At 70.8% G+C, this 57671-nt stretch carries 36 protein-coding genes and 1 pseudogene (1 of these 37 only partly in view); 21 read left to right on the top strand and 16 right to left on the bottom strand.

All coding sequences use genetic code 11. The annotated features are described in order from the left end of the window. From OG897_RS01775 to OG897_RS01765, 3 genes are all read right to left on the bottom strand, one after another. Positions 1-17276 carry the 5' portion of a GEVED domain-containing protein gene (locus OG897_RS01775; RefSeq protein WP_266652169.1) on the bottom strand. 5053 nt of this gene lie to the left of the window's left edge, so the window shows 17276 of its 22329 coding nt (coding positions 1-17276); the start codon lies at positions 17274-17276; its stop codon lies beyond the left edge, outside the window. Positions 17277-17607: 331 nt separating this feature from the next. Next, complete coding sequence (locus OG897_RS01770; RefSeq protein WP_266652166.1) at positions 17608-17748, bottom strand: hypothetical protein; 141 nt, start codon at positions 17746-17748, stop codon at positions 17608-17610. Positions 17749-17922: 174 nt separating this feature from the next. Next, positions 17923-18060, bottom strand: a complete 138-nt coding sequence (locus OG897_RS01765) for a hypothetical protein (RefSeq protein ID WP_266652164.1) — start codon at positions 18058-18060, stop codon at positions 17923-17925. Between the two features lie 314 nt (positions 18061-18374). Between OG897_RS01765 and OG897_RS01760 the strand changes: the two genes are divergently transcribed. After that, positions 18375-20015, top strand: a complete 1641-nt coding sequence (locus tag OG897_RS01760; protein ID WP_266652162.1) for an alpha/beta fold hydrolase — start codon at positions 18375-18377, stop codon at positions 20013-20015. Here the strand turns inward: OG897_RS01760 and OG897_RS01755 are convergent. Then, positions 20012-20845 (bottom strand): trypsin-like serine protease, encoded by an 834-nt coding sequence (locus tag OG897_RS01755; protein ID WP_266652160.1) that lies wholly within the window; start codon positions 20843-20845, stop codon positions 20012-20014. The genes OG897_RS01760 and OG897_RS01755 overlap by 4 nt on opposite strands. Positions 20846-21152: 307 nt before the next feature. Here OG897_RS01755 and OG897_RS01750 point away from each other — a divergent pair, with 307 nt between their 5' ends. The 3 genes and pseudogenes from OG897_RS01750 to OG897_RS01740 all read left to right on the top strand — a co-directional run bounded on the left by OG897_RS01750 (position 21153) and on the right by OG897_RS01740 (position 23806). Further along, a complete protein-coding gene (locus OG897_RS01750) occupies positions 21153-21929 on the top strand; it encodes an ANTAR domain-containing protein (RefSeq protein WP_266652158.1) in 777 nt (258 codons plus the stop codon). Between the two features lie 49 nt (positions 21930-21978). After that, positions 21979-22713, top strand: coding sequence for an ANTAR domain-containing protein (locus OG897_RS01745; RefSeq protein WP_266652156.1), 735 nt, complete (start codon positions 21979-21981; stop codon positions 22711-22713). 90 nt (positions 22714-22803) lie between these two features. Beyond that, a pseudogene (locus OG897_RS01740) lies at positions 22804-23806 on the top strand (IS5 family transposase). Positions 23807-23825: 19 nt separating this feature from the next. Here OG897_RS01740 and OG897_RS01735 read toward each other — a convergent pair. Beyond that, complete coding sequence (locus OG897_RS01735; RefSeq protein ID WP_266652154.1) at positions 23826-24065, bottom strand: hypothetical protein; 240 nt, start codon at positions 24063-24065, stop codon at positions 23826-23828. A 208-nt stretch (positions 24066-24273) separates the two neighbouring features. Here OG897_RS01735 and OG897_RS01730 point away from each other — a divergent pair, with 208 nt between their 5' ends. The 4 genes from OG897_RS01730 to OG897_RS01715 all read left to right on the top strand — a co-directional run bounded on the left by OG897_RS01730 (position 24274) and on the right by OG897_RS01715 (position 27217). After that, positions 24274-25395 carry an LLM class flavin-dependent oxidoreductase gene (locus OG897_RS01730; protein WP_266656492.1) on the top strand — a complete coding sequence of 374 codons (1122 nt, stop codon included), beginning with the start codon at positions 24274-24276 and terminating at the stop codon, positions 25393-25395. Further along, entirely contained in the window at positions 25392-25997 is a 606-nt protein-coding gene (locus OG897_RS01725; RefSeq protein WP_266652152.1) for an FMN reductase, read from the top strand. The genes OG897_RS01730 and OG897_RS01725 overlap by 4 nt, the downstream gene beginning before the upstream one ends. Before the next feature lie 85 nt (positions 25998-26082). Then, on the top strand, positions 26083-26505 hold the full coding sequence (locus OG897_RS01720; protein WP_266652150.1) for a universal stress protein: 423 nt from the start codon (positions 26083-26085) through the stop codon (positions 26503-26505). Positions 26506-26665: 160 nt separating this feature from the next. Continuing rightward, the gene (locus OG897_RS01715) at positions 26666-27217 is read left to right on the top strand and encodes a hypothetical protein (RefSeq protein ID WP_266652148.1); all 552 of its coding nucleotides are present in this window, start codon (positions 26666-26668) and stop codon (positions 27215-27217) included. A 52-nt stretch (positions 27218-27269) separates the two neighbouring features. Here OG897_RS01715 and OG897_RS01710 read toward each other — a convergent pair whose 3' ends face one another. Continuing rightward, entirely contained in the window at positions 27270-27728 is a 459-nt protein-coding gene (locus OG897_RS01710; protein ID WP_266652146.1) for a hypothetical protein, read from the bottom strand. Between the two features lie 193 nt (positions 27729-27921). On the opposite strand from OG897_RS01710, the gene OG897_RS01705 reads away from it, so the two are divergent. From OG897_RS01705 to OG897_RS01685, 5 genes are all read left to right on the top strand, one after another. Then, positions 27922-28827 carry a hypothetical protein gene (locus tag OG897_RS01705; RefSeq protein WP_266652144.1) on the top strand — a complete coding sequence of 302 codons (906 nt, stop codon included), beginning with the start codon at positions 27922-27924 and terminating at the stop codon, positions 28825-28827. Positions 28828-28832: 5 nt separating this feature from the next. After that, positions 28833-29378 (top strand): hypothetical protein, encoded by a 546-nt coding sequence (locus OG897_RS01700; RefSeq protein WP_266652142.1) that lies wholly within the window; start codon positions 28833-28835, stop codon positions 29376-29378. Positions 29379-29706: 328 nt separating this feature from the next. Beyond that, complete coding sequence (locus OG897_RS01695) at positions 29707-30621, top strand: endonuclease/exonuclease/phosphatase family protein (protein WP_266656490.1); 915 nt, start codon at positions 29707-29709, stop codon at positions 30619-30621. Positions 30622-30706: 85 nt separating this feature from the next. Next, the gene (locus OG897_RS01690) at positions 30707-30982 is read left to right on the top strand and encodes a DUF2630 family protein (RefSeq protein WP_266652140.1); all 276 of its coding nucleotides are present in this window, start codon (positions 30707-30709) and stop codon (positions 30980-30982) included. Positions 30983-31193: 211 nt separating this feature from the next. Further along, positions 31194-32867, top strand: a complete 1674-nt coding sequence (locus OG897_RS01685; protein WP_266652138.1) for an alpha/beta fold hydrolase — start codon at positions 31194-31196, stop codon at positions 32865-32867. Positions 32868-32990: 123 nt separating this feature from the next. On the opposite strand, the gene OG897_RS01680 is transcribed toward OG897_RS01685, so the two are convergent. Then, positions 32991-35066 carry a PhoX family phosphatase gene (locus OG897_RS01680; RefSeq protein ID WP_266652136.1) on the bottom strand — a complete coding sequence of 692 codons (2076 nt, stop codon included), beginning with the start codon at positions 35064-35066 and terminating at the stop codon, positions 32991-32993. 301 nt (positions 35067-35367) lie between these two features. Continuing rightward, positions 35368-36930, bottom strand: coding sequence for an MFS transporter (locus OG897_RS01675; RefSeq protein ID WP_266652134.1), 1563 nt, complete (start codon positions 36928-36930; stop codon positions 35368-35370). Between the two features lie 186 nt (positions 36931-37116). On the opposite strand from OG897_RS01675, the gene OG897_RS01670 reads away from it, so the two are divergent. After that, entirely contained in the window at positions 37117-37935 is an 819-nt protein-coding gene (locus OG897_RS01670; protein WP_266652132.1) for a TetR/AcrR family transcriptional regulator C-terminal domain-containing protein, read from the top strand. A gap of 208 nt (positions 37936-38143) precedes the next feature. On the opposite strand, the gene OG897_RS01665 is transcribed toward OG897_RS01670, so the two are convergent. Beyond that, entirely contained in the window at positions 38144-38557 is a 414-nt protein-coding gene (locus tag OG897_RS01665; RefSeq protein WP_266652130.1) for a DUF6344 domain-containing protein, read from the bottom strand. A 334-nt stretch (positions 38558-38891) separates the two neighbouring features. Here OG897_RS01665 and OG897_RS01660 point away from each other — a divergent pair, with 334 nt between their 5' ends. From OG897_RS01660 to OG897_RS01650, 3 genes are all read left to right on the top strand, one after another. Beyond that, entirely contained in the window at positions 38892-40412 is a 1521-nt protein-coding gene (locus tag OG897_RS01660) for a VWA domain-containing protein (protein ID WP_266652128.1), read from the top strand. Positions 40413-40493: 81 nt separating this feature from the next. Next, positions 40494-42104 carry a methionine--tRNA ligase gene (gene metG, locus OG897_RS01655; RefSeq protein WP_266652126.1) on the top strand — a complete coding sequence of 537 codons (1611 nt, stop codon included), beginning with the start codon at positions 40494-40496 and terminating at the stop codon, positions 42102-42104. A 186-nt stretch (positions 42105-42290) separates the two neighbouring features. Then, on the top strand, positions 42291-44144 hold the full coding sequence (locus OG897_RS01650; protein WP_266652124.1) for a serine/threonine-protein kinase: 1854 nt from the start codon (positions 42291-42293) through the stop codon (positions 44142-44144). 127 nt (positions 44145-44271) lie between these two features. On the opposite strand, the gene aspS is transcribed toward OG897_RS01650, so the two are convergent. Then, positions 44272-46038, bottom strand: a complete 1767-nt coding sequence (aspS, locus tag OG897_RS01645; protein ID WP_266652122.1) for an aspartate--tRNA ligase — start codon at positions 46036-46038, stop codon at positions 44272-44274. Between the two features lie 314 nt (positions 46039-46352). On the opposite strand from aspS, the gene OG897_RS01640 reads away from it, so the two are divergent. After that, positions 46353-48467 carry a SpoIIE family protein phosphatase gene (locus OG897_RS01640; RefSeq protein ID WP_266652120.1) on the top strand — a complete coding sequence of 705 codons (2115 nt, stop codon included), beginning with the start codon at positions 46353-46355 and terminating at the stop codon, positions 48465-48467. Here OG897_RS01640 and OG897_RS01635 read toward each other — a convergent pair. The 6 genes from OG897_RS01635 to OG897_RS01610 form a co-directional block, all read right to left on the bottom strand. Further along, positions 48428-49522: an AI-2E family transporter gene (locus OG897_RS01635; RefSeq protein WP_266652118.1), complete on the bottom strand. Its 1095-nt coding sequence runs from the start codon at positions 49520-49522 to the stop codon at positions 48428-48430. The two genes, OG897_RS01640 and OG897_RS01635, sit on opposite strands and share 40 nt — an antisense overlap. A 267-nt stretch (positions 49523-49789) precedes the next feature. Continuing rightward, positions 49790-50746, bottom strand: coding sequence for a pirin family protein (locus tag OG897_RS01630; RefSeq protein WP_266652116.1), 957 nt, complete (start codon positions 50744-50746; stop codon positions 49790-49792). 142 nt (positions 50747-50888) lie between these two features. After that, a complete protein-coding gene (locus tag OG897_RS01625; RefSeq protein ID WP_266652115.1) occupies positions 50889-51386 on the bottom strand; it encodes an SseB family protein in 498 nt (165 codons plus the stop codon). A gap of 163 nt (positions 51387-51549) precedes the next feature. Further along, positions 51550-52992, bottom strand: coding sequence for a transposase (locus OG897_RS01620; RefSeq protein ID WP_266652114.1), 1443 nt, complete (start codon positions 52990-52992; stop codon positions 51550-51552). Next, entirely contained in the window at positions 52989-53315 is a 327-nt protein-coding gene (locus tag OG897_RS01615; protein ID WP_266652113.1) for a hypothetical protein, read from the bottom strand. Before OG897_RS01615 ends, OG897_RS01620 begins: the two co-directional genes overlap by 4 nt. A gap of 152 nt (positions 53316-53467) precedes the next feature. Then, positions 53468-54217 (bottom strand): GntR family transcriptional regulator, encoded by a 750-nt coding sequence (locus tag OG897_RS01610; protein WP_266652112.1) that lies wholly within the window; start codon positions 54215-54217, stop codon positions 53468-53470. Between the two features lie 60 nt (positions 54218-54277). On the opposite strand from OG897_RS01610, the gene OG897_RS01605 reads away from it, so the two are divergent. From OG897_RS01605 to OG897_RS01595, 3 genes are all read left to right on the top strand, one after another. Beyond that, a complete protein-coding gene (locus OG897_RS01605; RefSeq protein ID WP_266652110.1) occupies positions 54278-54736 on the top strand; it encodes an NUDIX hydrolase in 459 nt (152 codons plus the stop codon). Positions 54737-54875: 139 nt separating this feature from the next. Further along, positions 54876-56702 carry an acyl-CoA dehydrogenase gene (locus tag OG897_RS01600; RefSeq protein WP_266652108.1) on the top strand — a complete coding sequence of 609 codons (1827 nt, stop codon included), beginning with the start codon at positions 54876-54878 and terminating at the stop codon, positions 56700-56702. A 99-nt stretch (positions 56703-56801) separates the two neighbouring features. After that, positions 56802-57521, top strand: coding sequence for a hypothetical protein (locus tag OG897_RS01595; RefSeq protein ID WP_266652107.1), 720 nt, complete (start codon positions 56802-56804; stop codon positions 57519-57521). The last annotated feature ends 150 nt before the right edge of the window (positions 57522-57671 follow it).

Here is a 57671-nt window from a genome sequence, read left to right as displayed (position 1 = left end):
CCGACCTGGGACTGCGCCGGGAGCTGCGTCTTGGTCAGGGTGAGCCGGGGCTCCTTCGGCTCGGTGCCGTCGCCGTCGGTGTCACAGACCTTGGTGGGGTCGTCCTTGCACTGGTTGTCCGGCGGGATGACCGGGTTCGGGCCCTCCGTCACGTCGGCCTGGTTCTTCAGCTTCTTGCCGCGCGCGCCCTGGGTGACCTTCGCGGTGATGGTCAGCGTCTCCGTGGCGTTGGCGGCCAGCGTCGGGATCTTCCAGACGACCGGGTCGGTCCGCTCCGCGCTCGTACCGTCGGAGGCCCGGACGTCCAGCAGGGCCAGACCCTCGGGCAGCTTGTCCTCGATCTCCAGGTCCCTGCCCTCGACGGTGCCGTTGTTGACCGCCTTCAGGGTGTACGTGACGACCTCGCCGATCTGCGGTTGCGCCGGGTCCGCCGTCTTGGACAGGGTCCAGTCCGGGCGGCCCGGGAGCTCCGCGTCCTCACCGGCACACGCCTGTTCGGCGTTGTCGTCGCAGCGGTTGGGCTCGGGGATCTCCGGCTGGGGGCCGGTCGAGGTCCAGGCCCGGTTGACCACCTTGGCGGAGGCGTCCTGGCGGACCTTGACCGTGACCGTGAGCGTGCGCTCGTCCCCGGCCGCCACGTCCCCGATGTTCCATACGAGCCGGGGCTTGGCGGCGGTGTCCACCGGGTCGCCCGTGTCCGAGGAGACGGCGGACACCAGGTCCACTCCGGTCGGCAGCAGATCGGTGATCTGCACGCGCTTGGCCTGCGCGGCACCGGCCGCGTTCACGATCTTCACCGCGTAGGTGAGCGTGTTGCCGACCTGCGGCTGGGCCGGGACCTGCGTCTTGGTCAGGGTGAGCTTCGGCTCCGTGACGTCGGTGCCGTCGCCGTCCGTGTCACAGATCTTCGCGGGGTCCGGGTCGTCCTTGCACCTGTTGCCGTCGGGGACCGTCGGGTCGGGGCCCTCCGTCACCTCGGCCGCGTTCCTCAGCTTCGTGCCGAGAGCCGCCGCCGTCACCTTGGCGGTGATCTTCAGGGTGGCGGTGGTGTTCGCGTTCAGGACCGGGATCCTCCACACCACCGGGTCGGCGGCCGTGGCGGAGCCCTCGGAGGCGTCCGGCGTGCCGACCAGGGTCAGCCCCCGGGGGAGCTCGTCCTGGATCTCCAGGTCCTTGGCGACGACCGTGCCGGTGTTCTTCGCGGTCAGCGTGTAGACGACGGTCTCGCCCACCTGCGGGTCCGTCGGGGACGCCGTCTTGGTGACGGTCCACTCCGGCTTGGCGGGCGGGTCGGCCTTGTCGCCGGAGCACGCCTTGGTGGCCTCGCCCGGGCACTGGTTGGCGGTCGGGACCTCCGGCCGGGCGCCGGTCGTCGTCCACGCCTTGTTGATGAGCTTTTCGGTGGTGGAGGCGGTCTGCTTCACCTTGACGGTGATGGTCAGGGTGGCGTCCGTACCGGCCGCCAATTCCCCGACGTTCCAGTCCAGGGCCGGTTTACCGGTCTCGTCCACGGCACCGGCCGAGGCGGCCGTCCGTACGAGATCCACGTCGTCCGGCAGCAGATCGGTGATCCGCACCCGCTTGGCCGGGTCCGCGCCCGCCGCGTTGGCGATCCGCACCGTGTAGGTGAGCGTGTTGCCGACCTGCGGCTGGGCCGGGGTCTGGGTCTTGGTCAGGGTGAGCCTGGGCTCGCCCACGTCCGTACCGTCGCCGTCCGTGTCACAGACCTTGCCCGGCGTCGGGTCGTCCTTGCACGTGTTCTCGTCCGGGACGAGCGGGTCGGGGCCCTCCGTCACCTCGGCGCTGTTGCGCAGCTTGCGGCCCTTGGCGCCGTCGGTGACCTCCGCGAACAGCTTCAGTTCCTTGGTCTCACCGGCGGCCAGCGTCGGGATCCGCCAGACCACCGGGTCGGCCTTCGGCGCGGTCGTACCGGCCGGGGCGTCGACCGTCAGCAGCGTCAGACCGGTCGGGACGTCGTCCCTGACCTCCAGGTCCTTCGCGTCGACGGTGCCCGTGTTCGCGGCCTTCAGGGTGTACGTGACCACCTCGCCGACCTGCGGGTCGGTCGGGGAGGCCGTCTTCGACAGGGTCCACTGCGGCTTGGCGGGCGGCTGGGAGCTCTCGCCCGAACACGCCTTGTCGGCCTCGCCGTCGCACTGGTTGTCCGCCGGGACGGCCGCCTTCGCGCCGTCCGTCGTCCACGCCTTGTTGATCAGCTTGTCCGTGGTGGACGCGTCCTGCTTCACCTTCACCGTGATCTTCGCGGTGGCGTCCGCACCGGCGGCCAGCGTGCCGACGGCCCAGGTCAGCTTGGGGGCCGAAGCCCGGTCGACGGTGCCGACCGAGGGGTCGACGTCGACGACCTCGACGCCCGCCGGGAGCAGGTCGGTGACCTCGACGCGCCGGGCGGCGTCCGCGCCCGCCGCGTTCGCGATCCTCACGGTGTAGACGAGGGTGTTGCCGACCTGCGGCTGGGCGGGGGACTGCGTCTTGGTCAGCGTCAGCTCCGGGTCCTTCGGCTCCGTACCGTCGCCGTCGTCGCAGATCTGGCCCGGGATCGGCTGACCGTTCGCGTCCTTGCAGATGCTCTCCGGGTCGACGGTCGGGTTCGGTCCCTCGGTGACCTTGGCGATGTTCTTGAGCTTCCTGCCCTTCGCGGCGTCCGTGACGGTGCCGGTCAGGGTGAGGGTGGCGGTCGTACGGGCGTCGAGCGCCGGGATGTCCCAGACGACGGGCCCGGTGCCGGTGACGCTGCCCTCGGTGGCGTCCGCCTTGTCGAGCCGTACGCCCGCCGGGAGGACGTCGTCGATCTTCAGGTCGGCGGCCGGGGAGTCCCCGGTGTTCTCCACCGTGATGACGTACACGACCTCTTCCCCGACCTGCGGGTCCTTCGGCGTGACCGTCTTCTTCGCCCTCAGCGAGGGACTGGCCGGGACCTTGTTGCCCGCACAGGCGTGCATCGCGTTGTCGGAGCACGCGTTGCCCGCGAGCGGGGTGGCGGCAGGACCCGCGGTGGAGTACGCGCGGTTCGTCAACTCGTCGTCCAGGGACACGTCCTGACGGACCTTCACCGTGACGGTGAGCTGCTTGGAGCCCTTCGCGGAAACCGTGTCCGGCTTCCACCTGATGAGCGGTGCACCGCTCACGTCCACCGCGTCCGTCGACACCGACGGCACGGCGGAGACCAGGTCCACGCCGACCGGCAGCCGGTCCAGGATCTCGGAGCGCCTGGCGTCGTCGTCGCCCTCGTTCCTCAGCTCCAGGACGTAGGTGAGCGTGCTGCCCACCTGGGGGGTGCCGGGGCGCTGGAGCTTGGACAGGATCAGCTTCGGGTCCTTGGGCTCCCCGCCGGCGCCGTCGTCGCAGACCTTGCCCGAGATCGGCTGTCCGGCGGCGTCCGCGCACTGGTTCTCGTCCGGGACGGTCGGCGTCGGGCCCTCGGTGAGGTCCGCGACGTTGCGCAGCTTCTTGCCCTTCGCGCCGTCGCCCACGCGTGCCCGGTACGTGAGCGTGGCCCCGGCGCCGCCCGCGAGGGCGGGCACCTTCCAGACGATCGGGTCGGCGGCGGTCGCCGTGCCGTTCGACGCGGTCGGCGCGCCGACGAGGGTCAGTCCCTCCGGCAGGTCGTCCCGTACTTCCAGGTCCTTGGCGGCCACGGCGGAGGTGTTCTTCATCGTCACCGTGTACGTGACCGTCTCGCCGATCTGCGGGTCCTTCGGGTCCACGGACTTGGTCATGGTGATCGACGGCTTGACCGGGGGCTGCGCGCCCTCGCCCGAGCACGCCTTCGTGGGCTCGCCGCCGCACTGGTTGGCGGTCGGGACGCTGCCGTCGGGACCGGCGCTGGTCCACGCCTTGTTGACGAGCGTGGCCGTGGTCGAGGCGTCCTGCCTGACCTTGACCACCACCGTCAGGACCCGCTCGGTGCCCGGGTCGACCGCGCCGACCTTCCACACCAGTTTGCCCGAGGCGTCCGGGGTGACGGTCGTACCGGCCGGGGCCTCGGTCCGTACGATCTCGACGCCCGCCGGGAGCTGGTCGGTCAGCTCCACGCGCTGGGCCGGGTCGCCGTCGGCCGCGTTCTTGACCTTGACCCGGTAGGTGAGGGTCGAGCCGATCTGCGGCTGCTCCGGCGACTGGGACTTCTCGACGGTCAGCTTCGGGGCGGCCGGGTTGCTGTCGGTCGAGTCGTCGCAGACCTCGTCGGGTACGACGGCCCTGGAGGCGTCCTCGCACTGGGAGACCGGCGGGACGGTCGGGTTGGGGCCCTCGATGACCTTGACCCGGTTCTTGACCGGCGCGGCGGCGTCGGTGACCTTGCCCCTGATGACCAGGGTGGCGGTCTCGTCCTTCTTCAGGGACGGGACCTTCCACACGGACGGGCGGGCGTCGGTCGCGGTGCCGAGGGCGTCCGCGGTGACGGACAGGATCCGCACCCCGGCCGGGACGGCGTCCGCGTACTCCAGGTCCTTGGCCTCGACGTCACCCGTGTTGCGCAGGGTGACCGTGTACGTGACCTCCTCGCCGAGCTGCGGATCGGTGGGGACGGCCCGCTTCTCCATCGTCAGCTCCGGGGCGGCGGGCGGCCGGGCGTTCTCGCCGGAGCAGGCGCGGGTGGCATCGGTGGTGCACTTGTTGGCGTCGGGGATCGCCGGGCGCGGCCCGGTCGTCTCCCAGGTCTGGTTGATCAGCTTGGCCGTGCCGGAGGCGTTCTGGTTCACCTTGGCGACGACGGTCAGCGTGGCCTTTCCGCCGGAGGCCGGGACCGTACCGACGTTCCAGTGCAGGACCGGGGCGGCGGAACGGTCGACGGTGCCGAGCGAGGCGGTCGCGGAGACCAGGGTGAGCCCGGCCGGGAGCATGTCGTCGAGCGCGACCCGCTTGGCCTCGTCCGCACCGGAGTTGACGACCTGGACCGCGTACGTCACGGTCGAGCCGATCTGCGGCTGCTCGGGCGACTGGGTCTTGGTCAGGGTGAGCTTGGGCTCGCCCGGAGGCGTACCGTCGCCGTCGTCGCAGATCTTGCCCGGGACCGGCTTGCCCTGGGCGTCCAAGCACTCGCTGACCGGGTCGACGACCGGGTCGGGACCGGCCGTGACGGTGGCGGTGTTCTTCAGCGCCTTGCCCGCCGCGGCCTGGGTGACCCGGCCGATGATCACCAGCTTCTTGGTGTCGCCCTCGCCGATGGCGGCGACCTGCCACCTCACCGGGCGCACGGCGGTGTCGGAGACGGACGTGCCCGCGTCGGGGGTGGCCTCCTCCACGTCCACGCCTTCGGGCAGGACGTCGGTGATCTCCAGGTCGGCGCCCGGGACGGTCCCGGTGTTCACCATGGTGATCGTGTACGTGACGCGCTCGCCGACCTGGGGGTCCTTCGGCGTCGCGGTCTTCTTCATCGTGAGCTGCGGCTGGTCGAGGGTGTACTCGACCGTGCACGCGTCGGCCAAAGTGCCGCCGCCCGCCGGGCAGTTGGTGCCCGTGTCCGGGGAGGTGACGGCGTTCTTCAGGGTCAGGTCACCGGTCGGGGTGCCGTCCGCGCCGCGCTTGCGGTTGGCGGGGATCCTCACCTCGTACGTGATCTCGGCCCGGCCGCCCGCCGGGACGTTCCCGGTCCAGTCGATCGCGTCGCCCGCCGCGTTCAGCAGGGGTGCGGCGGTGCCGTCGACCTTGACGGAACCGGCCACCAGGTCGGCGTCCTTGAGGATGTCCTTCAGGTCGTCGTGGAGGCGGGCGCCGATGTGGTCGGCGAGGCCGGTGTTCGACGCCGTGAGGGTGTACGTCGCCGTGGTGCCCGGTGCCGGGTCGGCCGGGGTGACCTTCTTGGCCAGGGTGACGCGCGGGACGTTCACCGGGCGGCCGGTGCCGCAGTCCGGGTCGGTGGAGGTGGCGGTGCAGTTGGTGTCGGCGGAGGAGACGACCACGTTGTCGAGACGGTTGTCCCCGGTGGCGGCCTCGTTGACGGTCACCTCGTAGGTGATCGAGAAGGTCGCGCCGCCCGGCACGTCGCCCTTCCACCCGACGGTCTTCGTCGCGGGGTCGTAGGCGGCGGGCGGGGTGATGCCGGTCGTCTTCAGGGAGGCGGCGGCGAACGCGGCGTCGTCCAGGACCTCGCCGAGGGCGTCCTTGATCTCGGCGCCCGGGTAGGCGACCCGGCCCTGGTTGGTGACCTCGATCGTGTATCTGACCTTCTCGCCCGGTCGGGCGACGGTCTTGTCGGCCGACTTCCGGATCTTCAGCTTGGGCGTGTTGGTGTCGACGAAGCAGCCCGCATCACCCGACCCGGCACCGCAGTTGGTTCCCTCCGTGCGGGCGACGACCAGGTTGCGCAGGTCGCCGTCGCCGCCGGACGCCTTGACCGTCACCGAGTAGGTGAGCGTGACGGTCTTGCCGGGTGCGACGTCCCCGGCCCAGTCGAGGCGCTCCGCGCCCGCCGTGCCGGAGTAGGTGAGGGTGCCGGTGTCGGCGCCGCCCTCGTCGACCGCCTTGTGGTCGTTGTTGTACGTCGCGTCGTCCAGCGCGTCCTTCAGCTCGTCGGACAGGAGCGCGCCGGTGTAGGCGGCGGTGCCCGGGTTCCGTACGACGACCGTGTAGGTGATCTTCGTGCCCGCCGTGGCGGTGCCGGTCAGGTCGGTGGTCTTGTCGATCTCCAGGACCTGCACGTCGACGTGCGCCGTGCAGCCCGCGCCCGGGGACGCGACGGGGCAGTTGGAGCCCGCGTGGGCCGTGGTGACCCGGTTGTCGAGCCCGTCGGTGCCGGTCAGCGGCTGGTTCAGGGTCACCGAGTACCGGTAGGAGACCTTGTCGCCGGCCGCGACCGTGCCCTTCCAGGTGATCTTCTTTCCGGCCCGGTCGTAGACGCCGGGGCTCGGCACGGTGCCGACGGTGGCGTCGTCGACCACCTTCGAGACGTCGTCCACGAGTTCGGCGTCGGGCCAGTCGGCGGTGCCGGTGTTCTCGACCTCGATGGTGTAGGTGACGACGTCACCCGGCTTGCCGGACGCCTTGTCCGCCTTCTTCACGATCTTCAGGCGGGGCACCTCGGTGGTCGTCACGCAGGGCGCCGCGTCGGTGCAGTTCGCACCGGGCGAGTCCGAGGTGACCTTGTTGACGAGCCTGGTGTCCGCCCCGGCGGTGGTGATCCTGTCGAGCACCACCTTGTACGTGATGACGTGCGAGGCCCCCGCCGGGACGTCACCCGCCCAACTCACCTTGTTCGTACCGGCGGTCGCCCCGCCGGTCACCGACCCCGGCTGGAAGGTGCCGTCGTCGGCGACCCCCGCCAGGTCGTCGGTCATCTTCGCGCCCCGGTACGTCACCGCACCGCTGTTCTTCAGCGTCACCGTGTACGTCACGGTGTCGCCCGGCAGCGGCTTCGCCGGGGAGACCTTCTTCTCGATCTCCAGGGCGGCCGTGCCGAGGTCGACGGTGCAGTCCGCATCCGTGGACCCGGTGCGGCAGTTGGAGCCCGCCGAGTCCTCGACCACGGTGTTCTTCACCTTGGCCCCTGCGGGCAGCGGGTCCTTCAGCTTCACCTTGTACGTGATGACCAGGGCCGAGGCCCCCGCCGGAACCTCCCCGTCCCACTTCAGGGTGGTCGAGCCCGCGTCGTACACGGGCGCCGGGGCGTCCGTGCCGTCCGCGAAGACGGCCTTCAGGTCACTCGGCGCACCGGACAGCACACCGGCCATCCCGGCGAGGGAGTCCCGGATCTGGGCCCCGGCGAAGGGAGCGGAGCCGCTGTTGCCGACCGTGACGGTGTACGTCAGCGTGTCGCCCGGCTTCGGGGAGTCGTCGTCGGCCTGCTTCCTCAGGTCGATGCGGGCGACCTTCGTGGTCACCGTGCAGGGGCGGGCCGTGGGGCAGTTCGACCCCGGAGCGGCCACGCCCACCTGGTTGGTCAGGATCTCGTCGGACCCGGCGGGCTTGGCCAACGGCACCTTCACGTCGTACGAGACGACGACCTTGCCGGGTGCGGCGAGGGTCCCCGCCGGGACCGTGCCCCGCCAACTCAGCTTCTTCCCACCGGCGTCGAAGACCGCTTCGGCGGGCTCGACCCGGTTCGCCCAGACCGCCGCGTCGAGCACGGCCGTGAGGTCGTCCGTCAGGACGGCGGGAGCGGCACCGCCGCCCGTGTTCTCCAGCGTCACCGTGTACGTGACGGTGTCGCCCGGCTTGGCGACCGCCTTGTTCACGGTCTTGGTGACCTTCACGGCCCCGTACGCGTGCCGCGTGCGGCAGTCGGCGTCCGGCTGTCCCGCAGTGCAGTTGGACCCGGCGTTGGGGACGACGACGGTGTTCTCCAGCACCCCGTCCGCCGTGGCCTTCGGGGTGGTCGGCACGGTCGCCGTGTACCGGATCTCGACCGTACCCGCCGTGGGCACGGTGCCCTTCCAGCTCAGCTTCCCGCCGACGATCTTCGCTTCGGCCGGGGCGAGGACGGTGAGGTCGTCGGCGTCCTTCGCCAGGTCGGCGAGGTCGTCGCTCAGCTCGACGTCCGGGTAGTCGGCCGTACCGGCGTTCGTCAGCGTGACGACGTACGTGTACGGGGTGCCCGGCACGGGTTCGCCCACGCCCCTCTTGCGGACCTGGAGCTCGGCGATGCCGCCCGAGTCGGTCCAGCAGCCGGACTCGGTGCCCAGCGGGCACTCGCTGCCGGGCGTGCTGGAGGTGAGGGAGTTCTTGAGCCGCTTGTTCCCGGTGGCCGGCAGCGGGGAGGGGAGCGTGACCCGGTACGTCACGACGGTCTCGCCGACCGGCAGGTTCCCGGTCCAGCTCAGCTTCTTCGTGGCGGAGTCGTAGGCGGGGGCGGTCAGCCCGCCCGTGATGGCGACGTCCTTCGGCCCGCCGGGTGCGTCGTCGACGACGTCCGTCAGGTCGTCGGTGAAGGTCGCGTTCGGGTAGGGCTGAGAACCGCTGTTCTTCATGGTCACCGTGTAGGTGACGGTCTGGCCCGCCGTCGGCTTGGCGGTGTCGACCGCCTTGGCGATGTCGAAGGTCGGCAGGCCGCCGGTCGCGTCGTCGCCGCCGGTCGAGCAGTCGGGGTCGGTGGACCCGGAGTCACAGTTGGAGGCGGGGGCCAGCAGCTTGTTGTTGAGCCTCTTGTTGCCGCCGGGGCGGGTGTTGACGGTGACGGAGTACGTGAACTCCATGTCCTCGCCCGCGCCCAGGTCACCCGTCCACTTGATGAAGTCGGCACCGGCGGTCAGCGTCCCGCGCGGGCCCTTGGTGACGGCCTGGTCGCCGTTGAGGCGGGCGTCGTCCACCACGTCCGCGAGGTTGTCGGTGACGGACGCGCCCGGGAAGGGAGCCGTCCCCTCGTTCTTCGCGGTGACCTTGTACGTGATCCGGCCGCCCGGCACCAGGGCGCCGGAGACCTTGACCTTCTTCAGTTTGAGGCTGGGCAGCGGGGTCTGCACCTCGCACGCCGCATCGCCGCTGCCGGTCTGGCAGTTGGAGCCGTCGGTCTCGGAGAGGAGCCTGTTGACGAGCTTGTGGTCACCGGAACTGGTGACCTTCACCTTGACCGCGAACCTGGCCTCGGCACCGGCCGCGAGATCGCCGGTCCACTTCACCTTGTCGCCGTCGCGGACGACCGTACCGCCGCCGGAGACGACGTTGGCACTCACGTACGTGGCGTCGTCCAGGACGCCCGCGAGGAGGTCCTCGACGACGACGCCGTTCTTGGCGGTGCGGGCGTTGTTCTTGACGCTCACCGTGTAGGTGACGGTGTCGCCCGGCTTGGGGGCGGTGTTGTCGACGGTCTTGGAGAGCTGGAGCAGCGGGGGGTTGATGGTGAGGGGGTGGTCCTCGACCTCACCGCTCCCGGCGTACTTGCCGACCGGCTTCGGGTCGGCGACCTCCGCGCCGTACAGCCGGAACCGGGCGAAGGACGCACCGGCGGTGGGCCGCGCGGCCCGCTTGCCCGCCCTCGCGGCCTTCGCCATCTCGACGAGCCTCTTCATGGCCCGGGTGTTCTGGACGCCGGTCCACTTCAACTGGGCGGTGGTGTCGCCGGGTTCGAGGTTCTGGACGGCCTGCTCCCCCGCCTCGAAGGTGCCGTTGACGTTCCAGTCGACCCAGCCCGCCAGGGTGACCTTCTTGCCGGTGTTGTTCTTGACGACGACCGGGACGGTGTAGTCCTTCGCCGTCACGTCCACGTCGGGCAGGGTGACGCCGTCCTCGAAGGTGTCGCCGGTGCCGTCGTGCGGGGTGCGGGCGTCGGCCTCCAGGGACTCGGCCGCACCGATGGTCAGACCCGATGCCTTCCGGTGCGCCGGGCCGCCCGCCCCGTCGGTGGTCTTGTACGAGTCGGGGGCGTCACCGAAGTCGAGGGCCTGGAGGCAGCCCATGCCGTCGACGACGTTGAGCCCGGCGGGCAGGGTGCCCATCTTCTGCGGGGTCCTGGACCACGGAGTGACCGGATTCGCCTTGGTGGAGTCGGTGAGGTCCACCGACCAGATGGTCTGCGGCGACTTCGAGTCGATCGTGTAGAAGGTGCCCTCACTGTCGAAGAACGTGGCGACGTACTGCGAACTGGCGAAGCCCGCACCGTAGTTGAAGGCACCCGTGTCCGGGTCGACCGTGAAGGAGTTGCCGTTGTCCGTGACGGACATCAGCCGTCCGTCCTTCGGGTGGAAGGCCCAGTCCCGGATGCCGCTGACGTTGGTCTGGAGGGTGACCGGCGTCAGCACCTTGCCGACCGGGCCCGCCGCCGGGTTCAGGTTGATCTTCTGGAACGGGATGCTGCCGCCCACCGAGGGGAAGACGATCAGCGTCTCACCGTCCGGCGTGACCGCGCCCGCCGTGTACGGCGTCCTCGGCAGCGGTGAGGACAGCGGGATCTCCCGCACGACCCCGGTGGCCGGGTCGATCCGCAGCAGGGTGGTGCCGTTGGCCGGGGCCGTGGCGGGCAGCGCGTAGATCATGCCGTCCAGCGAGCTGAGCGCCGCCGCGTCGAAGCCGCCCGGATAACCGTTCGGGTAGTCGACTCCCGCCGCGCTCTTCAGCGGCACCTCGGTCTTGTCCCCGGTCACCGGGTTGAAGCGGAGCAGCTTGGTGGGGTTGGCTCCGGACGCCAGGTAGGCCGTGGAGCGGCAGATGTCCTGGTCGGTACGGATCACCGTCGCCCAGTCCTCGACCTCGCCCGCCCCGGCGAACGCGCCCGCGGGCTGCGGGTCGGCGACCGCGCCGGAGTACAGCCGGAACCTGGCGAACGTCGCCGCTCCCGCCCGGAGCCCGGACAGGCCGGTCCACTTGAGCGTCACCGACGTCGCCCCGTTCGCCACGGTGGCGAGCGCCCGCTCACCGGTGTCGAAGGTGCCGTTGGCGTTGAAGTCCACCCAGCCCGCCAGGGTCGCGGCGGCCCCGGTGCTGTTGTTGACCTTGACCGGGACCTCGTAGGAGGTGGCGTCGGACTTCAGCTCGGGAAGCGTCACCCCGTCGTCGAAGGTGTCGCCGAAGCCGTCGAGCACGGTCGTGCCGACCGGCGGCCTGGCGTCCGACTCGACGGACTCCTTGTCGCCGATGGCCAGCTTCGGGTCGCTGGTGTGGGTGGGGCCGCCCTTGGCCGCACTCGTGTCGTACGTGTCGGGGGCGTCGCCGTAGTCGGCGACCTTGAGGCAGCCGCCCGCGTCGGTGATCTGCTGCTGGACCGGCACCGTGGACATCGGCTGCTTGTCGTGGGTGACGGTGTTCACGTCGATCAGCGCGCCCGGCTTCGACGCGGTCAGGTCGACCTGGAAGACCTTGCCGGGGGTGCTGTTGTCGACGCCGTACAGGTTCCCGTAGCTGTCGAAGAACACGCCCCGGTACTGGGCGCCGGGAAGCATCGCACTGCTCTGCCGGGCCGAGGTCGCGGTGTCCGGGTCGACCCGGACCAGCCGCCCGTCGGTGGCGATGCTGTAGAGCTTGCCGTCGATCGGGTGGAAGGCCCAGTCGTACAGCCCGTTGCCGGTGCTGACGTTGAACTGCCCGACCCGCTTGCCGACCGGACCTGCCGACGGGTCGATGTTGATGATGAAGGTGGGGTACGAGGAGTTGTAGTGCACGTACAGCTTGGTGCCGTCGGGGGAGACCGCGCCGATGTCGTAGGCCGGGGTCCCGATGCTCTGGAGCGCGGGGTCGAGATCGTGGTGGGTGACGCCGCCCGCCGGGTCGATCTCGACCAGTTTGGTGAACCTGTCCGCGCCGATCGCGGTGCCGTAGACGTGCCCGTTGAGGCTGGAGACGCCGATGCCGTCGTAGCCCTGGGCCCGCGTGGTGTTGTCGAGCTTCGTGGCCCGTCCGGACAGCGGGTCGAACCGGTAGAGGTCGGTCGGTCCGTTGCCCACCGAGGTGTAGACGGAGCTGGTGCAGTTCTCGTCGGCCGGGATCCGGATCACCAGCGGGTGGTCCTCGACCTCGCCGCCCCGGGTGTACGCACCCGAAGGCTGTGGGTCGGCGACCGCGCCGGAGTACAGCCGGAAGCGGGCGTACGTCGTCGCGCCCTTCTTGAGCCCGGACAGACCGGTCCACCGGAGCGTCACGCCGGTCGTCGTGTCGGCGACGTTCGCGGTCTGCCGCTCGCCGTCGTCGAAGGTGCCGTTGGTGTTGAAGTCGACCCAACCGGCCACCGTTCCCGCCCTGTTGGTGGTGTTGTCGATCGGTAGCCGGACCTCGTAGGAGGTGTCCGTCGACGTCAGGTCGGGCATCCGCGTGACGGCGTCCTCGTCGTCCCGCTCGGTCGCGTCGTCGCCGAACCCGTTGAGCGGGGCGGGCGCGGCGGGCGCGTCCGGTTCGTCGTCGCTGTCCTTGCCGAGCTCGAAGCCGCGCCGCATGGCGTGGCTGGGGCCGCCGGACGCCTTCTTCGTCCTGTACGAGTCGGGGGCGTCGCCGTAGTCGATGACCTGGAGGCAGCCCGCGCCGTCGCCACCGCCGAGGCCGCCGACGCTGCCGAGCCGGACGTCGCCGGAGTACTTGGCCAGGCCGTTCTCCATGACGGAGAGGTCGACCTTGATGAGGTAGGCGGAGCCGGTGGCGTAGAGGTTGCCGCCGCCGTCGAAGGCGACGCCGTTGAAGTACGAGGAGCGGTTGTCGGCGCTGATCTGACCGGCCTCGGCCATCGCGCCGGTCGTGGTGTTGATCCGGTAGATCTTGCCGTCGTTGTTGCCGACGCCGTACAGCTGCCCGTCGCCGGGGTGGACGTCGAAGTCGTAGAAGGCGGAGCTGCCGGTGGTGATGTCGGGGAGCCTGCGCGGTTTGTCCGGGTCGGAGAGGTCGACGACCAGCAGCGTGGTGGCGTTGTTGACCCGGGCGTAGTAGCGGGAGCCGTCCAGGCTGATCGCGCCCTGGGCGCTGTTGCCGACCGAGGGCAGACCGCCGGTCACCGGGAGTTCGGTGACGTTCCCGTTGGCCGGGTCGATCCGGACCATGGTGTTGGCCTTGGACTGGGCGGTGGCGTACAGCTTGCCGTCGGCCCGGTCGTACCCGAGGGCGTCGTACTGCGGGGTCTTGGCGGTGCCGATCGCGGTGCGCACACCGTCGGCGCGGTTGACGCTGTAGAGCTGGGTGCTGGTGCCCGAGTTGCCCGAGTAGTACTTGACGTCGTCGCACTTGTCGGCCGCGCCGAGGACGTACAGCGGGTGGTCCTCGACCTCGCCGCCGCCCCGCACGGCCCCCACGGGCTTCGGGTCGGCGACGGTCCCCTCGTACAGCCGCATCCGCAGGTACGTGTACCGGCCCGCCGGGAGTCCGGACAGACCGGTCCACTTGAGGCTCGCCGAGGTCGCGCCGTTCGCGACGGTGGCGGTCCTGCGCTCGCCGTCCTCGAAGGCGCCGTTGCCGTTGAAGTCGGCCCAGGCGGCGAGGGTGACGTCCGCGCCGGTGTCGTTCTTCGTCGTGGCGGTGACCTGGTACTCGGTGTCCGTGGAGTGCAGCACGGGCAGGACGACGCCGTCGTCCAGGGTGTCGCCCGTGCCGTCGTAGGCGCCGCCCGCGCTCGGGCGGGCGTCCAGTTCGGCGCTCACGCCCGCGCCCAGGGTCAGCTTCTCGGTGTAGGCGTGCTCGGGGCCGCCGGAGGCGTGGGTGGTCTTGTACGCGTCGGGGGCGTCGCCGAAGTCGGTGGCCAGGATGCAGCCCGCGAGGTCGTTCTCGGACAGCGCCTTGGTGGTGGACAGGACCACGGTGTCGCCCTTGGCGTAGTTCGCCCCGGACTTCTTCGTCAGGTCGGTCTGGGTGAAGCGGCCCTCGGTGCCGACCATGTAGAGGTTGCCGATGGAGTCGAAGGCGGCACCGGGCTGGCTCTGGGTGACCCCGGTGGCACCGAGGTTCGCGGCGGTGATGCCGGGGCTCGCGGCCCGCCAGAGGGCACTGCCGTCCGAGCCGTAGAAGGCGTTGTCGCCGGGGTGCAGGGCGAAGTCGTAGAGCCCCGATCCGGTGGCGAGCTGGGGCTTGAGGACCGGCGCGCTGGGGTTGCTGAAGTCCACCACCTGGATGCGGGCCGCGGTGCCGCGCGCGGAGGCGTAGTACGTCGTGCCGTCCGCCGCGAACGCGCCCTGGACGTAGCCCTCGCCCGGCGGTGCGGGCAGGGTCACGGAGGTGTCCTTGACCGCCCCGTCGCCGGGGTTGACGGTCAGCACCCGGTACGGGGGCGTCCGCTGCACCGCGACCAGCAGCCCGCTCTTCGACCCGTAGCCGAGGCCGTTGAAGAACTGGGTGCTGGGCGCGCCCTGGTAGGTGAGGTCGATGGGGGTGGTCGCCCCGGTCGTCGGGTTGACGGTGAACAGCTTGGTCGGGCCGCCGTTGGTCTCCGAGCCGGAGAGGTAGACGGTGTTGTTGCAGCCCTCGTCGGCAGCGCCCAGGAAGAGCGGGTGGTCCTCGACCTCACCGGCCCCGGCGTACGTGCCCTTGGGCTGCGGGTCGTCGACCGTGCCCTCGTACAGCCGGAAGCGGGCGAACGTCCGTCCCTTCTTGGCGTCCGCCGGGAGGTTCCAGGTCAGCCTGGCGGAGGTGGCTCCCGAGGCGACGGCGGCCGTCTGCCGCTCGCCCGGCTCGAAGGTGCCGTTGCCGTTGACGTCGATCCAGCCCGCCAGGGTGCCGGCCTTGTTCGCGCCCAGACTCAGCGTCGCCTCGTACGGCGTGCCGATCCTGCCGACGGGCATCGACCCGTCCGCGCCGAACGCGTCGTCGAAGGTGTCGGAGCTGCCGTCGAGCGCATCGGCCGTGCCGCTGGCGTCCGTGGTCAGCCGCACGTCGGGCTCCACGGACAGCTTCGCGCCGAGCCGCATGCCGGGGTCCCACGTGTGGGCGGGCCCGTCCGTGCCGGTGGAGGTGGTGTACGAGTCGGGGGCGTCGCCGAAGTCCTCGGCGCGCAGGCAGCCGCCCGCGTCGTCCACCCGGATCCCGGCCGGGATGGTGCCGAAGGGGACGGTGACGGCGGGCACGGAGTTGATGTCGACGGGGGCGGCCTTGGTGGAACCGGTGAGGTCCAGGGTCCAGATCTTCTGCGGGGTCTGGTCGTTGACCGCGTAGAGGTTGCCGACCGCGTCGAAGAACTGACCGAGGTAGACGACGCCGTCGGGGGAGATCTTCCTGGCGGCGTAGCTGAAGACCTTCCTCTCCAGGTCGTACTTCATCAGGTAACCGCTCTTGCCGACGCCGTAGAGGATGCCGTCCCTGGGGTGGAAGGCGAAGTCGTAGGGCAGGTCGGTGTCGTCGTTCGGCGGGTTCCACTCGGAGTCGACCTGGCCGACGGGTCCCTGGGCCGGGTCGAGGTTGATCGTGTAGAGCGGCCGGGTGTAGCTGGTGTACGTGATGAGCTTGTCGCCCGCCGGGGTGATCGCGCCGACGTCGTAGTTGGGTCCTGTGCCCTCCAGCGGCTTGGAGAGGGTGTACGTCTTCGGCGGCACGGTGCCCGAGGGGTCGATCTCCACGAGGGTGTTGGCGTTGCCCCGCTGCATTCCGTAGACCTTGCCGGTCAGCGAGCTGTAGCCGACGCCGTCGTAGCCGCCCGCGTACGACGTGTTGGGGATGGCGTCGGACACCTTGCCGGTGCCGGGGAAGAAGCGCCGCAGGTCGGTGGGGCCGCGCCCGTTGGAGACGTACACGGAGGGCGTGCAGAGGTCGTCGGCGGCCGCCCGCAGCGCACGGGTGGCCGCGTTGGGTGCGGCGGCCGGCCGCCTGGGCCCCGCCGGGAAGACCAGGTCGGCGGCCCGCCGGCCGCCGATGACGTGCTGCTTGGCGAAGGGCTTGCCGTCGGCGGGCAGCTTCGCGGAGTCGAAGGAGACGGTGGCGGTGTAGGCGAGGACGCACCCGCCCGCGCCCACAGTCCGCGAACTCCCGCTCAACCACGCCGGGTTGAGCCCACACGTGTTCCCCGGCGCGGGGACCACCTTCGTGACCCGCCCGGGTACCGCCCCGGACGCGACCGTCTTGCGCAGATCGTCCTGGACGTCGCCCCCACCGACCTCGGTGACGACCTTCACCCGGTACGCGTACGAGGGCGCACGCGCACCGCCGAACGGCCCGCGCACGGTGGTCCCGGCCTTGGCGGCACGGACCGTGGCGGAGGGAGAGGCGTCGGGAGCGGCGGTACGGCTCGGCTCGCGCGACTCCTTGGGGCGGACGGCACCCTTCCCGGCACCGCTCTCGGCACCCTTCCCGGCACCCTCCTCGGCACCCTTCTCGGCATCCGCGCCGGGTGCGGCCGGAGTCGCGGACGGCGAACTCTCCGCCGCGCGGTCCTTCGCCTTCAGGGTGCGCTCAACGGCCTTGCAGTCACCGGCCGTTGTCTGCTCGAAGACGTTGGTGAGACTGCCGTCCCCCTCCGCCTTCACGTCCACCTTCGCCCGGTACGTGACGACGGCCATCTCGCCGGGCTTGAGGTCGCCGCTCCAGTACACGCGCGGCCGTACGTACGTCGGCGTGCCGGTGGTCGCCGTGGGCTCACCGACCAGCGTGGCGTCGTCCAGCACCTTCGCCAGGTTGTCCGCGAAGGCGGCGCCCTCCGCCTTGGCCTCCCCCTCGTTGACGGCGGCCACGGTGTACGTCACCGTGTCGCCCGGCACGGGAGCCTCCGGCGTCGAGCTGCGCGTGAACCGGATCCTCGGCCCGCCCTCGACGCCCTCGCACGCGGCGGTGGCGACCGAGCCCGGCCGCATCGCCTCGGCGGAGGCGACGGTGCCGGAGAGCATGCCGAAGCTCATCCCGTTGACGAGCAACAGGACGAGCGGAACGCGGACGTTCTCGGGGCAGACGGCGGCGCGAGCGAGCGCCGCCAGGCGCTGGGGCACGGATCTCATGGCGTGGGCGACCGTTCTCACAGCTCGGACTCGCAGATCGTGAAATCACAGAACCCACAACCCGACAAGTCGGACAAATGACCCGCGCAGTGTAGGCAGCACGTCATTGCCGCTTGTCGTATTGACTGGCTCTCAGATGGCCGCGCCGACTTGCCCTTTCGGCCGCGCCCCCACGTTCCGGCCCCGGAGGTCACGCGCTTCCACCCGTACGGCCCGCAACCGGCCGGGTGCCCCCGGCGTGCCCCCCGTACAGAACAACCCGTGCAGAACAAAGGGAGGGCGGACCGGGCACCTGCCCGGTCCGCCCTCCCTCTACCTCCCCACCCTCCTCCTACGGCTGCTGCACCGCGATCAGCGAAGGCAGCGCCACCGCGAGCGCGAGGGCTCCGGCGACCGCCAGCACGAGCACGGCCCGCCACGCCTTCTCCCGCGCCCCGAGAGCCGTCCCGCTCTTCCGCGCTCCCTCACCCATGCCGCACTCCTTCGCCACGCCCGGACATCGGCCGACCGGGCGGCCGACTCCCCGCCCACGCTGGCAGCACACCGCCCCACCCGCACGATCTGATGGGCCGTCCGATCCCCACCCCTCGCCCCTCGCCCCCGCCCCCGCCCCCGCCCTCGCCCTCGCCCTCGCAAGCCCGAACGCCTACGCCTCCTCGGAGTCCTCCGCGAACATGTCCTCCGCCGCCGCAGCCAGGACCAGAGGTCGGGTGGTCAGGGCGTTCCACCCCAGCGCCTGCGCCTGGGGACAGGCCGAGCGGCACGGGTCGTAGAGGGCCGACACGCCCGGATCGCCAAGCACGGGGCATCGCGCCGGTGGGACACCTCCAGCGCACAACGTCCCACCCTGTGGCACCGCACACCGGAGCCCGAAGGGGCCCGCGAAAGGGTGGCGCGACCATGAGCGCAGGCAGGAGACCGACGCCGGGGCGAGAAGTCCGCGGAAGAGGTGGGCCCCGGTGTGGTGTGTGTGCTGTTCGTACCGCTGCTGGAGGGCCGTGGAGCGATGCGGTTCCTCGGACCCGGCGGGAGTATCCCGTTCGCCCGTACGGGGGCGCAGCGCGTGCGGGGAACGTGGGGCGCCCGCAGGCTGGCCGCATGGTGCGAGGCGAAGAGGGAACCAGCACGGCGGCACGCGCGCGCGGGCCGTACGGGCGGGGGCCGCGCAGGCGGGCGACCCGACGTCACTACCCCTTCGGCCGTGCTGCGGCCCTCCTGGCTCTCGCCCTCTTCCTCGCCGCCTGCGGAGGCGGAGGCGGAGACGGCAACGGGCCCGACGGCGGCCGGACGGCCTCCGCCACGCCCGCCCCGCCCACTCCGGCCGCCGACTGGAAGGACTGCCCCCTCACCGGGCAGCCCACCCGCGAGTGCACCGCTCTGAAGGTGCCCGTGGACGCGGCGAAACCCGGGTCCGGGACGCTCGAACTGGCCGTTTCCCGGCTGCCCGCCACGGACAAGAGGAGAAGGATCGGCGCGCTCGTGATGGATCCGGGCGGGCCGGGGCTGCCCGGCCTCTACACCACCGCCTCCCTCCTCCCGCCCCAGATCCGTGCCCTCTTCGACGTCGTCGGGTACGACCGGCGCGGGTCGGGCAAGAGCCGTCCCGTGGACTGCGGGGAGCCCGGCGGGGCGCTGGCGAAGCTGGGCGAGGGGGATTTCGCGGACCTGGAGAAGGCGCAGGCGGACCCTGCGGCGATCGAGAGGTCGGCGAAGGAGTACGCGGCCACATGCCGGACGAAATATGGAGAGTTGACGGCGCACCTGGGCACGAAGGACACCACCGCCGACATCGAGTCGATCCGCCTCGCTCTCGGCGAGGACAAGCTCAGCCTCCTCATGGTCAGTTACGGCACCCTGGTCGCCCAGGACTACCTGCGCACCCACCCCGAGCACGTACGGGCGGCCGTCCTCGACGGCACGGTCGACCCCGCCCAGTCCGGCCCGCAAGCCGCACTCGAAAGCTCGGCCACTCTCGAAGAGGCATCCGGCACTGCGGGGAAGACCGAGCAGGAGAAGGCGGCGGCCCAACTCCGTTCCCAGAGCGCCGGGTTCCGATCGTGGTGTACGGCGTCGGGCCCCGCCGAGTGCGCCGTCGCACCCCAGCCGGAGGAGGCGCTGACGGCCGTCGCCGCGAAGACCGGCGACCTGGCGAAGGCGGTCACGGCCGTGATGGTGGTCCCCTCCGACTGGCCCGGCTTCAGCCGCGCCGTCGAGAAGGCGCAGGACGCGGCGCCGGGCGACCCGGCCGCGTACGCCGACCTGAAGGCGTACGCGGACAAGGGCTTCCCGAAGGACGTCGCCGCCGCGCTCAAGAACCCGGGCACCTCCACCGCCTTCGACATCGGCGTGAAGTGCGCCGACTACGTCTGGCCGAAGACCACGGCGGGCGTGCTGAAGGAACTGGCCGAGACCGCCGAGAAGACGGGCGAGGAGGACTCGGCCCCCTTCTACGCCTCCCTCTACGCCACCTGCCCCTCCTGGCCGCACAGCAGCGCCCCCCTCGCACCGCTGTCGGCGAAGAACGCCCCGCGCCCGCTCGTCGTCAACGCCGAACACGACGTACGGACGACCCTCGCCGAGGCGGAGACGGTCGCGAAGAACCTCCCGGCCGCACTGCTCAAGGTCGGCGGCCAGACCCATGGTGTCGTCCAGTCCGGCAACACGTGTGTGGACGCTGCGGTGTTGAAGGTGCTGGTCGACGGGGAGAGGCCGAAGGACGGGACCTGCCCGGAGTTCTAGCCCTTCTTCGCCGGGCTGTTGTGCTTCATGGTCTTCTCGATCCAGTTCAGGTGGGCGGGCGCGCTGGTGTACAGCCCCGGTCCTTCCGAGCAGGGCACGTTCGCGGCGCCGGGGCCCGAGGTGACGCCGATCAGCTCCCAGCGCCCGCCCCGGCCCTTGCGCAGCTGCGGGCCGCCGGAGTCACCGAAGCACGCCATGGCCTTCGGCTTCGTACTGATGGTGCAGAGCCGGGTGCGGTCCGCGAAACCGGGCCCGCACTCGGACACGGCGCCCCTGCGCGTGTCCAGCTCCTGCAACCGGTCCGGGAAGGCGAACTCCGTGTCGACGGTGGTGCCGAAGCCGATGATCCGGGTCGGGGTGCCGGGCCTTCCCGCCTCCCGCGCGATCCGTACCGGCTGCTGGGTGACGGGGCGGTCGAGACGGATCAGCGCGATGTCGTTGACGTTGGCGGCCGGGCCGCCGCCGTTCACGTACCGGGGGTGGAGGAAGGTCCGGTCGATCTTCCGGACGGTTCCGCCGGACTTCCGCCGGTCGCTGCCGATCCGGACGGTGCCGTCCAGCTTCAGCCCGTCGCCCTTCAGGCAGTGGGCGGCCGTCAGCACCCACTGCCGGTCGATGAGCGAGCCGCCGCAGTTCCCGTCGAGGAGACCGTGCTCCGGGGCCGACTCCGGGATCGTCACCATGAACGGGTAACTCTCGGTGGAGTCACCGCCGTTGACGATCGCCTGGGCACTCCCGGTCAGGAGCGTGGCGCAGGACGCGGCGGCGAGGACGGTGACGACGGCGGCGGTGCGGGCCGTGCGGCGGCGTACCGGCTTGATGCTGAACACAGGCGGTTCCTTCGTGCTGATTGCGGGAAGATCCGTACGTGTTCAGCCTGTTCGTCCCGGATCCGCCGGGCTACGGGGTCAACAGGTGGAAACACCCTCCCGCCAGCGGGCCTTCCCCCGGTAGGGGTATCCCCCCGCGCCCGGGTTCGCGAACTCTCCCGGCACCTTCACCGAAGGAGCTTGAACGAGCTCGTCGATTCCGGGCATGCTGGAGGAATAGCGAAGGCGAAGAATCCGCCGTCCGGGAGAGTTCGACCCCACGACTCGGCTCGTCGCACACCCGTACGGCGTTCGGGGGTGATGACGCATGGACGCACTCAGAGACGCAGAACTCACCGCTCTCCTCGGCACGTTGGACGTCGGAGGAGGCGGGCCCGACCCGAGCTGGGCCACGCGCTGCGCCCGGCTCCTGGAGCTGGACGGGCTGTCCGTGTCCACCCAGGCCGGTTCGGCCGAACTGCTCTGGTACAGCGGTGATGTGAGCGCACGGCTGGACGATCTGCAGTTCACGCTGGGAGAGGGGCCGAGCGTCGAGGCCGCCACGGCCGGATCGCTCCTCCTGGTCACCGACGTACGGCGGACGCCGGGGCCGCGCTGGCCCGCGTTCGTCCCCGGGGCCGCCGAGCTGGGCGTCCGGGCCGTGTTCGCCTTTCCGCTGCGGCTCGGCGCGATCAGCATCGGGGCGATGACCGGATACCGGCGGGAGCCCCACCCGCTCAGCGAGAAGTGCCTCGACGCCGCGCTGACCCTCTGCGACGCCCTCACCGTCTATCTGCTCTCCGGCTATCTGCCCCCCGCACGCGAGGGTGATCCCCCGGGTCCGGCAGCGACGGCGGGGGCCGCGCGCACGGGACCGTACGAGAACGGGCAGACCGAGCAGCCCGCCGAACTGCACCGGGCCGTCGTGCACCAGGCGAGCGGCATGCTCAGCATCGACCTGAAGGTGGATCTCGCCACCGCTCTTGACCGATTGCGGGCTTATGCATTCGCACACAACCGACCTATCGTCGCCGTCTCCCGCGACATCGTCGCCCGGCGCCTGCGATTGACCGTCGACCGGCCCGAGGGGCGGAGTGACGCGTGAGGAGAAGGTGACGACCGTGGAAGAACCCTGGAAATCGAGGAAGACAAGCATGAGCCGGGAACGTGAACTGACGCTGGCGGACGCGTTCGTCGAGCTGGCCGACACTCTCGTCGATGAGTTCGACGTGATGGATTTCCTACAGCAACTCTCCGCACGGTGCTGCCAATTGCTCGACGTCGCAGCGGCGGCCGTACTGCTCGCCCCGCCCGGCGAGGAACTGCGCCCCGTCGCCCCCCTCGACCCGGGGGAGAAGCTCGGCGAGCTGCTCGACGTCGCCGCCGAGACGGGGCCCGCCTTCGACTGCCACGCGGGCCGCACGCCCGACGAAGCGGCCGAGGCGCTGCGCGTCGACCTCAGCCGGGACCCGCAGGAACGTTGGGCCGACTTCGTGCTGCTCGCCCGCCGCGCCGGATACACCTGGGCGAGCGCGCTGCCGCTGCGGCTGCGCGGGGAGCGGCTGGGCACCCTGCTGCTCCTGCGGACCGAGGAAGGGCCGCTGTCCCCGACGGACGTACGGATCGGCCAGGCGCTCGCCGACGCCGCCGCGATCGGCCTCGTGCACGAGCAGACCCTGCGCAGCTACCGCGTCACCGGCATCCAGCTGCGCACCGCCCTGCACAGCCGCATCGTCATCGAACAGGCCAAGGGCGTCCTGGCGGCGCGGCTGGACGTGCGGGTCGACGAGGCGTTCGCGTTGCTGCGCAACCACGCGCGCAGCAACGGCAGGCGGCTGACGGAGGTCGCCAAGGAAGTCATCGACAACGGGCTGCTGCCCGTCGGCTAGTTGAAGCGCCGTACTAGGTCGCGTATCGGGTCGTGATCAATCTGTGGGATGTGCCTTCGTGGCACGGCTCGGTCCGATAGACCGGCTGACGTGACGCGAATACAACTGACCGACGTGGAGTGGGAGTTCATTGAGCCGTACCTGCCGATCGGCGAGTACGGCCCGTACCCCGAGCGGCTGCGGCAGCAGTTCGAGGGAGTGATCTGGCGGTTCAAGACGGGCGGGCAGTGGCGGGAGATGCCGACGGAGTTCGGCGCCTGGTCGACTGTCCACAATCGCTTCCGGCAGTGGCGCGACGCCGGGGTCTTCGAGGCCCTGCTGGAGGGCCTGATCGCGGAGGCCGCGAAGCGCGGTGAGGGGACCTGTCCCTGGTGAGCATCGACTCCACCACCGTCCGGGCCCACCATGACGCGGCCGGGATGCACCTCGACGAGGATGTCGTCACCGCACTGGAGAAGGCCGCCGCAGAGGAGGAGAAGGCCAGGTCAAAGGGGGTGGCCTCGAAGGACAAAGCGGGCAGGAGGCCGAAAGGGATCCCGCGCGGGAAGAACGAAGACGCATCCGGCGTCGGCGCAGACTCCGGCTGAAGGCCGCCCTCCTCGGACGCTCCAGAGGCGGGCAGACCAGCAAGATCCACCTCGCTGCCGATCGCAAGTGCCGCCCACTGGCGTTCATCCTGACCGCGGGCCAGGCGGCGGACAGCCCGCAGTTCATCCCCGTCCTGAACAAGGTGCGGGTGCGCGGGCCCGTCGGCCGTCCCCGCACCCGGCCGGACGCGGTCGCCGGGGACAAGGCGTATTCGTCCCGCGGCAACCGTGCCCACCTGCGCAAACGCCGCATCAAGGCGGTCATTCCGGAGAAGAAGGACCAGGCCGCCAACCGGAAGAAGAAGGGCTCCGGAGGCGGCCGACCCGTCGGCCACGACGCCGACCTCTACAAGGAGCGGAACACCGTCGAGCGCGCGATCAACAGACTGAAGGCGTGGCGAGGCATCGCCACCCGCTACGACAAGACTCCCGAGAGCTACCTCGCCGGCCTCCACCTTCGCGCCTCGATGATCTGGATCAAGGACCTCACACGAACCACCCCTTGATCACAACCAAATACGCTCCCTAGTTGAAGCGCCGTAGGTGCTCCTCGGTGGGCCGGAAGCGTTTCGAACAGTTGCCGCACCACCAGCGCCAGTGGTGCTCGTCGGGCTCCCTGACCTCGGCCCGGGTGTCCTTCCAGAGCAGGCCCTGACGGCAGTTGGGGCAGGTGGGAGGGATGGGAGGCGGGGAGGGGACGCGGCCCAGGGGAGCGGGGGCGGCGTCGGTACGGGCGTCGGTGCGTGCTGTCGTACGTGTGGACATCCCGGCAGAGTGCACCTCTGCGGCGTGTCGTGGGGCGGTTTCGTGAAGCGATCACCCCATCGGGGATGTCCGCTCGCACGGGCCGGAGGGGCCGGAAGAGCCGCGGGAATAGATCGCCGGGTCCACCCGTTCTTGGATTTGTTCAACATTCAACAGAAGCCGTTGAGCAGACCCTCTTGAACCCCAGAAGGTGGACTCGATGAACGCGATGCAGTTCGGCATCTTCACCGTCGGCGACGTCACGCCCGACCCGACGACCGGCCGCACCCCGACCGAGCACGAGCGCATCAAGGCGATGGTCGCCATCGCGCAGAAGGCCGAAGAAGTCGGCCTCGACGTCTTCGCGACCGGCGAGCACCACAACCCGCCGTTCGTCCCGTCGTCGCCCACCACGATGCTCGGCTACATCGCCGCCCGCACCGAGAAGCTGATCCTGTCCACGTCCACGACGCTGATCACCACCAACGACCCGGTGAAGATCGCCGAGGACTACGCGATGCTCCAGCACCTGGCCGACGGCCGGGTCGACCTGATGATGGGCCGCGGCAACACGGGTCCGGTCTATCCGTGGTTCGGCAAGGACATCCGCCAGGGCATCGAGCTCGCCGTCGAGAACTACGCCCTGCTCCACGAGCTGTGGCGCAAGGAGGTCGTGAACTGGGAGGGCAGGTTCCGCACGCCCCTCCAGTCCTTCACCTCGACCCCCCGCCCGCTCGACGGCGTCCCGCCGTTCGTCTGGCACGGCTCCATCCGCTCCCCCGAGATCGCCGAGCAGGCCGCGTACTACGGCGACGGCTTCTTCGCGAACAACATCTTCTGGCCGAAGGACCACTTCCGGAAGCTGATCAACCTCTACCGCGAGCGTTACGCGCACTACGGCCACGGCACCCCCGACCAGGCCATGGTCGGCCTCGGCGGCCAGCTCTTCCTGCACAAGAACTCGCAGGAGGCAGTGCGGCGGTTCCGCCCGTACTTCGACAACGCCCCCGTCTACGGCCACGGCCCGTCCCTGGAGGACTTCACCTCGCAGACCCCCCTCACGGTCGGCTCCCCGCAGGAGGCCATCGAGAAGACCCTCACCTTCCGCGAGAGCTTCGGCGACTACCAGCGCCAGCTCTTCCTGCTGGACCACGCGGGACTGCCCCTGAAGACGGTCCTGGAGCAGCTCGACATCCTCGGCGAGGAGGTCGTGCCGGTCCTGCGCGAGGAGTTCGCCAAGAACCGCCCGGCCGGTGTCCCGGACGCCCCGACCCACGCGGCGCGCGTCGCCCAGGCGCTCGCCGACGGCTCCGACTCCGCCACGACCTCGAAGGAGGCCAACGCGTCATGACCCAGAACCTCGTCGTCGTGTCGGCGGGCCTGAGCGTGCCCTCCTCCACCCGCCTGCTCGCGGACCGCCTCGCCGAGGCGGCCCGCGCCGAACTCCCCTCCGTATCCGTCGAGTTCGTCGAGCTCCGCGAACTGGCCACCGCCATCGCGAACCACCTGGTCACGGGCTTCCCGAACGAGCCCCTGCGCAAGGCGATCGAGGCGGTCTCGGCCGCCGACGGCCTGATCGCGGTGACGCCCGTCTTCGCGGCCTCCTACAGCGGTCTCTTCAAGTCCTTCTTCGACCTGATCGACCCGGACGCGCTGACCGGCACCCCCACCCTCATCGCCGCCACCGGCGGCACGGCCCGCCACTCCCTCGCCCTGGACCACGCGGTCCGCCCCCTCTTCGCGTACCTGCGCGCCCTGGTCGTCCCGACGGCCGTGTTCGCGGCGTCCGAGGACTGGGGCGGCGAGGGTGACGCCTTCACCGCGCACCTCCCGGGCCGCATCACCCGGGCGGCGGCGGAGCTGGCGGCCCAGCTGCGGACGGCTCCTCCCCGTAAGGAATCGGACGAGGTCGTGCCCTTCGCCCAGCAGCTCTCGGACCTGCGCCTCGACTGACCGAATTAGGCATTTCGCGTAGATTGACCGAAAAGGTTTGCCCGGAAAGGGTTGACCGAAAAGAACCTTTCGGAGGGTAGTCACCATGGCAGAAGGAACGATCGTCGTCGGCGTCGACGGTTCGGAACAGTCCGTGCGCGCCCTCCGCTGGGCCGCCCGCCAGGCGGGCCTGACCGGCGCGAAGCTGGAAGCGGTGACCGCCTGGGAGTTCCCTGTCTGGGGCGGCCTGACCGCCGAGACCGCCACCTTCGACCCGGAACGGGAGTCGGCCAAGGTCCTCCTGGAAACGGTCCAGCGCGCCCTGGGCACCGAAGCGGCGGCCCAGGTCGCCCTCCACACCCGCAAGGGCAACGCGGCCGAAGCCCTCCTCAAGCAGGCCGAGGGCGCGGACCTCCTGGTGGTGGGCGCCCGAGGCTACAGCGGGCTGAAGGCCCAGGTCCTCGGCTCGGTCTCGCTGCACGTGGTGCAGCACGCGCCGGTGCCGGTGACGGTCGTACGGGGCGAGTAGGACCGCGAGTTCGCAGACGGCGTACGTGGGCGAGTGCGCGGGCGCGGGCGAGTACTTGGGGGCGAGCGCGGCCGTGGGCGTGGGCACGGGCGGCCCAGTGGAGTGATCCGGCCGGGCTGCCGGTGCCGTTCCGGGACCGGAGCCGGTCCAGGGTGGCCGCATGCGCACTCTCCCGGCCGTCGTGGCCCTCACCCTGCTGTCCCTCGGCGCCGTCGCGGCTCCCTCCGCGACGGCCGCACCCCGTGGCGGAGAGGAACCCCCGCACGGCTGCACCTCCTCCCACGGCCGCCTGGTGTGCCCGGGCAAGCCCGGCCCGCCCGGCCCGCCCGGCCCACAGGGCCCGCGAGGTCCACAAGGTCCGCAGGGCGTGGCGGGCCCGCAAGGCCCTCAGGGGCCGAAGAGCGAAGGGGGCCTGTCCGGCCTGCACCGGATCAGCACGAAGCACTGGGACGCCTTCAGCAGCACCGAGCTGGACTACGTTCCCCTCTACCCGCGGGGCGGCGCGGGCGGCGATCTCCGCTGCCCCGGCGGCGAGAAGCTGATCAACTTCGGCTGGCAGATCACGGGCATGCAGAACCAGCCGCCCCGCGACTTCGTCATCCTCCACTCGTACCCCTCCGAGGACGGCGCGGGCTGGTCCTTCTCGGTGGTCAGCACCGGCGGCGACACCCAGAAGCTCAGGACGTACGCCATGTGCGCCAAGACCACCTGACCGGCCGGGGCCGCACGCCGACCGGCCGGGGCCGCGCGTGAGGAGGGTCCGGCTAGTCGGCGCGTGAGGAGAAGTAGTAGTACGCGGAGACGCCGATGCCCGCGCCGACCGCCAGGCCCAGTGCCGCCGAGCTGAGGACGCTGCCGTCGCCCCGGCTGGCGAGGAAGCCCATCGCGATGCCCGTCAGTACGGCGAAGCCCAGCGCGCGGGCGCCCGGGGCGGCCCCGCGCAGGGCCTGCCAGACGGCGGCGAAGAGCGCGGTGAACAGGACGCCGCAGAGGACGCCCAGCCAGACGTTGCCCGCCAGGAGGTCGCCGCCACGGCGGTCGACCAGGCCGACGTAGAGGCCGTAGATCAGACCGAGGGTGGCGGACAGGACGCCGATGGCGCGGGGGGTGGCGGTGCTCCTGGTGGGGCCGTAGGCCGGGTTCCCTGCTCCGTTTCCCGTTCCGCCCCTCCCCGTTCCGCTGCGGCGCGCGGTCCGTACCGGTACTGCTGCGTGTGCTCCCATGACGGCTCCGTCCGTTCGGCGTTCCGGCCCCCGGGTTCGCCACACCAGGTCACACCCGGTTGGCGGGGGCGGCAAGTGGATCAAGGTGCCGCCACGTGTCACGGGGGTCACCGCCTCGGGTCACCACCACGGGGGTCACCGCCACGGCGGCGCTCCGCTCGCGGGGGCGGGCGGGCCCGGCTTGGGTGGGGGCATGCTGCTGCGCCGTTTCCTGCCCGCCGTCCTGCTCGCCCTCGTGGCGCTGCTCGTGCCCGTCGGCGCGGTCGCGGTGTGGGCGGACGCCGAGGTGGAGGACACCGGGCGGTACGTCGCGACCATGGCACCGCTGGCCGACGACGTGGACGTCCAGCAGGCCGTCGCGGCACGGGTGACCGAAGAGATCATGAAGCAGGTCGATCTGGGTCCCCTGCAGAACGGGGCGGAACGGCTCGTCGGCGAGGCGGCCCGGTCCTTCGCCGGTACCGAGCCGTACCGGAGGGCGTGGAACACCGTCACCCGGGTCACCCACGACGCCTTCCGCGACGCGCTGACCGCCGAGCGGGGCAGCGGGGACCGGGTACGGCTCGACCTCGCGCCCGTGACGGCCGAGCTGAAGAAGCAGTTGCGGGACGACGGGGTGCCGCTCGCGGGGCGGATCCCGGTGGTTCACACCGATCTGACGCTGGTCGAGACGGATCAGCTGGATGCCTGGAGGTCGGTGTACGGGTTCCTGGAGGGGGCGGCGCGGTGGGTGCCGGTGGCGGTCGGAGTGCTGGTGGTGGGAGCGGTGGCCGTGGCCGTGCGGGGGAGGCGGCTGCTGACGGTGGCGCTGGCCGGGGGCGCGTGCGTGGTGGGTGCGCTCCTGCTGGCCCTCCTCCTGGCCGTGGCGCACAACCTGACGCTGTCGCACCTGCCCGAGGACGTCAGCCGGGCGGCGGGCGAGGCCGTGTACGCGACGGTTACGGGGGGCCTGCGGGCGGCGGCGTGGTGGGTGGGGGCGGTGGGGCTCGGGGTCGCCGTGGTGGCGGGAGGTGCGTGGTGGTTCGCCGGGCGACGGGTGAATCCGCGCACCCCTTCGGACCACTCGGCTCGCGAGGAGGGGCGGGCGCACGCAGGGTGATCCGCATGAAGATCACCCGCGCCGCAGGCGCCGCAGTCCTGGCCTCCGTCCTCGCCCTGAGCGTCTCCGCGTGCGGTGACGACACGAAGTCGGCGGGAGACGTCGTGTCGAACGCCACCCAGAAGGCGGGGGAGGTGGCGGCCTCCGCGACGCAGAAGGCGGGCGACGTCGCCGCTTCCGCCACCGCGAAGGCCGGAGAGGTCGGCGAGAAGGCCAAGGAGGCGTACGCGTCGGCCTCCGCCTCGGCGGCTGCCAAGTTCAACGAGGTCAAGGACGGGGTCGACGCCAAGGACGAGGTGAAGGCGGGCGCCGTCAAGGCGGACGGCGACCGGAGCGCGGCGGAGGTGACGGCCACCAACAAGGAGGCCAAGACGCAGAGTTACGTGGTCCAGGTGAACTTCCGGGACGCCGGGGGGAACCTCCTCGACACGGTCGTCGTGAACGTCAAGGACGTGGCGGCGGGGAAGGACGGCACGGCGGTCGCCAAGAGCAACCGGACGCTGTCAGGAGAGGTCAAGGCGGAGATCGGCAAGGTGCTGCGGCACGGGTAGGCCCTGGGGGGCGCGGGGCTGTATCGATGTGCGGCTCCGCCGCGCGGGCGCGACCAGCCACGACGTGCCCGCGCGGAGCCGAGACAGCCGTGCGGCGAGCACTTCAGGTGAAGGGGCGGGGGGCTTGCCCCGCGCAGCGGCCTGCACTCCAGACACCCGCCGGGCCCCGTGGCGAGCCCCCCGTACCCTCCAGGGAAACCCCGCCCCGCCCCGGGAGACGCACCCCTTGGACACCCACGCCCAACCCGACGCCCAGCCCGACGCCCAGCCCGCGACGACCCCCCGCAAGCCCCGCCGCCTCGCCACCTGGACCTCCGTCCTCCTCCTCATCACCACCGCCCCCGTCCTCACCTCCCGCGCCCTCGGCATCGACGCCATCACCCCCGTCCCCCAACTCCTCGCGTTCCTCCCGTGGTTGCTCGCCCCGGCCCTCCTCGCCGCCGTCCTCGGCGCGCTCGCCCGGCGGCCCGTACTCATCGCCCTGGGCCTGGCCCTCGCCGCCGTCACCGCCTGGTTCCTCCGCCCGTACGGCGACCTGGCCGCCCCCACGGGCCCCGTCCTCGCCAAGCTCCGCGTGCTCACCTCCAACGTCGAGTTCGGCGGGGCGACCACCGCCCTCCTCGACGCCGTACGCCGCGAGAAGCCCGACCTGCTCTTCGTCCAGGAGTGCAACCAGGTCTGTTCCGACGCCCTCGCCCGCGAACTGCCGCCCGCCTCCTACCCGTACCGCGAGGTCGTCGAGGCGAGCGGCGCGGAGGGCTCCGCGATCCTCAGTACACATCCGCTGAAGCCCGCCCCCGGCCTCCCCTCCACCCTCGCCATGCCGGGCGCGGTCGCCGTCGTCAACGGCCGTGCCGTACGCCTCCGGCTCGCGCACCCGCTGCCGCCCGTGCCCGGCCTGGTCGACCGCTGGAAGCACGAGCTGGGGACGATCGAGAGGTACGTGGCAGAGGGCGGCGGCCCCACCCTCGTCGCCGGGGACTTCAACGCGTCCCAGGACCACGCCGCCTTCCGCCGCGTACTCGACGCGGGGAACGGGCTGCGGGACGCGGCAGCGCTGGCCGGGGCGTCCCGCACTCCGACCTGGCCCGCGAAGACGGCGAAGACGGCCGTGGCGCTGGGCGCGCAGATCGACCACGTACTGGTCAGCAAGGAGTTCGGCACGCGGAGCGCCCGTTTCGTCGACCTCCCCGGGACCGACCACCGCGCGCTCCTGGTGGAGCTGGAGCTCCATGGCGGGTGAGGCTCCCGGTCGCGCCCGCGTCGTACCTCCTCCAGGCTGTGAGGAGGCACGCAGCAGGTACGCACCCGACGAAGGAGCCGCCGCCATGAGCACCCCGGAGAACCCCGCCGACCCGGAGATCCTCGGCAGCATCGACCGCCTCGTCGCCGAGGAGCACGACCTCCGGCAGCGCGCCGCCTCGCAAGGGGGACACGTCGGCGGCCTCTCCGAGGCGGACCGCACCCGGCTCGCCGCCGTCGAGGTCCAGCTCGACCAGTGCTGGGACCTGCTGCGCCGCCGCCGTGCCCGCTCGGAGTTCGGCGAGAACCCGGGCGCGGAGAAGGTCCGCCCGGCGGGCGAGGTCGAGGGCTACCTCAACTGACGTCGAGGGCCAAGGGCCGACTCGACCGAAGTCAAGGGCCGCCTCAACCGACCGCAAGCCTCTGACCTGCACTTTCTCCTTTTGCCTAGCTCACGAAGTTGTCACGGTCCACGCACCTGGTTCTCACCCGATCACCCGTTCGTGGCACCATTTGCTGCGATCCGGGCGCAAGTGGCCCCGCCCGTACGGCAGCGAAGGGACCGGGTGCGCAGTGCGATCAGGAATACAGGCGGGCTCCGGCCCCCGAAGTACGGACAGCGGCACAGGCTCGGGAAACCGCGCCCGGCGCCGCCGCCTCGCCCGCACCACCGGCCTCGCCCTCACCCTCGCCGCCGCCCTCACCCTCACCTCCTGCGGCAGCCCCGACACCCCCACGGACTCCGGTTCCCCGACCGTCGCGCGGCCCCCCGTTCCCGCCCCCGAGGCACAGTGGGACGACTGTCCCGTCTCCGGCCAGGCCAAGCGCGAGTGCACCACGCTGCAAGTGCCGATCGACGCGGCGAAGCCCGGCGCGGGCAAGATCGACCTCGCCGTCTCCCGGCTGCCCGCCACCGACCGCAAGCGCCGCATCGGCGTCCTCGTGATGGACCCGGGCGCACTCGGGCACCAGGGCCTCTACACCGCGGCCGCCGCCCTCCCGCCGCAGCTCCGCGCCCTGTTCGACATCGTCGGCTTCGACCGGCGCGGTACGGGGAAGAGCGCGCCCGTGGACTGCGGGCGGGCCCCCGGGGCGGTCTCCTCCCTGGAGGCGGCCAAGAAACTGCCCGACGGCCCCGACGGCCCCGACGGCGTGGCCGCGAAGGCCGTCGCCGAGGCGTCCGAGCAGTACGTCGCCGACTGCCGTGCGAAGTACGGGGAGTTGGTGTCCCACCTCGGCACCGCCGACGTCACCGCCGACCTGGAGTCGATCCGCCTCGCCCTGCGCGAGGACAAGCTGAACCTCCTCTTCCGCTCGTACGGAACGCTGCTCGGCCAGGACTACCTGCGCGCCCACCCGGCCCGCGTCCGCTCCGCCGTGTTCGACGCGACCTACGACCCGGGCCGCACCGGCACCCAGCACGCCCTCGACGCCGTACGGAGTCCCGAGGAGACGGGCAACGTCCAGGACCTGTCGAAGGCCCTGCCGTACGGGCCCCGGCTCCGTACGTACACCGCCGGGTTCCGCAGCTGGTGCGCCGCGGCCGGTCCCGCGGAGTGCGCCATCTCGCCCGACCCGCAGAAGACCCTCGACGCGGTCGCCCTCAAGTCCCCCTACCTCCAGCACGCCGCGTACGCCGTGATGGCGAACCCGGACGACTGGCCGGGCTTCAGCCGTGCCGTCGACTCGGCGCTCGACGGTGAGAAGGGCGACCGGGACGACCCCGCCTACGAGGACCTGAAGGCGTACGCCGAGAAGGGCCTGCCCAAGGACGTCGTGGCCGCCGCGAAGAACACCCCGGCCCCGCTCGCCCTCACCCTCGCCAACCACTGCACCGACTTCTCCTGGCCGCGCGACACGTCCGGCCTGCTCACCGGGCTCACCGACGCGGCGCAGGACGCGAGGGCCGAGGGGAAGAAGTCCGCGGCGCCGGGTCTCGCCGCCACGTACGCCCCGTGCGCCCCGTGGCCGCAGAGCCCCGGCGGCACGCTGGGGCTGCTCACGACCAAGGACGTACCGGCCGCGAAGCTCGCCCCGAAGCCCCTGCTCGTCAGCACCGAGAAGGACCCGCGCACCCCTCTGGCGGGCGCCCAGTCCGTCGCCTCCCGCCTCCCCGCCGCCCTGCTCAAGGTCCGCGGCCGGGCCCACGGCAGCACCCTCCAGGGCAACGCCTGCGTCAACGGCCACGTCCTGGACACCCTGGTCACGGGCCTGCCCCCGAAGGGCGGCAGCTGCCCGGCGGTATGAGGACGGTCCGCTGTGAGGACGGTCCGGTGTGACGACGGCCCCGCCCGGGAGTCCCGGGCGGGGCCGTTCCGCACCTTCAGGTGCCTCAGATGCCTCAGAAGCCTTCAGATGCCTTGCTGTGTCTTACACGCCGATGTCGCGGCCGTCCTTGCGCCAGACCGAGACGACCGCCGGGCGGACGTACCTGCCGGGACCGTCCGGCCAGGCGGAGGAGGGCTTCTCGACGGAGGCGCCGTCGGTCTCGCCCGGGTGCTGGACGGCGACCAGTACGCGCTCGGACTGGATCAGCGGGCCGCAGGTCTCCGCGCCGACGGGGACGGTGAGGAACTGCTTGAGCTCGCCCCGGCGGGAGCCGGAGACCGCGACGCCGAACAGGCCGTCGTGGGAGCCCAGCTTGTTGCCGTCGGTGGAGATCCACAGGTTGCCGTGCGGGTCGAAGGCGACGTTGTCGGGGCAGGAGATCGGGGAGACCCGGTCCTTGGGGAACCCGGCGAAGTAGGTGGCGGGGTCGTTCGGGTCGCCCGCGACGAGGAAGAGGCCCCAGGCGAAGCGGGTGGCCGACGGGTCGTTGCGGTGCTCGGCGAGTTCGAGGATCTGGCCGTGCTTGTTGGCGTTACGGGGGTTGGCCTCGTCGGCGCCTGCCTTGCCCGCCTTGCCCCGGTCGGTGTTGTTGGTGAGGGCGACGTACACGCGACCGGTGCGCGGCGAGGGCTCGACGTCCTCGGGGCGGTCCATCTTCGTCGCGCCGACCTTGTCACCGGCGAGGCGGGTGAAGACGTACACCTCCTCGGCGGTCATGCCGGGGACGTGCGACGTGGTGCCGGTGGCCAGCGGGATCCAGGTGCCGCTGCCGTCGAACTCGCCGTCGTTCGGGAGCTTGCCCGAGCCGTCGATCTCCGTCGTCGGGGAGTCGCCGGTGAGCTTGGCGACGTACAGCGTGCCCTCGTCGAGGAGGGTGAGGTTGTGCTCGCGGGCCGCGCGCGAGTTGCCGCGCTTCATCCGCTTCGACGAGACGAACTTGTAGAAGTAGTCGAAGCGCTCGTCGTCACCCATGTAGACGACCGGGCGGCCGTCGTCGGTCAGGCGCGGCTGGGCTGCCTCGTGCTTGAAGCGGCCGAGTGCGGTGCGCTTGCGGGGGGTCGAGTCCGGGTCGTACGGGTCCAGCTCGACGACCCAGCCGTGGCGGTGGGACTCGTTGGGCTCCTGCTTGGCGTCGAAGCGCTTGTCGAAACGCTCCCACAGGCGCTCGGTGGCGCCGGAGCCGATGCCGTAGCGCTTGTCGGTGGGGCTGGAGCCGTTGGCGAAGTACTGGTTGAAGTTCTCCTCGCCGTGCAACGTGGTGCCCCACGGGGTGGTGCCGCCCGCGCAGTTGTTGAAGGTGCCGAGGACCTTGGTGCCGGTCGGGTCGACGGAGGTGCGCAGGAGCTTGCTTCCGGCGGCGGGACCGGTGAGGCGGAAGCGGGTGGTGCCGTGCAGGCGGCGGTTGAGGTGGTGGCGGGAGACGGCGGTCAGGCCGTTGCCGCGGCGCGTCTCCTCGACGACCACGACGCTCAGACCGTGCGCGGCGAGGGCGATGTCGAACTGCTCGCGGGTCGGGTTCTTGGCGTCGTACCCGCGGAACATCAGGATCTCGTCGGTGTACTCGTGGTTGGCGACCAGGACCTGACGGCCGCGCTCACCACGGAGCGGGAGCAGCGAGAGGAAGTCGTTGTTGTAGCCGAACTGTCCTGCCTGGGCCTTCGCGGTCTGGTTCTCCGGGTCGAAGGCGGGGGCGCCGCGCAGGATGGGGTCGCCCCAGCGGATCACGACGTTCTGGGTGTAGCCGTCGGGGACGGTCACCTTGTCGTCGGTGTTGGGGGCGACGGGGGTGAAGCGGAGGCCGCGGGCGGCCTTGCCCTTGCCGCCGTGGCCGCCGTGGCCCTTGCCGTTGGCGCCGACCGGGACGGGTGCGGCGACGGCCTCCGGGGCTCCGGCCGCCATCAGTGACGTACCGGCGGCGGTCGCGACCGTGACGACGGCCGCCGCACGCATCATCGAGCGCCGCGACAGGGCCCCCGCGATGACGTCTCCCACGTACTCGTTGTCGCTGGTGTTCGGTACTTCCTGGAAGCAGGCGTCACCGCAGCGGTAACGGCACGTCAGCGCGGAGCGTCCGCCCGCGTGCGGCGACGAGTTGAGCAGCGGCAGCAGGTTGCGCACGGGTCGGGTCTCCTCCGGAGTGCGGTCAGGGCGAACGCCTGACCGGATTGCTTTCGGCCGTGACACTAGGGGGCGCACGGGGCGCGGGAGGGGCCTGCGGGATGAACGAGGGGTGAAGTCCAGCCGACCGGCCGTCTCCGGGGCTCCGGGGGCCGTCGGGAGCTGGGGATGTCCTGGCGCGTGACGGCCCCCGGCCCCCGGACCGTCATGCCGTCCGGGGGCCGGGGCGGGCTCGCCTTCGGCCTCGTACGAGAGCACGTGAGGCCGGGCGCCGAGCGTGAGGGGCTATGCGTTGCGGGCCTCAGTGCGCCGCGCCCACCAGGTCCTGCTCGGCGGGGTCGTTATCGGCCACCGGGGCCTCGGCCGACTTCTTCGGGTCCCGCATCATCAGGAAGGCGACCACCGCTGCGGCGACCACGCCCACCGCGCTCAGCAGGAACGTCGTACCCACACCCGAGGTGAAGGCGTCCCGGGCCGTCTCGGCGAGGACCGAGTCGCCCGTCGTCGCCGCCAGCGTCAGGGCCTCGCTGATCGAGTGCTGGGCCGAGGCCGGGGCCGACTCCGGCATGGCCGCCGCGTAGCCGCTCGTCAGGATCGAGCCGAGGGCGGCGACGCCCAGCGCCGCACCGGCCTGCTGGATCGTGTCGTTCAGGGCCGAGCCGACACCGGCGTGCTCGGTGGGGATGGCGCCCATCAGGGCCGTGATCGCGGCGGGCATCGCCAGACCGGCGCCGGAACCCACCGCGACCATGGCGGCGGCGAGGAGGACGAAGCCGTCGCCCCGGTCGAGCGAGCCGAGGAGGACGAAGCCGCCCGCCAGGACCAGCATGCCGATCGCGGCCATCGCCCGGTTGCCGATCCTCTGGCCGAGCGTCGCGCCGAGGCCGTTGAAGACGAGGGCGGCGAGTGCCATCGGGATGAAGGAGGACCCGGCCTCGGTCGGCGAGTAGCCGAGGACGAACTGCACGTACTGGGTGACCACCAGGAGGAGACCGCCGTTGGCGACCTGGACCAGGGTGAGGGAGAGGCTGCCACCGGCGAAGTCGCGGTCCCGGAAGAGGCGCAGCGGGACCATCGGCTCGTCGATCTTCAGCTCCCAGGCGACGAAGGCGGCCAGGCCGAGGACGGCGACGACCAGGGAGATCACGGTCGGGGTGTGCGAGAGGCCGCCCTTGGGGAGCTCGTTGATCGTCCAGACCAGGGCGACCATGCCGATGACGGAGAGTACGGCGCCGATGGGGTCGGCCTTCTTCCAGGCGCCCTTCGACTCCGGCATCAGGAAGAGCGCGGCGAGGACGGCGACGGCGGCGACCGGCACGTTGATCAGGAAGACCGCGCCCCACGAGAAGTGGGTGACGAGCAGGCCGCCCAGCACCGGGCCGCCGATCAGACCGAGCATTGAGACAGAGCCCCACACCGCCATCGCCTTGCGCAGTTCGTCGGCCTGGAAGACGGTCATGAGGATGGAGAGGGTGCTCGGCATGATGAGCGCTCCGCCGATTCCCATCAGCGTGCGGGCGACGATGAGTTGGGCGGGGTCGCTCGCGAACGCCCCTCCCAGGGAGGCGAGTCCGAAGAGCGCCAGACCGATGATCATCACTTTCCGGCGGCCGAAGCGGTCGGAGAGGCTGCCCGAGGTGAGCAGCAGTCCGGCGAAGACCAGGATGTAACTCTCCAGCACCCACTGGATGTTCTGCGGTGTCGCGCCCAAGTCCTCGGTGAGCGCCGGGACTGCGACGGTCAGGGCCATGTTGTCGATGACCAGGACGAGCGTGGCCAGGCACAGCACCATCAGGATGATCCAGCGGCGCGGGTTCCGTGCGGCCGAACCCGCCTCTGCCGCTGCCGACTTGAGCGTTTCCATGACCAACCTCCGTTGTCCGACGCCCGGTTGAAGGGCTAGGCGTACGCCGTGCTCTCGATGCGCACACTGTACGCACAGCGCACGGTGTGCGCAATGGGGAAACGGCGTGCGCTACGGTGGACGTCAGAGGGAACCGCAGTGCGGCGAGGCGGTACGGCGAGGAAGAACGAAGGAAGGGATCCCGGCATGGCGACGACCGGCAAGCCTGACAAGGCAGGCAAGGCAGGCGAGGCAGGCAAGGCCGATAGGCCCGGCAAGTCCGCTCAGGCGCAGCCCGTCGCCTCCGTGTGGACGCGCCCGCGCCCCAAGCAGCGCGAGCAGCTCAGCCGGGAGCAGATCGTCGCGGAGGCGGTACTCCTGCTGGACGCCGACGGCATCGAGTCCTTGAGCATGCGAAAGCTCGGCACCCGTCTGGGCGCCGGCGCGACATCCCTCTACCGGCATGTCGCCAACAAGGACGAGCTCATCGAGCTGGTCGTGGACGAGATCTACGGAGAACTCGAAGTCCCGGCGGTGACCGGGGAGTTGGGCTGGCGCGAGGCCACGGTCCGCAGTGCGTACAGCGTGCGGGCGATGGCGATCCGCCACCCGTGGATGGCTTCGGTACTGGGTCAGGTGGGACTCGTCCACCTGGGGCCGAACGTGATGCGCATGACGGAGCGGCTGGCCGGTGTCATCGGGTCGGCGGGATTCGCCGCCGAAGAGACCGATCTGGCTCTGAGCGCGGTGTTCTCGTACGTCATCGGGTACGCGACCAGCGAGGCCGCGCAGTTGTCGTTGATCGCTCGCAGTGGCATGAGCGAGGCGGAGTGGATCGAGAGCCTCACCGACGCCTCGGTGCAGGCCACGGAGGTTCATCCGCGACTGCGGGAGGGGCTGGACAACTACCGGGGGAAGACGCCCGAGCAGGTCCGGGGGGAGAAGTTCGACTACGGACTCCAGCGCGTCCTGGACGGACTGGAGTTCAGACTCGGAACTGCCTCTGCCGGTGGTGCTTCCGCTTAGGGGTTTTCACCCGGGATACGGCTCCGGGGGTACTGCGGCACGGCGTGGTGGGTGCTGCGTGCTGCGTGGTGCGTGGTGGGTGCTGCGTGCTGCGTGCTGCGTGCTGCGTGCTGCGTGCTGCGTGCTGCGTGCTGCGTGCTGCGTGCTGCGTGCTGGGCAGGCTCTCCGGTACGCGGTCCGGCCGACGGGCCGGGGAACGTACCGGAAGTCACGCTGCGACGTGGGTCTTGGCGCCCTCGCCCCGCGTCGCCGCCTGCGCCGCCGCCTCGTCCGCGAGGCTCTTCGCCGTCAGGCCGCCCAGACCGTCCAGCGCGTCCAGTGCCGGTACCTTGCGGGCCGACGGGGAGCCGCCGTGCGCCTCCGCGCCGATCCGCTGCTTCATGGTGGGCGGCACGGAACGCGTCAGCGTGTCCGCCCTCCACCATGTCGCCGCCGGTGCTTCGGCGAGCCTCCCCGCTGGAACGGCGGTCCGCTCGACGGCAGCGGGGGCGACCGGCTGCGGGGCGTCGGAGGAACGGTCGGTGGGCGCGGCGGCAGCGGCGGCGGACGCCGGGGCGGCGAAGCCCAGCATCGCGAGGAGCGCGACAATCGCGCTGATCAGTGCGGTCCACATCGTCTTCATGGCACGGCTCCTTGAAGGTGCGTCAGTGCGGGTCCGGGCACGTCGAGTTGCGAGCCCGGGATGTCCGGTTTTCGTACTTTCCTTATGATGCGGATGACGCACAGGAACGGCTGGACCGCCACCCCGATTCGCAGTTCTTCGGACAAACGCCACTCGTGTGGAGCAATCAGGGACTAAGAAGCCTTGTGCGGGGGCCGTGGAATCGACTGCTCCGGCCGTTGCTCCAGTCGTGCAAAAGCGGCCGCTAACCTTACGTGTCACCCCTGGTCAGGGATCAATCCCTCCAGTACGGACATGACAAACAACGCACTCAACTCACTCGAAAGGCTCGCCCATGGGCATTCGGAGCTTGCTGCGCAAGGTGTTCGGCGGTCGGACGGAACAGGTCGACGAGCCTTCGGCGGCGACGTCGACGCCGTCGGTCCCGTCACAGGCCGAACGCACGCAGGGGGCCGTCGAAGCGCCCGACGCCAGGTCGAGTGCCAACTCGCCCTCCGGCGAGGGAAATTCGGGCTCCGCGACCCAGGAGCCCGCGTCCGCGCCGACCCCCGCTGAGCCCGCGCCGCGCTCGCCGTCCCTGGCGGCGGACCTGGTGGCGGAGGCTTTCGACAACCCGAAGCGGGTGACTCCGCCGAAGCAGGACCCGGCTCCCGCCGAGACTGCGACGGAGGCCGTGGCGGAGCCCGCGCTGCCGGAACCCGTACAGCCGGAGCCCGTACAGCCGGAATCCGTACGTCCCGAGGTCGCGCCCGAGGCCGAGCCCGTCCCGGAGGAGAAGCCCGCTGCGGAAGCCGTGACGGAGCCCGCGTCCCCCGTGTCCGAGGAGACCGCGCCCGAGGAGACCGCCCCGGCGGTCCCGGCCCAGTCCGCCCCGAAGGACGAGCCGAGCCCCGCGCCGACCTCGGCCGAGGGCCGCCTCCCCGCTCAGACGGACCGCGACACGGCCCCGGAAGCGCTCCTTGAGGAAGCGGACCTCTCCACCCCGAACGCCGTCCCGGAGCAGACCGCCCCGGAACCGGAACCGACCCCGGAGCCGGAGCCCTCCGCCGCCGCCGAACCCGAGCCGACCCCGGAGCCGAAGCCCGAGCCCGCCACCGAACCCGAGCCCGCCACCGAACCCGAGCCCACCCCCGCGCCCGCCGCTACCGCCGAGCCCGAGCCCCAGCCCGACGCCCCGGCCCCCCTCCCCACCCCCGCCCACATCAAGAAGCTCGCCCCCAAGCTCGCCGCGCCCCACCGCGCCGCAGGTGCCGCGCTCAGGAAGGCCGAGGTCCCCGGGACCGCCCGCGCCCGGGTGTACCTGGTCCTCGACCGCTCCGGCTCCATGCGTCCGTACTACAAGGACGGCAGCGCCCAGAAGCTCGGTCAGCAGACCCTCGCCCTCGCCGCGCACCTCCACGAGGACCCCACCGTCCCCGTCGTCTTCTTCTCGACCGACATCGACGGCACCGGCGAGCTGACCCTCGCCGACGTCGACGGCAAGGTCGACGCCCTGCACGCCGGGCTCGGTCACATGGGCCGCACCAGCTACCACCGCGCCGTCGAGGAGATCGTCGACCACTACGAGAAGCACGCCGCCGACTACGAAGGCCCCGCCCTCGTGATCTTCCAGACCGACGGCGCCCCCGAGGCCAAGGGGGCGGCCACCGCGGCCCTCGCCGAAGCGGCCCGCCTCCCCCTCTTCTGGCAGTTCGTCGCGTTCGGCGACACCGACGCCAAGGGCTTCGACTACCTCCGCAAGCTGGACGTCGACAACGCCGCGTTCTTCCACGCGGGCCCCGCCCCCGCCGACCTCACCGACGCCGCCCTGTTCAAGGGCCTGCTGGCCGGTTCGGCGGAGTGGCTCAAGGGCTGACCGCAGCGGACGGCACGGCCCCCGGGCGCCCTCACCTCTATGCAGGTGAGGGCGCCCCTCCGTACCACTTAAGATTTCTGCATGGCGGCCACTGGAATCGAGAAGCAGGAGTCGGCGGCGTACTACGTCACGACCCCCATTTACTACGTCAACGACGCTCCTCACCTGGGCCACGCCTACACGACCGTCGCAGGCGACGTGCTCACGCGCTGGCACCGTCAGCGCGGCGAGAAGGTGTGGTACCTCACCGGCACGGACGAGCACGGTCAGAAGATCATGCGCACGGCCGAGGCGAACGGCGTCTCCCCCCAGGAGTGGTGCGACAAGCTCGTCACCGAAGCCTGGAAGCCCCTCTGGGAGCACCTGAACATCGCGAACGACGACTTCATCCGCACCACGGAGAAGCGTCACACGGACCGTGTGCAGGAGTTCGTGCAGGACCTCTTCGACAAGGGCGAGATCTACAAGGGCGGCTACGAGGGCCCGTACTGCGTGGGCTGCGAGGAGTACAAGCTCCCGGGCGATCTCATCGAGGCCGAGGACGGGACGAAGCTCTGTCCCATCCACAAGAAGCCGGTGGAGATCCTCAAGGAGGAGAACTACTTCTTCAAGCTGAGCGAGTACGGCCCGAAGCTGCTGGAGTTCTACGAGGCCAACCCGGGCTTCATCCAGCCGGAGTCCGCGCGCAACGAGGTCGTGAACTTCGTCAAGCAGGGCCTCCAGGACCTCTCCATCTCCCGCTCGACCTTCGACTGGGGCGTCCCGGTCCCGTGGGACGACAAGCACGTCATCTACGTGTGGGTCGACGCGCTGCTGAACTACGCGACGGCGGCCGGTTACGGCTCCAACCAGGAGAAGTTCGACGAGACGTTCCCCGCGAACATCCACCTCGTCGGCAAGGACATCCTGCGCTTCCACGCGGTGATCTGGCCCGCGATGCTGATGGCGCAGGGCCTCCCGCTCCCCGGCAAGGTCGTCGCGAACGGCTGGCTGATGGTCGGCGGCGAGAAGATGTCGAAGTCGAACCTGACCGGCATCAAGCCGCAGGACCTGACCTCGCACTTCGGCGTGGACGCGTACCGCTGGTACTTCCTGCGCGCCATCTCCTTCGGCAGCGACGGCTCCTTCTCGTGGGAGGACTTCACCGCCCGTTACACCTCCGAGCTGGCCAACGACTACGGCAACCTCGCCTCACGCGTGGCCGCCATGGTCGGCAAGTACTTCGGCGGAGCCCTGCCCTCCGGTGACGCTTCCGGCGACGCCGAGAAGGCCGTGCACGAGGGCCTCGCGAAGGCCGTCGCCGAGGCGGACCGGCTGATCGGCGAGGAGCAGGACTTCCAGGGCGGCATCCTGGCGATCTTCGACTTCGTGAAGCAGGTCAACGGCTACATCACGGAGCAGGAGCCGTGGAAGGTCGCCAAGGACGAGTCGGAGGAGGGCCGGGCGCGGCTCGCTACCATCCTCTACACCTCCGCCGAGTCGCTGCGCGCGATGGCCGTCCTGCTCAACCCGGTCATGCCGGAGACCTCCCAGAAGCTGTGGGACTCGCTGGGCGCGGAGGCCGCCGGGCTGGGTGCGCTCGCCGCGCAGAAGGTGCAGGACGCCGGTGTCTGGGGGCAGCTCCCGGTCGGCGCGACGGTGACGAAGGGCGCGGTGCTGTTCCCGCGCCTGGAGGAGAAGCCCGCCGCGTAGCTCCTTGATGCGGTACGTGGTGGAGGGCCCGGGGTCGTGACGATCCCGGGCCCTTCGTCGTACGTACGGACATGTCGGACGGCACCAAGTCCCCCTGCCCCTCAAGGACTTGCCCACAGCGCGGTCTGGCAGACTCGCTCGCGGCGCACAGCAGCAACTCTGGTCACACCGTAGGGGGAAGTACGCATGTGGGGTCGGGGGACCGTGCTCGGCGGGCGGTACGCGCTGGGCGAGCGGATCGGCGGCGGCGCGATGGGCGAGGTCTGGCGGGCCGGGGACGCCGTGCTGGAACGTTCCGTCGCGGTGAAGATCCTGCTGCCGAAGCTGCTGGAGGACCCGCAGTTCGCAGCCCGCTTCCGGCGCGAGGCGAAGCTGCTGGCCTCACTGGGGCACCCGGGGATCGTCGACATCCACGACTACGGCGAGCAGGACGGGGCCGGTCCTGACGACGACCGGCTCGCGTACATCGTCATGGAACTGGTCGACGGCCGACCGCTGGACGAGGTCCGCGAGGACGAAGGCCCGATGCCAGCCGCCCGCGCGCTCGACCTCGTCGCCCAGGCCCTGGACGCCCTGCACACCGCGCACCGGGGCGGAATCGTGCACCGCGACCTCAAGCCGTCGAACCTCATGCTGCGCGCCGACGGCCGCATCACCGTCACCGACTTCGGCATCGCCCACAGCAAGGCCGCCTCCCGGCTCACCGCGTCGCACTCGGTGCTGGGCACGGCCCTGTACATCGCGCCCGAGCAGGCCGAGGGCCTCGCGATCGTCCCGGCCTCCGACCTCTACTCGCTGGGCGTCGTCACGTACGAACTCCTCACCGGGGAGCCGCCGTTCAACGGGGACACCGTCCTGGAGATCGTCCTCAAGCACCTCCGCGAACCCGCCCCCGCCCTCCCGGACTCCTTCCCCGCTCCGGTACGGGACTTCGTGGCGCGGGCACTCGCGAAGGCTCCGGAGGAGAGGCACGCGGACGCGGCGACGATGGCGGCGGCTGCGCGGGCCGCGGTGGGTTCGGCGGGGGAGGGGGCTCCTGGCCCGGCTCCGGTGGCTGCCCGGCCCCCGATGCCCCCGGCTCCGGTTGCGATTCCGGTTCCGGTTCCGGTCGTGCCGGAGGTGACGTCCGCGCCGCCCGTCCTCGTGTCCGGGCCGACCACGTCCGTGCCCGTACCGCAGCCGTGGTGGAAGCGGCTGCCCAAGCCGGTGGTCGTGGCCGTGCCCGTCGTCCTGTCGACCGCCACGGTGCTCACCTTCGTACTGATGCCGAACGTCCGGGAGGCCGACCTCGCCAAGCCAGGCCCGAAATCCTCCGTACCAGCAGGTCAGAAGCCTGGAGCCGCACTCCCGCCCGCACCCCACGGCACCCCCGGGGCCACCGCCACGGGCAGGCCCGCGAAGGACGGGGGTGCCAAGGACAAAGGCAAGGGCAAGGGCGACAGCGCCACGACCGGCGGCAACGACAGCAAGGACAAGCCCGGCACGGGGACGAGCTCCGGGCCCGGCGGCAAGGACACGGACTCCGGCAAGGGCGACGGCGGTACGGGAAGCGGTTCCGGTTCTGGTTCCGGGAGCGGCGGGGGTGCCAAGCCGCCGCCCGGTCCCGGCAAGCCCGGCAACTGCGGCGGCGACTCCTGGGGCGCGATCACCAACGTCGGCAGCGGCCGGAAGATGGGCCTGGCCGGGACCGACCCCGCGAGCACCGGCGGCAAGGTGGTCTCGGGCGGAAACACCCAGTTCGGGTGGGTGTCCGGCGGCAACCAGTTCCCCGAGTTCCACGCCTGCACCCTGGCGGGCAGCGCCCTCGGCCTCAAGCAGGCCCCCGCCTACGACGAGAAGACCGGCGTCGTGCTCGCCCCTTCGACCGGCTACTCCGGTTACGTCACCGGCTGGAAGACCACCCCCGCGGCCGGTGGTGCGGTCCAGATCAACTACTACGTCGGCGACGGCTGCGTCACCGACGTCGGCGCGGGCCGCCAACTGGCCGTAGACCCCTGCACCCCGGGCAACAAGCACCAGCTGTGGCGACTGCCCGGGTAGTGCCCCCGGCTCGACCCGCCCCCGGCCCCCGCCGGGTTCCGCCGCAGGCGGCGGGCCGTATGCCGAAGGGCCCGGAATCCGAGGATTCCGGGCCCTTCGTACGAGCGGGTGAGAGGGAGCCGTCGGGCTACTTCTCGACCGGCTTCCGCAGCTGGATGTTCAGCTCGCGCAGGCGGGTCTCCTCCAGGATCGTCGGAGCGCCCATCATGAGGTCCTGGGCGTTGCCGTTGAGCGGGAAGGCGATGGTCTCGCGGATGTTCGGCTCGTCGGCCAGGAGCATCACGATGCGGTCGACGCCGGGGGCGATGCCGCCGTGCGGCGGGGCGCCGAGGCGGAACGCGCGCAGCATGCCCGCGAACTCGCGCTCGACCGTCTCGGCCTCGTAACCCGCGATCTCGAACGCCTTGAGCATCAGGTCGGGCTCGTGGTTGCGGATCGCGCCGGAGGACAGCTCGATGCCGTTGCAGACGATGTCGTACTGGAAGGCCAGGATGTCCAGCGGGTCCTTCTCCTCCAGGTCCTTCAGGCCGCCCTGGGGCATCGAGAAGGGGTTGTGCGAGAAGTCGATCCTGCCGGTCTCCTCGTCCTTCTCGTACATCGGGAAGTCGACGATCCAGCAGAACCGGAAGACGCCCTCCTCGAAGTGGCCCGCACGCTTCGCGGCCTCGACGCGCACGCCCGACATGATCTTGGAGACCTCGTCGAACTCGCCCGCGCCGAAGAACACCGCGTGGCCGGGGACCAGCGAGAGCCGGTCGGTGAGCGCCTTGACGTCGTCCTCGGTGAGGAACTTCGCGATCGGACCCGCCAGCTGGCCGTCCTCGCCGACGCGGACCCAGGCCAGGCCCTTCGCGCCCTGCTCGACCGCGTAGTCGCCCAGGCCGTCGAAGAACTTGCGGGACTGACCGGCCGTGTCCGGGACGGGCAGCGCGCGGACGTGCTTGCCCGCGAACGCCTTGAAGCCGGACTCGGCGAAGACGTCCGTGACGTCCACCAGCTCCAGCTTGGCGCGCAGGTCCGGCTTGTCGTTGCCGTACTTCAGCATCGACTCGCGGAACGGGATGCGCGGGAAGGGAGAGGTGACCTCGCGGCCGCCGCCGAACTCGGTGAAGAGCTCGGTCATCAGCTTCTCGATCGGCTGGAAGACGTCTTCCTGCTCGACGAAGCTCATCTCGACGTCGAGCTGGTAGAACTCGCCCGGCGAACGGTCGGCGCGGGCGTCCTCGTCGCGGAAGCACGGCGCGATCTGGAAGTACCGGTCGAAGCCCGAGATCATCAGCAGCTGCTTGAACTGCTGCGGGGCCTGGGGGAGGGCGTAGAACTTGCCCGGGTTCAGACGGGACGGCACCACGAAGTCACGGGCGCCCTCGGGGGAGGTCGCGGTGAGGATCGGGGTCGCCATCTCGTTGAAGCCCAGCGCCACCATCTTCGAGCGGATCGCGGCGATGACGGACGAGCGCAGCATGATGTTGCGGTGCATGCGCTCGCGGCGCAGGTCGAGGAAGCGGTACTCCAGGCGGCGCTCCTCGTTCACCCCGTCCTCGGCGTTGATCGTGAAGGGCAGCGGGGCGGCGGCGCCGAGCACCTCGACCTCGGTGACCTCGATCTCGACCTCGCCGGTCGGCAGCTCGGGGTTCACGTTGTCCGCGCCACGGGCGGAGACCTTGCCGTCGATGCGGACGACGGTCTCCTTGGTCAGCTTCGCGAGGGCCTCGTTGGCGGGGGTGCCGGGACGGGCGACGAGCTGGACCAGACCGTAGTGGTCACGCAGGTCGATGAAGAGGATGCCGCCCAGGTCGCGACGGTTGTGCAGCCAGCCGCTCAGCCGGACGTCGGCGCCGACGTCGGAGGCGCGGAGCTCGCCGCACGTGTGGGACCTGTACCGATGCTGCATCGTTCATCCAATTCTTCGCGAGATTCTTCGCGAGACAGGCGGGAATCAACTTCCACCCAGGTTACCGGCCCGGCGCATCCCCTTTTCCGGGGCGGGCCCACACCCGCGTTTCCCGTGCCACGCCGTCCCGGGGCACAACCCCCGGGCCCCCGGCCGAGTCCTCCCGAGCATCGGATGTTTCACGTGCTGCACCGTCCCGGGGGACAACCCCCGGACCCCCGGCCGGGTCCTCCCTGGCGTCGGATGTTTCACGTGAAACGTCGCCCTTTTCGCCCCAAGCGGCCGGTCTCCGTACGACCTGGAAGGATGGCCCCATGCGCACCGAGGACGTGCTGGCCGCGATCGACACGGGCCTGTGGCGATGGAACAACGCGTCGGGGACCGTCACCTTCGACGCCGAAGCAGCACGTCTCGTCGGTCTGCCCGCCGACGAGGTGACACTCACCGAGTCCGCCGTCCGTGCCCGCTTCCACCCCGTGGACTGGAACGAGATACAGGGCATCGTGCAGCTCGCCGTCACCGAGGGCACCGTCGCGGAGGCCCGGCTGCGCGTGATGTCCGAGGACGGCCGCCACGTGCTGCGTACGGTGCGGAGCCGTTCCAAGCCCTTCGGCGGCGAGAGCGACTACCAGCTCATCGGCACCATCCAGGAAGTCGCGGAGTCCGCCCCCGGCACCGCCGCCCGCACCCCCGTGACCGGCGACTGGCGGCGCTCCCGTGAGGCGTTCCTGCTGGACGCGGGCCGGGCGCTGGCCGAGGCGCGGTCCACGGCGGAGGTGCTGCGGGTCGCCGCTTCCCTCTCCATGCCGGGGTTCTCGCCGGACGGCCTCGCGGTGTTCGGAGTGGCGGGAGACCGGCTGACGACGATCGGGCACCACGGGCACAAGCCCGGCGACGAGGACCCCTTCCGGGACATGCCGCTGGACACGGACTACCCGGCGGCCGAGGTCGTACGGACCGGGCGGGCCATCTACCTGCCCACCCCGGAGGAGTACCGGACGCGCTTCCCGGCGACCTGGCCGCTCGCCGAGGGCTTCGGGCGGCGCTCCTGGGCGTTCGTGCCGCTGGTCGTGGCGGGGCGGACGATGGGCGCGTGGATGGCGGGCTTCGCGCACCCGGTGGCGTTCACCCCCGACGAGCGGTCGGTGCTGACGACCGTCGCCCGGATGCTGGCGCAGGCCCTCGCCAGGGCCGGGGTGGAGGAGTCGGAGCGGGAGCTGTCCGAAGGACTCCAGCGCTCGATGATGCCGACCCTCGGGCCGGACATACCGGGCATGAAGGTGGCCGCACGCTATGTGCCGACCGGCGGCGGACTCCAGGTCGGCGGCGACTGGTACGACATGATTCCGCTGCCCAGCGGCCGGTTCGCGCTGGTCATCGGCGACGTACAGGGCCATGACGTACGAGCGGCCGGGCTGATGGGCCAGCTGCGGATCGCCCTGCGCGCGTACGCGTCCGAGGGCCACCGCCCCGACGCGGTCCTCTCCCGGGCGTCCCGCTTCCTGCACGGCATCACCGACACGTACGCCCCCGACGACCACTCCTCCCCCCGTTTCGCGACCTGCCTGTATCTGGAGGTCGACCCGGTGGACGGCACGGTCGAGCTGGCCAGGGCCGGGCATCCGGAGCCCGCCGTACGGATGCCGGACGGGACGGTCCTCGTCCGCACGACGGCAGGCGGCCTGCCCCTGGGCATCGACGCCGACACCGACTACCCGACGACCCGCCTCGCCCTGGAGCCCGGCGAGACGCTCATGGTGTGCACGGACGGGCTGATCGAGACGGGCGGCCACGACCTGGACTCGGGCTGGGCACGCATCCGTACGATCCTGGAGAGCCCCGAGGCCGACCCCTCCGCCAAGCTCGACCTGGAACGCCTCGCCGACGACCTCGTCCAAGCCGTCCACGGACCCCCCTCGCACCACACCACGGGCCCTCTCTCCGACCGGCGCGAGGACGACATCGCCGTGCTCCTGCTGAGCCGGGAGGCGGCCCGCGCCGACGGGACCTCCTCCGTACGGTCCACGGCGGTGACCGTCGCCCAGGCCGAACCCGAACGCATCGCGGGCACCCGCCGCCAGCTGCGCGAACTCCTCCACGACTGGGCCGACGAGGACCAGGTCGACTCGGCGGTGCTGATGGTCTCCGAGATGGTCACGAACGTCCTGGTGCACACCGACGGGGACGCCCTGCTGACCGCCCGCGCCACGGGCCCGGTCGGCTCGCGGACACTGCACGTCGAGGTGACGGACGTCAGCGACGAGCTGCCGCACAAGCGGCGACCCGGTGAGATGGCGTCGTCGGGGCGCGGGCTGCTGCTGATGGAGATGCTGGCCCACAAGTGGGGCGTGGACCCGCGCGGCGAGGGCAAGTCGATCTGGTTCGACCTCTACGAGGACGCCCCTCCGGCGTCGTACGAGGACTTCTGAGCCACTGACGGCGAGGACGGCCTGGCCGCGTAGTTCTTCCGGATCTCCGAGAGGACGCCGAACGCGGCGGCCGTCAGCGGCACCGCGAGCAGCATCCCGATGATCCCGGCGACGGACGCCCCCGCCGTAATGGCCAGCATCACCACCGCGGGGTGCATCTGCACGGTCCGGCTCTGGATCATCGGCTGGAGGATGTGCCCCTCCAGCACCTGCACGGCCAGCACCACCCCGAGCGCCCACAGCGCGATGACCACGCCCCGGTCGGCGAGCGCGACGAGGATCGCGACGGTCCCGGAGATGAACGCGCCGAGATACGGGATGTACGCCCCGACAAAAACCAGCGCCCCGAGCCCCACCGCACCCGGGACGCGCAGGATCAGCAGCCCGACGGTGATACACAGCGCGTCAATCAACGCGATGAACGTCGTTCCGCGCATAAAGCCCTCGACCGCCTCGAAGGCCCGCCGCGCCATCGCCTCGGCCGTGTCGGCGGAGTCCCCGGGCGCGAAGCCGCGCAGGGAGGCCATCGCACGGTCGGAGTCCCGCAGGAAGAAGAAGATCAGCAGCATCGCCAGCACAGCGGTCGCGACGATCTCGCCGACGATGCCGACCCCCGCCAGCACCCCGGACGCGGCCGTCCCGCCGAACTTGGCCAGCAGGTCCTGCGCCTTGTCCCCGAGGTCACCGAGGGTGGTGCCCTCGCCCCCGAACTTCTCCAGCAGATCGGTGGCGGCGCGCTGCACGGACGAGACGATCTGCTCTCCGCTGTCGATCAGAGCATTCACCACGACCCAGGACGCACCGCCGACGACGGCGACGACCGCCGCGCAGGTCAGCCCGGCGGCCAGGGACTTGTTGACCTTCATCTTGATGAGCCGTCGGTAGAGCGGTCCGAGGAGCGCCGTCCCGAGGAGCGCGAGCAGCACGGGCGTCACCGCCGTCTTGAAGGTGACGCACAACCAGATCCCCACCGCCACGACCCCGGCGACGAGCAACGCGACGACACACCAGGCGGCGATGCGGCGGGCGGGGTCGGGGAGCAGGGGCTTGTCCATGAAGCCACCCGACCACGCCCCTCACGGCCCCGCCCCCGGACGAGGTCCGCGCGAGTGACACCCCATCAGGGGCGCGGGGAACTGCGCGACCAGCCATCACACACCCGCGCGTACAAACCCACCCACCCGCCGCGCGGCGAGCGCTTTAGGTGAAGGGGCGGGGCAGGGGCCAAAAACCCGCCGAAGGCGGGTCCGGGGGCCCGGGGGCGAAGCCCCCGGCAGTAACCCCAGCCCCCACCCACCCGCACCCCAACCTCCCCACCCTCCCTACATCCCGTGCACCGCCGGAACCTTCCCCAACCGCCCCGCCTGAAAGTCCTCGAACGCCTGCTTCAACTCGGCCTGACTGTTCATGACGAACGGCCCGTAGTGCGCCATCGGCTCCCGAATCGGCCGCCCACCCAACAGCACGACCTCCAGGTCCGGCGTGTTCGAGTCCTGCGACTCGTCCGCCCGCACGGTGAGCGAGCCGCCCTCGCCGAAGACCACCGTCTGTCCCAGATGCACGGGACGACGCTCCGCACCCACGGTGCCGCGTCCGGCCATGACGTACGCGAGACCGTTGAAGTCCTCCCGCCAGGGAATGGTGATCTCGGCACCGGGCCTGAGCGTCGCGTGGATCATGACGATCGGCGTGTGCGTGATGCCGGGACCCTTGTGCCCGTCGAGCTCGCCCGCGATGACGCGCATCAGCGCACCGCCGTCCGGAGAGGTGAGCAGCTGGACCTCGCCACCGCGGATGTCCTGGTAGCGCGGACGCATCATCTTGTCCGCGGCCGGCAGGTTCACCCACAGCTGGAGACCGTGGAAGAGGCCGCCGGACATCACCAGGGACTCCGGCGGTGCCTCGATGTGCAGCAGACCGGCGCCGGCGGTCATCCACTGGGTGTCGCCGTTCTTGATGGTGCCGCCACCACCATTGGTGTCCTGGTGGTCCATGACGCCGTCGATCAGGTACGTGACCGTCTCGAAGCCGCGGTGCGGGTGCCAGGGGGTGCCCTTGGGCTCTCCCGGCGCGTACTCCACCTCGCCCATCTGGTCCATCATGATGAACGGGTCGAGGTAGTCGTACTTGATTCCGGCGAACGCGCGGCGCACCGGGAAACCCTCCCCCTCGAAGCCGCTGATCGCATCGACGACACCGAGCACGGGACGCGCCACGGCGCCCGCCGGGGCGACGACCTTCGGCAGGGTGAGCGGGTTCTCGACAGTTACTGCGGGCATTGCGAGCCACCTCCAAGGGGGATGTTCACCATTCAATTTAGTTGAATCCTGAACATCCCGCAAGGCGGACAGAAACGCGGGAGGGGCGGCGGACCGTCCGCACGGTCCGCCGCCCCTCCCCGAAACCCCGAGAAGCCCCGCCTCAGCCGTACATCCGGCGCATCGCGAAGTCGACCATCTGCTCCACGGCCTTCGCGTCGAACACCATCCGGTGCTCGCCCTCCATGTCGAGCACGAAGCCGTACCCGGTCGGCAGCAGGTCGATGACCTCCGCACCCGTGATCACGAAGTACTTGGACTCCTTGCCCGCGTACCTGCGCAGCTCCTTGAGCGTGGTGAACATCGGGATCACCGGGTGCTGCGTGTTGTGCAGCGCCAGGAACCCGGGCCCGTCGCCGCGCGGGCAGTAGACCTTCGACGAGGCGAAGATCTGCTGGAAGTCCTCGGCGGACAGCGTCCCGGTCGTGAACGCGCGCACCCCGTCGGCCAGCGAGGGCGGCGACGGCTCGGGGTACAGCGGCTGCTCCCCGTACCCGCCCTGCTGCTGTTGCGGCGGCTGCGGCGGGGCGTAACCCTGCTGGGCACCCCCCGGCGGGGCGTAGCCCTGCTGCGCGCCCGGATTCTGCTCGTAGCCATACATGCGGGAAAGAGTAGTAGGCGAACCTCCCCGACCTCAGCGGGCCGGGATTTCTGTCCGTCGCACACCACGCAGCCGATACGGGACGACGCCCTGGCCGTACTCGCGAGTACCGCCATCGCTGTTCCGATGTGCGCCCGCCAGCGGCGGGGACAGCAACATCCACTCAGGCGTGCACGCCGTCGTGAAGGGCCCGGTTCCGGGCACTACCGCGTGCTTCCCGCCCTCGCGCCCCACCGGCCCGCCCTGCGGCGACCTGGCGGGACCCGTGGCGTTCCCGCTGGTCCGGAGACCATCCGGGTACGGCTCGCAGATACTTCACCCGCATCTCCGTGGCGGGTGGCACCGGGACGTAAGCCCCGTCGTTGACGGCCAGGGTGTGGATGTTCACCCCGCCCACCGCGTCCCGGTGAAGCACCAGGGCACAGTTCGGGTTGACGCAGACATAGGTCCGTCCTCGCACCTTCCGCCGGGTGAGGCAGAAGGGGCAGGACTGCGAGGAGTACGCCTCGCTGATGTGCTTGATCCGCAGGCCGGTCTTGTACGCCAGTTGGCGCTCCTGCACCCCCCGCTCCCACTGCGACAGCTGCTGGCGCGTGGAAGGTGAAGCCCTGCGCTTCCTCGCGGTGTCGCGCTCGATCCCGCGTACGTCCCCAACGACTAGTTGCACCACCACACGGGCCCCTTCGGGCGCTGCTTGCCAGTGGGCCTCCACCTGCTCGCGGACAAACCCATTGGCTTTGGCCGTCACCTGGTGGTTGAAGTTCTTCAGCTGCCGCCGGGTTTTCGCCGCCAGCTTCTTCCTGGCCCGCGTGAGCCTTCGATGCCGCCTCGATCCCGTGCGACACCGGGAGAGCTTCGACTGCAGGCGCGCATGCCTTTTGTTCCTTCCCCGCTTGATGGAACGGGCGCTGCGGCCGTTGATCACCGCGATCTCGTATGCGCCGTCCGGGGCCCGGGAAGCCATCGTCATCGAGTTGATGACGCCTTCGTCCACCGCGACCGTCACCACCCGTGTTCCCGCCGCCTGGTCATGCCGGGGCAGAGCCTGGGCCAGCCTGTCGTCCGGGCCCCGGTGAGTGATGTGCAGCGACCACCGGCGATCTGCCGAGTCCCAGCAAAGTTTCATCTCGCCCCAACGATCGGGGTCGACCGACTGCCCTTCCCGATCGGTGAACTCGGGTACCGGGATGATGATCCGCTCCCGGCCCCGCCCCAACGACAGTGCCAGGCGTCCGCCGGGGGTGAGCCGCCAGCCGGACCGAGCACTGAGCATGAGCGGTCGGTAAGCCTTTTCCCGCCAAGGGAAGCGGATGCCCTGCATGCCATGGGCCCTACCGGTCCGTGTGGTGGCAATCGCCTCCGCAAGGTCATACGCGACCGCTGCCGCGGTGTGCGCATGCAGTGGCCTGAACTCCGGGGGCAGCGAAATCACGTACCGCCGAATGTCTTCCGGCCCGGGAGAGCGCCCGGAATGCCACTCGGCCCGCACCCAGCTCACTGCCTTGTTCCACAGCTGCGCCGAGGCATGACAAGCGTCGTGCGCCCGGACGTAGTCGGACCGGTTCAACCACGCGGGCACCACCGCCGTAAGCACACGTGTGGTCACCGGCCCTGCCCCCTGAGACGTCCGCCACGACTCTCAGCGACCCTGAGCACATCGGCAAGGCACTCCGAGAGCCGCACGCCCGTACGCCGCAGTTCCGTCTCCGAAGCGGACGGGTCCGCCAACAGCGGCTGGGCCAGGACCAGCGTTTCGGCTCCCATGCCGAGCTGCACGTCCTCCATACGATCAGCAATCCGCGACACGTATCCCGAACCGTCGTCCTCCGCGCTCAGATAGCACGGCATTCCGTCGGCGCGCGACCACGGCAGGAGCCGGGCCTCCGTGACACACCGCCGCTCGTCTTCCCCGTCCACACTTCGCACCACGAAGCCCTCCGTCAGCCCTTCCCCGCAAGGAATAGGCACCCTACTTATGCACTCATGCACTCATGTGCATGAGTAGACTCAGCATTCCGCTCAGCCGCTCGGTCGTCAACGGGTTCTGAAAATAACGGAGTTGGGAACTTTCGTTCGATCAGTCAATCGACTGCCGGGATGCGGTACTCCAGCACGAACCGGTCCGCGTTCATGACGGTCTCGCACACCTCAACCACTCTCCCGCCCCGGGACACGGCCTGCCTCGTGAGCTCGATCAACGGGGCTCCGGCACTCAGCCCGAGCGAGGCGCACTCACGGCGGCCCGCAGTACGCACACGCACCGTCTCCAGAAACTCCTCCAGCTCGTGCCCGTTCTCCTCCAGCCGGGCATAGATGCCACCGGGCCCCGGATTCTCCTGGAGGAGTTCCGGAACGGCTTCCGCCAGCTCCCAGGGCAGGTAGGACGTCGCCTCCTCGGCCGGTACGCCGTCGTTGAAGTACAGCCTCTTCCGAGCGAGCACCCGGACCCCCGCCGTCACACCGAGCCGCGCCGCGACCTCCTCGGGGGCCGCCAGGGGCCCGATGTACAGCACGCTCACTCTGACGGCCACACCCGACCTTTCCGCCTCGACCACATAGGCGGCTCGCCCGGCCCGTCGGTGCGCACGACGGAACCTGTCGGAGGACTTGCGGCGCATGGGCGGGCGAGCGCGTACGTACGACCCCTTGCCCTGATGGGTTTCCACCAGGCCGTCGGCGCGGATCTCGGCCATGGCCTTGCGAATCGTGCCTACCGAGACTCCGTACCGGGCCATCAGCTCGCTTTCGCTGGGGATCTGCTGTCCGGGCTCCAGAACACCGACCCGGATCTGCCGCGCCACATCGTCGGCGACCTGGAGGTACTTGGGCATCGGCCCCCTGTGATCAGTCTCGTCCCGCATAGCTCCCCGCTTCCTCCTATGCTCCGCCGCATGGGTAACAACGTGGCCGACAGGCAGTCAACACCACTGCACTCAGTCTCCGTTGCGGGAGCCGTGATCCGGGACGACGGCCGCGCTCTCGCCATCCAGCGAGCCGACAACGGCGCATGGGAGCCACCGGGTGGGGTCCTCGAACTCCATGAATCACCGGAGGAGGGGGTCCGGCGGGAAGTCCGCGAGGAGACGGGGCTGGACGTCACTGTCGGGCCACTGTCCGGCGTGTACAAGAACGTCGGCCGAGGCATCGTCTCCCTCGTCTTCCGCTGCTGTGCAGGCCAAGGCAACCCGCACCCGACCGATGAAGCAAGAACCGTCGCCTGGCTCACGAGGGAAGAGGTCGCCGAGCTCATGACCGAGGCGTACGCGGTGCGCATTCTGGACGCCTACGCCCCGGGCGCAACGCCTGTCCGTACCCACGACGGCACACGGATCACCTCTCACCAGGCTTGACCGGCCAAGGTGACCAGAGCCTCACCCGGGATGGCCCCACAGGGGTTGCGGCTTATTACCGACGGGTAGCATCATCGTAGCTACTTGCTGGTATTTGTACGAGGATCCTGCCTCCCCGAATTCTTACGGAGCCGTCGCCATGGGGCACTACAAGTCGAACCTCCGGGACATCGAGTTCAACCTCTTCGAGGTGCTCGGCCGCGACAAGCTGTACGGCACCGGCCCGTTCGCGGAGATGGACGTCGAGACCGCCAAGAGCATCCTGGACGAGCTGCGCCGCCTCGCCGAGAACGAGCTGGCCGCCTCCTTCGAGGACGCCGACCGCAACCCGCCGGTCTTCGACCCGGCGACGAACACCGCGCCCGTCCCGGCGTCCTTCAAGAAGAGCTACCAGGCGTTCATGGACTCCGAGTACTGGCGTCTCGGCCTGCCCGAGGAGATCGGCGGCACGACCTCCCCGCGCTCCCTGATCTGGGCGTACGCGGAGCTGCTGCTCGGCGCGAACCCGGCGGTCTGGATGTACTCCTCGGGCCCGGCCTTCGCCGGAATCCTCTACACCGAGGGCAACGAGGCGCAGAAGAAGGTCGCGCAGATCGCCGTCGAGAAGCAGTGGGGCTCGACCATGGTCCTCACCGAGCCGGACGCCGGTTCGGACGTCGGCGCGGGCCGTACGAAGGCCATCCAGCAGGAGGACGGCTCCTGGCACATCGAGGGCGTGAAGCGCTTCATCACGTCCGGTGAGCACGACATGTCGGAGAACATCCTCCACTACGTCCTCGCCCGCCCGGAGGGGGCGGGACCCGGCACCAAGGGCCTCTCCCTCTTCCTGGTGCCCAAGTACAACTTCGACTGGGAGACCGGCGAGCTGGGCGAGCGCAACGGCGCCTACGCCACGAACGTCGAGCACAAGATGGGCCTCAAGGCGTCCAACACGTGCGAGATGACGTTCGGCGACCAGCACCCCGCCAAGGGCTGGCTGATCGGCGACAAGCACGACGGCATCCGCCAGATGTTCATGATCATCGAGTTCGCCCGGATGATGGTCGGCACGAAGGCCATCGCCACGCTCTCCACGGGCTACCTCAACGCCCTGGAGTACGCCAAGGAGCGCGTGCAGGGCCCGGACCTGGCCCAGTTCATGGACAAGACGGCCCCCAAGGTCACCATCACCCACCACCCCGACGTGCGCCGCTCCCTCATGACGCAGAAGGCGTACGCGGAGGGCATGCGCGCCCTGGTTCTGCACACCGCGTGCGTCCAGGACACCATCGCGGTGAAGGAGGCGGCGGGCGAGGACGCTTCGGCGGACATCGCGCTGAACGACCTGCTCCTCCCGATCGTCAAGGGCTACGGCTCCGAGAAGTCGTACGAGCAGCTCGCCCAGTCCCTCCAGACCTTCGGCGGCTCCGGGTACCTCCAGGAGTACCCGATCGAGCAGTACATCCGCGACGCCAAGATCGACACCCTGTACGAGGGCACGACCGCGATCCAGGGCCAGGACTTCTTCTTCCGGAAGATCGTCCGTAACCAGGGTGCGGCGCTGAACCAGCTCGCCGAGGAGATCAAGAAGTTCCTCGCGGTGGGCACGGGCGGCGAGGACCTCGCCGGGGCGCGCGAGCAGCTCGCGAAGGCGGCCGTGGACCTGGAGGCCATCGTCGGCGCCATGCTGACGGACCTCGCGGGCACCGAGCAGGACGTGAAGTCCATCTACAAGGTGGGCCTGAACACGACCCGCCTCCTGATGGCGTCCGGCGACGTGGTCGTCGGCTACCTCCTGCTGCGCGGCGCGGCCGTGGCCCAGGAGAAGCTGGCGACGGCCTCCGCCAAGGACCGTGCCTTCTACACGGGCAAGATCGCCGCTGCGAAGTTCTTCGCAGCGAACGTGCTGCCGGGTGTGGGCGTGGAGCGGGCGAAGGCCGAGTCGGTCGACAACGAGCTGATGGAGCTGGACGAGGCGGCGTTCTAGTCCCTCATCAGTACCCGGGCGGGCCGGACATGTTTCACGTGAAACATGTCCGGCCCGCTTTCCGTCGTGGTGTCAGTGGTGCGTGCGACGCTTGGTGACATGGCTGGACAGGAACAACAGGGCGGCAAGGGGTACTCGGTCCCGGCAGGGCTCCCGTACGCGCTCAAGGAGCTGCACAGCAGGCTGGGCTCCGCGAGCGACCTGGTGAAGGAGCTGTACGACGGCGCGCACCCCGCCGAGTACGAGCCCGTGGCGGACTCTCTGTACGGGGCGTACCGCACGGCTTCCGAGCTGGCCCCGGCCCGCAACGTCACCGGGTGCAAGGAGCACCCCGACGGCGCAGTGGACCCGATGGTGCCGGACGGGTGGGGCCGCTGCCTGATCTGCAATCACCGACGGCGGCTCACGGAGCGGGGGGCGCCGACTCCTGCGGAGGACACCCCGCGGCTGCCGGAGCGGGATGGGCGGCAGGCCACGCTCGCCATGCTGAACGAGCAGTTCGCGCTGGTCAACGAGCGGTCGTTCAATCTGGGGACGGCCTCCCGGCCGGAGGAGTTCGCGGCGCTGGCGGAAGTGCTGCACCGCGCCTTCGTGCTGGCCCGCGAGCTTTCGCGCCCCCGGAACTCCTCGGGGTGCTCGGTGCACCCGGGGGCGCCGGTGGACCCGGACGCGCCGCCGGGGGAGGAGTGCATGTTCTGCGCAGGCCGCCGCAGGCAGGCCCAGCGCACCCCGGGCACCCCCCAGATGCTCCCGCGAGTCCCTCGGGGCGAGCGGAGAATGCCCTTGCGCCGCCGCTTCGAAAGGCCCCCGGGTCTGTAGGCCAGCTCCGCCCTGGCCCCCTTGGGCGGCGGGGCCGCCCCCCGGGGGCGAGTGGGGGCATCCCCTGCTCGAACGAAGTTGAGAGCTTGGGGAAGGGCGGGCAAGGGGGCGGACCCCTCGCTCCCGCCCCGCCCTCGCCGCCGCACGCCC

Source organism: Streptomyces sp. NBC_00237 (genome assembly GCF_026342435.1).
Taxonomy (GTDB): Bacteria; Actinomycetota; Actinomycetes; order Streptomycetales; family Streptomycetaceae; genus Streptomyces.
Note: the sequence above shows the minus strand (reverse complement) of the source record. Positions and strands in the feature narration are given on the sequence as shown.

Bases quoted from the DNA above. Each gene is read 5' to 3' on its own strand.
- OG897_RS01770 (WP_266652166.1), bottom strand. From the start codon at position 17,748: ATGGGTGAGGGAGCGCGGAAGAGCGGGACGGCTCTCGGGGCGCGGGAG.
- OG897_RS01760 (WP_266652162.1), top strand. From the start codon at position 18,375: ATGGTGCGAGGCGAAGAGGGAACCAGCACGGCGGCACGCGCGCGCGGG.
- OG897_RS01750 (WP_266652158.1), top strand. From the start codon at position 21,153: ATGGACGCACTCAGAGACGCAGAACTCACCGCTCTCCTCGGCACGTTG.
- OG897_RS01745 (WP_266652156.1), top strand. From the start codon at position 21,979: ATGAGCCGGGAACGTGAACTGACGCTGGCGGACGCGTTCGTCGAGCTG.
- OG897_RS01735 (WP_266652154.1), bottom strand. From the start codon at position 24,065: ATGTCCACACGTACGACAGCACGCACCGACGCCCGTACCGACGCCGCC.
- OG897_RS01730 (WP_266656492.1), top strand. From the start codon at position 24,274: ATGCAGTTCGGCATCTTCACCGTCGGCGACGTCACGCCCGACCCGACG.
- OG897_RS01725 (WP_266652152.1), top strand. From the start codon at position 25,392: ATGACCCAGAACCTCGTCGTCGTGTCGGCGGGCCTGAGCGTGCCCTCC.
- OG897_RS01720 (WP_266652150.1), top strand. From the start codon at position 26,083: ATGGCAGAAGGAACGATCGTCGTCGGCGTCGACGGTTCGGAACAGTCC.
- OG897_RS01715 (WP_266652148.1), top strand. From the start codon at position 26,666: ATGCGCACTCTCCCGGCCGTCGTGGCCCTCACCCTGCTGTCCCTCGGC.
- OG897_RS01710 (WP_266652146.1), bottom strand. From the start codon at position 27,728: ATGGGAGCACACGCAGCAGTACCGGTACGGACCGCGCGCCGCAGCGGA.
- OG897_RS01705 (WP_266652144.1), top strand. From the start codon at position 27,922: ATGCTGCTGCGCCGTTTCCTGCCCGCCGTCCTGCTCGCCCTCGTGGCG.
- OG897_RS01700 (WP_266652142.1), top strand. From the start codon at position 28,833: ATGAAGATCACCCGCGCCGCAGGCGCCGCAGTCCTGGCCTCCGTCCTC.
- OG897_RS01690 (WP_266652140.1), top strand. From the start codon at position 30,707: ATGAGCACCCCGGAGAACCCCGCCGACCCGGAGATCCTCGGCAGCATC.
- OG897_RS01675 (WP_266652134.1), bottom strand. From the start codon at position 36,930: ATGGAAACGCTCAAGTCGGCAGCGGCAGAGGCGGGTTCGGCCGCACGG.
- OG897_RS01670 (WP_266652132.1), top strand. From the start codon at position 37,117: ATGGCGACGACCGGCAAGCCTGACAAGGCAGGCAAGGCAGGCGAGGCA.
- OG897_RS01665 (WP_266652130.1), bottom strand. From the start codon at position 38,557: ATGAAGACGATGTGGACCGCACTGATCAGCGCGATTGTCGCGCTCCTC.
- OG897_RS01660 (WP_266652128.1), top strand. From the start codon at position 38,892: ATGGGCATTCGGAGCTTGCTGCGCAAGGTGTTCGGCGGTCGGACGGAA.
- metG (WP_266652126.1), top strand. From the start codon at position 40,494: ATGGCGGCCACTGGAATCGAGAAGCAGGAGTCGGCGGCGTACTACGTC.
- OG897_RS01650 (WP_266652124.1), top strand. From the start codon at position 42,291: ATGTGGGGTCGGGGGACCGTGCTCGGCGGGCGGTACGCGCTGGGCGAG.
- aspS (WP_266652122.1), bottom strand. From the start codon at position 46,038: ATGCAGCATCGGTACAGGTCCCACACGTGCGGCGAGCTCCGCGCCTCC.
- OG897_RS01640 (WP_266652120.1), top strand. From the start codon at position 46,353: ATGCGCACCGAGGACGTGCTGGCCGCGATCGACACGGGCCTGTGGCGA.
- OG897_RS01635 (WP_266652118.1), bottom strand. From the start codon at position 49,522: ATGGACAAGCCCCTGCTCCCCGACCCCGCCCGCCGCATCGCCGCCTGG.
- OG897_RS01630 (WP_266652116.1), bottom strand. From the start codon at position 50,746: ATGCCCGCAGTAACTGTCGAGAACCCGCTCACCCTGCCGAAGGTCGTC.
- OG897_RS01625 (WP_266652115.1), bottom strand. From the start codon at position 51,386: ATGTATGGCTACGAGCAGAATCCGGGCGCGCAGCAGGGCTACGCCCCG.
- OG897_RS01610 (WP_266652112.1), bottom strand. From the start codon at position 54,217: ATGCCCAAGTACCTCCAGGTCGCCGACGATGTGGCGCGGCAGATCCGG.
- OG897_RS01605 (WP_266652110.1), top strand. From the start codon at position 54,278: ATGGGTAACAACGTGGCCGACAGGCAGTCAACACCACTGCACTCAGTC.
- OG897_RS01600 (WP_266652108.1), top strand. From the start codon at position 54,876: ATGGGGCACTACAAGTCGAACCTCCGGGACATCGAGTTCAACCTCTTC.
- OG897_RS01595 (WP_266652107.1), top strand. From the start codon at position 56,802: ATGGCTGGACAGGAACAACAGGGCGGCAAGGGGTACTCGGTCCCGGCA.